This is a genomic window from Pseudomonas sp. NLJ1, from assembly GCF_049486705.1.
Taxonomy (GTDB): Bacteria; Pseudomonadota; Gammaproteobacteria; order Pseudomonadales; family Pseudomonadaceae; genus Aquipseudomonas; species Aquipseudomonas inefficax.
Genome location: NZ_CP137735.1, coordinates 1975001 through 2032671 on the forward strand (window position 1 = coordinate 1975001; position 57671 = coordinate 2032671).

Below are 57671 nucleotides of genomic sequence, written 5' to 3' on the forward strand. Positions count from 1 at the left end.
CCTTCAGCGCCTGTGAGATCGAGCGCCGCCCGCGCGGCGCTTCGCGGGGCAAGCCCGCTCCCACATTTGTTGCAACGTGGCCATGCCTGTGAGGGCATGGTTGTCAGCCTTGTTGGCATGGCTGGATCTCGGGGGTGGGCATTGATGCCGCCCCACCTGCCTCAAGACGAGCACCAAGGCGGGCAACCATGGCCTGGCAGGTTCGGCACGTTGCAACAAATGTGGGAGCGGGCTTGCCCCGCGATGCGCCGCGCGGGCGGCGCCCGATCTCACAGGCGCCAGAAAACTCAAGCCAGGCACATCTCAAAGCCAATACTATCCCAAGACAGGCACCTAGCAGCCCCACCCCGCTCAAACCACCCTCCCCTGCCTCCGTCCAACCCTGGGCAGCACCCGCGAAACCGCGGGAACCCGCAACACCATCAACACAGCCCCAATAAACGCATAGATCGCCCACTCCCGCAGATCCGAGCGCACGATCCACAAGAAATGCAGCAACCCCAACCCAAGTATCACGTACACCAATCGGTGCAGCTTCTTCCAACGCGCACCCAACCGCCGCTGGCTATACCGATTCGAGGTAACCGCCAGGGCCAGCAGCCCAAGAAACCCAAGCGCACCCACAATAATGTAAGGCCGCTTGCGCAACTCAACCGTCAGCTGCCCCCAGTCCAGCCCAAGGATAAAGAACAGGTAAGCCAGGATGTGCAGCACGATATAGGCAAACACCCATAACCCCAGTTGCCGGCGCACCACGATCCAGCCCGACCACCCCGTCAGCTTCTGCAGCGGCGTCATGCCCAAGGTAACCAGCAGGAAGGTCAGCGCACCGAGCCCGAGACGATCCATCATGATCTTCCCGGGATCAGGCCCCAGCAGATTCATCGCCGCCTCATACAACCACCACGCCGGGAACAGGCACCCCACGATGAAGATGGCCAGACGAAACCAGGGGTAACGCATCAATAGTTCTTCCGCAGATCAAGCCCGGTATACAGCGACGCCACTTCATCGGCATAGCCATTGAACATCTGGGTTTCCCGCACATTGGGACTGAACAGCCCGCTGGGCAGCCGCCGTTCACGCGCCTGGCTCCAACGGGGGTGGTCGACCGTCGGGTTCACATTGGCATAGAACCCATATTCATCCGGCGCCAACCCTTCCCAGGTGGTGCCTGGTTGCTCGGCCACCAGGCTGATACGCACGATCGACTTGATGCTCTTGAAGCCATACTTCCACGGCACCACCAGCCGCAACGGAGCGCCATTCTGGTTGGGCAGCTCCCGGCCATACATGCCAACCGCCAGGATCGCCAAAGGATGCATCGCCTCATCCAGACGCAAGCCTTCTCTATAAGGCCAGTCGATCAAGGCGAACCCCGAACGCTGCCCCGGCATGTGCTCTGGGTCTTTCAGGGTTTCGAAGCGCACATAGCGCGCCTTGGACGTCGGTTCGACCTGCTTGAGCACCTGCGCCAACGGGAAGCCCAGCCACGGAATGACCATCGACCAAGCCTCCACGCAACGCAGCCGATAGATGCGCTCCTCAAGCTGATACGGCTTGACGAAGTCTTCCAGTGCATAGCGCCCCGGCTTACCTACCTCTCCATCGACAACAACACTCCACGGCTCGGTTTTCAGACTGTCGCCATTGGCTGCCGGGTCGCCCTTGTCGGGCCCGAACTCATAGAAGTTGTTGTAGTGGGTGGCATCCTTGAACGGTGTGATTGCTTCGCCCGTGACCGTTACCGCCTGCCATCGGGCGGCCGCAAGCTTTTCATTGAACCAGCCAGGCGCCCTGCCCACCTCGACATCGGCGTAACGGCTGGCTTCAGTTGCACGCGCCATGCTCGGCAAGGCGCCCAGGGCCAAGCCAGCCAACGAGCCACCCAGCAGGGTACGACGGGAGAGGTAGATGCCTTCGGGGGTGATCTCCGATGCCTTGCACTCGGAAGACCTGGGTAGCTTGATGAGCATGAGCGGCTCCACAGCACTGGATAACGGATGTACCAGTAAGACTATGGAGCCGGCGGGTTATTCCAGCATTAAATGATTGTCACGCTTTGCGACGGCGCGACTTCAGCAGGAACTGGATAGGCCCCGAAGCCGCATAGGCGAGGAAGATCAGCAGCAAGATGCGAGGCGGGTCGCTGAACACCACGGCAAACACCAGCACCACGGCCAGAATCGCTACAAACGGTACACGGCCCTTGAGGTCCAGCTCCTTGAAGCTGTTGTACTTGATATTGCTGACCATCAACATACCGGCCGCGGCCACCAGCAGCGCCACCAGGAACGACAGCTTGGAGCCCTGGATGCCGTAGTCGCTGAACGCCCACACGGTACCAGCGACCACACCCGCGGCAGCCGGGCTGGCCAGGCCGATGAAGTAGCGCTTGTCGGCGGTGCCGACCTGGGTATTGAAACGTGCCAGGCGCAGTGCTGCACCGGCCACATAGATGAAGGCGACCATCCAGCCGACCTTGCCCATGTCGCCAAGCGCCCAGCCAAAGGCGAGCAAAGCCGGAGCCACACCGAAGGCGACCATGTCCGACAGCGAGTCGTACTCGGCACCAAAGGCGCTTTGGGTGTTGGTCATACGCGCAACACGGCCATCGAGGCCGTCGAGCACCATGGCCACGAAGATGGCGATGGCGGCGAAGGCAAAGTACTTGCTCGCCTCGCGCGGGTCTCCGGCGCTCAGGGCGCTCTGCGCGCTCATCGAGCTGATGATGGAATAGAAACCGGCAAACAGGTTGGCGGTGGTAAACAGGTTGGGCAGCAGGTAGATGCCACGGTGGCGCACCTTGCGCCCTTCGGCGTCATGCCCTTCTTCAACGTGCTCATCGACAGGTAGCAGGCTTTCGGCGTCGGAGGGCTTGTTCGGCTCTTCGGGACGTTCGCTCATGGAGGGTACCTTGCAACAGGATGGAAAATGTTCGACACGGGCCTGCAAAACAGGTTCTGACGGCAGGCCACTGGTCTGCTTTATACCAGAAGCTGACAGTCAGAACGAAAAAACGCGGCCGAAGCCGCGTTTTTCATCTTTCGATAAGACTCAGTTCTTGGTCTTGTCGACGATTTTGTTAGCCGAGATCCACGGCATCATCGAGCGCAGTTGCTCGCCGATGATCTCGATGCCGTGAGCGGCGTTGTTGCGGCGCTTGGCAGTCATCGATGGGTAGTTGGTAGCACCTTCGGAGATGAACATCTTCGCGTACTCGCCGTCCTGGATGCGCTTCAGGGCGTTGCGCATGGCCTTGCGGGATTCTTCGTTGATGACTTCCGGACCGGTTACGTACTCACCGTACTCGGCGTTGTTGGAGATCGAGTAGTTCATGTTGGCGATGCCGCCTTCGTACATGAGGTCAACGATCAGCTTCAGCTCGTGCAGGCACTCGAAGTAGGCCATTTCCGGCGCGTAGCCAGCTTCGACCAGGGTCTCGAAACCAGCCTTGACCAGCTCGACGGTACCGCCGCACAGAACGGCCTGCTCACCGAACAGGTCGGTTTCGGTTTCGTCCTTGAAGGTGGTTTCGATGATGCCGGTACGGCCGCCGCCTACGCCCGAAGCGTACGACAGGGCAACGTTCTTGGCATTGCCGGAAGCGTCCTGGTAGATGGCGATCAGGTCAGGGATACCGCCGCCTTTGACGAACTCGGAGCGCACGGTGTGGCCAGGTGCCTTCGGCGCGATCATGATCACGTCGAGGTCGGCACGCGGAACGACCTGGTTGTAGTGGATCGCGAAGCCGTGGGAGAAGGCCAGGGTAGCGCCCTTCTTGATGTTCGGCTCGATTTCCTGCTTGTACAGCTGGCCCTGGAACTCGTCCGGGGTCAGGATCATGACCAGGTCGGCAGCAGCGACGGCAGAGGCAACGTCGGTCACTTTCAGGCCATGGGCTTCTGCCTTGGCAACGGTGGCCGAACCTTTACGCAGACCGATGGTGACATCTACACCGGAGTCCTTCAGGTTGCACGCCTGAGCGTGGCCCTGGGAACCGTAACCGATGATGGCGACTTTCTTACCCTGGATGATGGAAAGGTCGCAGTCTTTATCGTAGAAAACTTTCATGAAAATACCCCTGGTTATATCTCGGCCCCTGCGGAGCCATCGCTAATTTTTGAATTTAGATGCTGAGCACTTTGTCGCCACGGGCAATGCCGGTAACGCCGCTGCGCACGGTTTCGAGAATCGATGCAGTGCCGATCGCCTGGATGAAGCTGTCCAGTTTGTCGCTGGTGCCGCTCAGCTGTACGGTGTACACGCTGGCGGTCACATCGACGATCTGGCCACGGAAGATATCCGTGGTGCGCTTGATCTCGGCGCGCTGGGCACCGGTGGCCTTGACCTTGACCAGCATCAGTTCACGCTCGATGTGAGCGCTTTCCGACAGGTCGACGAGCTTGACCACTTCGACCAGCTTGTTCAGGTTCTTGGTGATCTGTTCGATCACTTCGTCATGGCCAACGGTGGTCAGCGTCAGACGCGACAGGGTCGGGTCTTCGGTCGGCGCCACGGTCAGGCTTTCAATGTTGTAGTTTCGCTGGGAGAACAGGCCGACCACGCGGGACAACGCACCTGGTTCGTTTTCCAGCAGCAGGGAGATGATGTGCCGCATATCAGGTACGCTCCGTCTTGCTCAGCCACATGTCACGCATCGAGCCATCCTTGATCTGCATCGGATAGACGTGCTCACTGCGGTCAACCGCGATGTCGATAAAGACCAGGCGGTCCTTCATCGCAAACGCTTCTTCCAGCTTCGGCTTGAGGTCCTTCAGGCTGGTGATGCGGATACCCACATGGCCATAGGCCTCGGCCAGCTTGATGAAGTCAGGCAGCGACTCGACGTACGAGTGCGAGTGACGACCGTTGTAGGCCATGTCCTGCCACTGGCGGACCATGCCCAGCACACCGTTGTTCAGGTTGACGATCTTCACCGGCAGGCCGTACTGCATGCAGGTGGACAGCTCCTGGATGTTCATCTGGATGCTGCCTTCACCGGTCACGCAGGCCACGTCCTGATCCGGGAAGTTGAGCTTGACGCCCATCGCCGCCGGGAAGCCGAAGCCCATGGTGCCCAGGCCACCGGAGTTGATCCAGCGGTTCGGCTTGTTGAAGCGGTAGTACTGCGCCGCGAACATCTGGTGCTGGCCAACGTCGGAGGTGACGAAGGCATTGCCATTGGTCACTTCGCACAGGGTCTCGATGACTTTCTGCGGCTTGATGACATTGCCGTCGCCCTTGTCGTAGGGGAACAGCTCGCCATCGCCACGCCATTCGTCGATCTGCTTCCACCAGGCATCCAGCGCCGCCTTGCCAGGCTGCTCGCCGATTTCCTTGAGGATGCCGAGCATTTCGCTGAGCACGCTGTCGACGGGGCCGACAATCGGCACGTCGGCCTTGATCATCTTGGAGATAGACGCCGGGTCGATGTCGATGTGGATGATCTTGGCGTTCGGGCAGAACTTGGCCGGGCCGTTGACCACGCGATCGTCAAAGCGAGCACCGACGGCGAAGATGACGTCGGCATTGTGCATGGCCATGTTGGCAGTGAAGCTGCCGTGCATGCCCAGCATGCCGAGGAACTGGCGGTCGGTACCCGGGAAGCCACCCAGCCCCATCAGGGTATTGGTGACCGGCAGGTTCAGCGACTTGGCGATTTCGGTCAGGGCTTCGGAGCCACCACCGAGGATCACGCCGCCACCGGAGTAGACGATCGGGCGCTTGGCCGCCAGCAGCATCTCGGCCGCCTTGCGGATCTGGCCGGAGTGGCCGCGTACCGCCGGGCTGTAGGAGCGCAGCTTGACCTTTTTCGGGTAGACGTATTCGAACTTCTCTGCCGGGTTGGTCATATCTTTTGGAATGTCGACCACGACCGGGCCTGGGCGACCGGATTGCGCCAGGTAGAATGCTTTTTTCAAGACTTCGGGGATTTCGCTGGCATGCTTGATCATGAAGCTGTGCTTCACGATCGGCCGCGAAATACCGATCATGTCGGTTTCCTGGAAGGCATCGGTACCCACCATGGTGCTAGGCACCTGGCCGGACAGGATGACCATCGGAATCGAGTCCATGTAGGCGGTGGCAATACCGGTAATGGCATTGGTCGCGCCCGGGCCGGAGGTTACCAGCACCACGCCGGCCTTGCCGGTGGCGCGAGCGTAGCCGTCCGCCATATGGGTAGCTGCCTGCTCATGACGAACCAGGATGTGCTCGACTTCCGGTTCCTTGAACAGCGCGTCGTAAACATGCAGGAGAGCACCACCAGGGTACCCGTAGATGTGCTTAACGCCTTCGTCACGCAAGAAGCGGACGACCATCTCAGCGCCAGATAAAAGCTCCACGTTGTTCACCTCTAAAACGCCAGAATACCGTCCTCACTGGACGGGTCTTAATAGGTTTACTGCCAAGCAGAGCATGAGCGAACGTCAGCACTGACTGAGCAAGTATTGGGAGCGCCCCAGAGTGTTGCGGGGTTTTCCCACCCAGCGCGAGGTAACGCGTTGCGGGGTGTAACAGGTCGGCGCGGGTGTGCGCCTCATGATCTGCTTAGCGGGTCTGCTTCTGGCAGTCCCTCTACAGCGGAGATTGGATTCTTCTGATTCGGCGCCAACAAGTCAAGAAAAATTATTGCCAATTTTTCCCCAAGATGAATTCCTGCCACCACTAAAAATCGCTTCAGCAGCAGAATAAATAAGATTTCCACAAAAAAGGGCCACAATCTGCGGCCCTTGAAGGAAAAACTGAAGAAATCAGGCGGAAGGAGCAATCAATTGATCAAATGCTGCCAACAGGCGGCGTAGCTCACGACTTTGCTCTGGCCGGTCGGTAAACACGGTTTCGGCCATGACCAGGATGCCGGAGGCGTTGGGCAGCGGGTGGCCCAGCTCGATGATGATCTTCATGCGCGGCAGGAAGATCCATTGCAGCCACTGCTCGAAACTGAGGGTATCGACAGCGAAAGGCACAGCACTGGCCAGTGCCTCGTCGCTTGGCGGCTCGTCATCCCACCAGCCTTGCACCTGCAGCTCACGCTCGATCAGCAGCAGGTGGTCGGCAATATCCAGAATGCGCTGCTCGATCATCACGAATTGACCCGTGCCTTTTGCCGGGCCAGGGCGGCACCAGCGCTGTCACCCTGCTTCTCGCGGGCCTGGGCGATGGTGTTCCACAGCTCGGCCTGCAGGCTCGGGCGGCCGTTGGCGTAAGTCAGGGCACGACGCGCCAACTGCTCGGCCTGCGGCGCATCACCTTGCGACAGGCGCACCTGGGCCAGGCGGTACAGCACCTGCGGCTCGCGTGGGGCAATGCGCTGGGCACGCTCCAGGCTCGAGGCGGCACCGTTGAAGTCACCACTGCCTTGCTGAGTCTTCGCAGTGGTCAGCAGGGCCAGCACCGGGCCGTCCAGCTGCTCGTCGGCCGACAGGCCACCTGCAGTGGCGCTGCTACGCGGAATACCAGTTGGCGCGCTGGTGCTTTGCGGGGCGCTGGTCATCGCCGCGATGTCGAAGGGTTCGTCGGCGATCGGGTTGGGGTTGGTGGTCATAGGTGCCGAACTGACCGGTTCGGTGGTAATCGGTCCTGGAGTGATCGGCCCCGGGGTAATCGGCGAGGTGCTGATCGGCGCCGCGCCATTTGCCGCCGGGAACGTCTGGATGCTCGAAGCACCCGCGCCCTGCGGGATCATCACGGTGACGCCCGAGTCCTCAGGCAGCGTTTGTGCCTGCGCGGTGCCCGCGTTATAGCCACCGGCAGAGCGGTTGGCCGTCACGCGTTCGCTGTTGGACACGCGGGTGCTCGAGTCGACCACCGGAATATTGCCGCGTGGGACGCTGGCGCACCCCTGGAGCACAGCCAGCGCCGTCACGGCAGGAAACAGCCACTTGTTCACGTCACACCTCATCAATGCAGCCTGTGCTTAATTCATCCAGCCCTTGACCCAGTCCATGACCGATTCAACTGGATCCTGCTCGCCGCCACAGGCCGCGCCGGCGGGCGGTTCACTCCCGCGAATATACGGCATCTGCACCGCTCCCGGACAGCTGCCATCAGACCCGTGGCCACTGTACGGGTCGATCCAGGCCTGCACCACGTTGTCCGGTTGCGGCATGTCCAGCGGCAGCGGGTCGGCCTTTTTCATGAAGCTGGTCCATACCTGCAGGGCACCGGTAGCACCGGTAAATGGCGTCTTGCCATTATCGTCGCGGCCCATCCATACCACGGCCAGCAGGTCCTGACTGAAGCCGGAGAACCAGCTGTCACGCGAATCGTTACTGGTACCGGTCTTGCCCGCCAGGGTGAGATTGCGCGGCAACGTGTTGTACACCGAGCGGCCTGTGCCTTCGCGCATCACCCGCTGCATGGCGTTCTGCACCAGGTAGATAGCCCCCGGGTCGAAAGTTTGCTGGATCTGGAACGGGTAGCGCTTGAGCGGCTCGCCCTCGGCGGTCAGCACGCTGCGGATACCGCGCATCGGGGTGTTGAAGCCGCCATTGGCGATGGTCTGGTACATGGTCGCGACCTGCATCGGCGACATGCCACCGGCACCCAGCAGCATGGCCGGGAAGGCTGGCCAGTCGACATTCACACCCAGCCGGCCAATGGTCTTGATCACATTGGGCACGCCCACATCCAGGCCGATCTTGGCTGTCGACAGGTTGTAGGAATTGGCCAGCCCCTGGTACAGGTAGATGGTGCCGTGCGGGCGGCGGTCGTAGTTTTGCGGGCGCCAGACCTGGCCGTCGGCACCTTTGACCGAGAACGGTTCGTCCTGCACCAGGCTGGTCAGGGTGTACCTGGTCGGCTGCTCCAGCGCGGTCAGGTACACCGCTGGCTTGACCAGCGAGCCAATCGGCCGCACGGCATCGATGGCGCGGTTGAAGCCGGCAAAGCCGGCCTGGCGGCTGCCGATCAGTGCCTGCACTTCACCGGTTTCCGGGTTGGTCACGACCATCGCCGACTCAACCTCGTCCGCCCCCTTGCGGCCCGCCAGGCGCTTGAAGGTCTCGCTCATCGAGGTTTCGGCCTTCATCTGCAGGATCGGGTCGAAGCTGGTGAAGATGCGCAGGCCTTCTTCGGTCAAGTCTTCATCGCGGTAGTCCTGGCGCAGCTGACGCTTGACCAGGTCGAGGAACGCCGGGAACGAGCTGTCGGCCAGGCTGCCGCGCTTGGTCACGCCCAGCGGCATCTTCTTCGCTGCATCGACTTCTGCCTGGCTGGCCACGCCCTGCTCGGCCACCAGGTCGAGTACCAGGTTGCGGCGGGCCAGGGCGCGGTCGGGGTAGCGACGCGGGTTGTAATAGGACGGCCCCTTGACCATGCCCACCAACAAGGCGATCTGGTGCAATTTCAGCTCCGACAGCGGTTGGCTGAAGAAGAACTGGCTGGCGAGGCCGAAGCCGTGCACCGCACGCTGGCCATCCTGGCCGACGAACACCTCGTTCAGGTAGGCCTCGAGGATCTCGCGCTTGTCGTAGTGCAATTCCAGCAGCACGGCCATCATCGCCTCGGTCAGCTTGCGGCTGAGGCTGCGCTCGCTGGTGAGGTAGAAGTTCTTCACCAGCTGCTGGGTCAGGGTACTGCCACCCTGACGCATGGAACCTGCCGAGGTGTTGACCCACATGGCCCGGGCGATGGACTTCGGAGACACCCCGAAGTGGCTGTAGAAGTCGCGGTCTTCCGTCGCCACCAGGGTTTCGAGCAGGTACGGCGGCACCTGGTCGATCTTGATCAGGATGCGGTCTTCGAGGTTTTTCGGATAGATGCCGCCGATCATCAACGGCTCCAGGCGCACTACGTCGAGCGTCTTGCCGTTGGCGCCGGAAAGGCCCGCCACGTAATCGCCGGAGAAGCGCACACGCACGAACTGCGCCGGCTCCATGCCCTCGTAGAACTGGAAGCCACGGGTATTGAGCTCGACGGTATTGCCGTTGACTGCCGCCGCGCCCGGGCCGTTGGCCGCGCTTTCACGCCGGTAGCCGAGCGCATCCAGCTCGGTGAGGAAGTCGTTCTTGCTCAGTTTCTGGCCGGTGAACAGCTCCAGCGGCCGGGCATACACCTTGGCGGGAATGGTCCAGCGCTTGCCGGAAAACTTTTCCTGGACGACGGCATCGAGGTAAACCGCGAAGCCGGCGACGATCACCAAACCGACCAGGCTGAGCTTCAAAGCCCAGCCCAGCCAGGCGCGGGAGCGGCCGGTCGGGCGTTTCTGAGGGGTACGGGGATTTCGGGTTCGGGTCATGGCGGCGGATTATACGCACTTTATAAAGGCTGGGCAGACGCCCCCGGCGGTAGGCAGGGACGGCACCATTGACCATAATGGCGCATTCGAATTCCCTGCCCCCGGAAGGATTTCCCGTGAGCCAAGCCCTTATCACTGCGTTGCAGAACCCAGCCCTGTACCCTCACCCCGTGGATGGGTTCCAGCTCATCGAGACGCATATCTCCTGGGTCCTGCTCACCGGCGAGTATGCCTACAAGATCAAGAAACCGATGAACTTCGGCTTCCTCGACTTCACCGGCCTGGACCAGCGCCAGCATTTCTGTAACGAAGAATTGCGCCTGAACCAGCGCCTGACCGAAGGCCTGTACCTGGAAGTGTTGCCGATCACCGGTAGCGTCGACGCACCGCAGATCGGTGGTGAAGGCGAAGCCATTGAATACGTGCTGAAGATGCGTCAGTTCCCCCAGGGGCAGATGCTCAACACCCTGCAGGCCAACGGCGAACTGAACGCCGCGCACATCGACCAGATGGCCCGGCAGATCGCCGAGTTCCACCTGCAGGCCCCACGCGTGCCGGTGGAGCACCCACTGGGCACGCCGGACAGCGTTATGGCACCGGTGGAGCAGAACTTCGAGCAGATTCGCCCGTTCCTCAGCGACAAGGCCGACCTGCAGCAACTCGACGCCCTGCAGGCCTGGGCACGCAGCAGCTTCGAGCGCCTGCATGGCCTGCTGGAAAAGCGCAAGGCCAATGGTTTCATCCGTGAATGCCACGGTGACATTCACCTGGGCAACGCCACCCTGATCGACGGCAAGGTGGTGATCTTCGACTGCATCGAGTTCAACGAACCGTTCCGCCTGACCGACGTTTACGCCGATACCGGCTTCCTCGCCATGGACCTGGAAGACCGCGGCCTTAAATGCCTGGCCCGGCGTTTCATCAGCCAGTACCTGGAACTGACCGGCGACTACGAAGGCCTGGAACTGCTCAACTTCTACAAAGCCTACCGAGCACTGGTGCGGGCCAAGGTGGCGCTGTTCAGCATGCCGGCCGATGCCGATGGCGTGCAGCGCGCCACCACCCTGCGCACCTACCGCAACTATGCCAACCTGGCAGAAAGCTACAGCGCCATCCCGTCGCGCCTGCTGGCCATTACCCACGGTGTTTCGGCGGTGGGCAAAAGCCACGTGGCCATGCGCATGGTCGAGGCCCTGGGCGCCGTCCGCGTGCGTTCGGATGTGGAGCGCAAACGCCTGTTCGGCGAACAGCAGCAGGCTGACGCTGGCTTGCTGAGTACCGGCATCTATGACCAGGACGCCAGTGTCGCGACCTACCAGCGCCTGCACGAGGTGGCGGCAACCGTGCTGCGAGCCGGCTTCCCGGTGGTGCTGGATGCCACCTACCTCAAGCGCGATCAGCGCCAGGCCGCGGCGAACATCGCCAGCCAGACCGGCGTGCCGTTCCTGATCCTCGACTGCCACGCGCCGGATGCGGTCATCGCCAGCTGGCTGGAGCAGCGCCGGGCAGAAAACACCGACCCGTCGGATGCCACCGTGGAAGTGGTCAAGGCCCAGCAGGCCAGCCGTGAGCCGCTGGATGCACAGGAGCTGGTGCAGAGCACTCGCGTCGATACCCAGAGTGCCGGGAGCATGGATCAGGTGATCGAGCAGATTCGCCAGCGCTTGCCTGGGCTGTAAGTTCAGCGTTTTCCTGGGCCGGCCTCTTCGCGGGTAAACCCGCTCCCACAAGGTTATCTGCAAGCCTCACGACAGACGCAGTACCTGTGGGAGCGGGTTCACCCGCGAAGAGGCCGGCCCAGGACATCTCGTCGCCCCCCATGGCAAAAGGCCGCGCATTTCCCATCCCCCGCTACACTCCTCTCTGACCTGCTCGCGATTTATCCCCCAATCCCCGTTCAGCCATCGCAAGGAGGCTCGATGAACGATGAATTGCAGCATCTGAAGAACCTTGGCAAGACCTCTGCGCAGTGGCTGCATGCAGCCGGCATCCACAGTGCATCGGATTTGCGCCGCCTGGGCGCGGTGGGTGCTTACCAGGCCGTGAAGACACGAGGGTTCCGCGCATCGAAGGTGCTGTTGTATGCCATTGAAGGCGCCCTGCTGGACATGCACTGGAACGATTTGCCGCTAGAGCGCAAAGAAGCGCTCAACCAACAACTGGATGCGAAAAGCCCTGCGCAAAAAAATCAGAAATAATCCCGAGAAGGGGATTGACGCAGTAATGAGAATCGTTATGATTATCACAACTGGTCGCGAGACTGGTTGGATAACCTAAGAGCCCCTGGTTCGGACTCTCAGATTATCTCCTCATCAGGCTAATCACGGTTATTGACCCGGCAATTTGCCGGGTCTTTTTTTGCCTTTTTGCAGCCCTGTCACCGCAGTTGCGCGCAATAGTCCTGCTCCGGCATCGCTGCCGTGTACCACACAAAATCAGCCTCGCCTGCCTCGACCTGCTCACCGACCTCTGCCAACAGCAGTACCTTGCTCTCCCCCTGCGCTTGCAGGTCAGCCAGGTGCAACGGTACACCCAGGTCCTTGCGCACGTGATAAGCCCCAGCCAGCAGCAGTGCCGGCTGCGGCGCCGCCAGCAAGCGCTCGGCCATGCGCCGGTCGCGCTGCTGCTGCACGGCCAGCATCGCCGGCAACTGGCTTTCTGGCAGCATCCCGCAATGCCCGGCACGCACATGCTCCAGCAAGGCGGCCTTGACCGTCGGCGCATTGGAGCGTTCGCCCGGTAACGAAGCTGGCTGTCGATAGGCCTGGCGCATCTCGCCGGGCGAGAGGTTGGCGGCCAGCACAGGCACCCGCTGCTGCAAAGCCTCAGTCACGATTGGCCCGTACAGCTGCCAGTCCCAGCCGTCCTGCCAAGCCAGGGCCTTGGGCAGGTCTGCCGGCAAAGGTTGCCCCGCCAGCTTGTCCAGTAGCGGTTGCTGCTCGGGCTGCAGCATTTCCAGCAGCAGGCTGCCCTGCACACGTTGGCCTTGCAGGGCGCGCAGCAGCCACAGCTGCAGTGCGTGATGGTCGGGGTTGTCGTGTTTCTCGCCGACCAGTACCCGGGGGGCGGTAGACAGGCGCTGCACCAGTTGCTCAGGGCTGATCAGCTGGCCATCAGCGAGATCGACGATATGCCCCAGGTCGGCGTGGCTACGCCCCTCACTGCTCTGCCAGCCGGGCAGCGGTGGCAGGCTGGCCTGGCAGCCACCCAGGACCAGGGCCAGGCATAGCGAGAAAGCGGACAGCAGCGGATGGCGCATGGGCAGTACCTCCATTCATGGCCTGCACGAGCCTTTGTAGGAGCGGCCTTGTGTCGCGAAAGGGCCGCAAAGCGGCCCCAGATTTTTAGCAGTGATGCACAAATTGCCGGGGCTGCTCTGCAGCCCTTTCGCGACACAAGGCCGCTCCTACAAAGATCGCGCCGGCGTTAGCGGGTGATGATCAGCGGATGCCCACGCTCCGGGTGCGCCTGTACCAGCACATCGATCCCGTAAACCGCCTTCAACGCCGCCGGCGTCAGCACGGCTTCAGGTGCGGCAAAGGCATGGCAGTGCCCCTGCTCCAGCAGCAGGATACGGTCACAGTAGCGCGCCGCCAGGTTCAGGTCATGCAGGATCACCAGCACTGCAGCGCCACGCTCGGCAAAGCGGCGCACGGCCTCCAGGGTGGTGTGCTGGTGCAACGGGTCGAGCATCGAGGTTGGCTCGTCGAGCAGCAGTGTGGTGCCCGCCTCGCCCGGCCAAAGCTGCGCCAGCACCCGAGCCAGGTGCACCCTCTGCCGCTCGCCGCCAGACAACGCCAGGTAACTGCGCTCCACCAGGTGCCAGGCATCCGCCGCACGCAGGGCCGCTTCGACGATTTCTGCGTCGCGCCGCTGCCCGGTGCCATGGGGCATGCGCCCCATCCCCACCACTTCCTCGACCCGGAACGAGAACCCGAGGCTGGACACCTGCGGCAACACCGCCAGACGCCTGGCCCGTTCCTGTCCGGCCCAGTCGGCCAGTGGCCTGCCCTCTAACCTCACCTGCCCGCGATCGGGTACCAGTTCACCACACAGTACACCCAGCAGGCTGCTCTTGCCGGCACCGTTGGGGCCGAGCACGCCCACCACCTGCCCCGGGCTCAGTTGCAGATGAATGCCGTGCAGCACTTCGTTGCTGCCCCGCCGCAAGTACAGCCCCTCGGCTTGCAACATCAGCTGCGTCCTCGTATCAGCAGGAACAGGAAGAACGGCGCACCGATAAAAGCCGTGACGATGCCAATCGGCAGCTCTGCAGGCGCCAGCAGCAGCCGCGCCGCCAAATCGGCGAACAGCATCAGCACGCCGCCCGCCAACAAGGAAGCTGGCAGCACCACCCGGTGATCAGGCCCGGCCAGCAGGCGCACCAGGTGCGGCACCACCAGGCCGATGAAGCCGATCAGCCCCGCTGCCGCTACCGCCGCCCCCACACCCAGCGCCGTGCAGAACACCAGCTCGCGCTTGAGCCGCTCCACATCGATACCCAAGTGACGCGCTTCCGACTCTCCCAGCAGCATGGCATTCAACGCCTTGGCCCGACGTGGCAGCCACACCGCCACGCCCGTAGCCACCAGCAGCAATGGCCACAGCCGCTGGTAACTGGCGCCATTGAGGCTGCCCAGATTCCAGAAGGTCAGCGTGCGCAACGTGGCGTCGTCGGCCAGGTAGGAGAACAGCCCCACGGCAGCACCGCCCAGCGCGGTCATGGCCACACCGGCCAGCAGCATCGTGGCGACGTTGGTCTGGCCATCACGCCGGCCCAGGCGATATACCAGCGCAGTCACACCCAACCCGCCGATGAAAGCACACAGCGACAACAGGTAAGGGGCAAGCATATCCGGCAAACCGCCCAGCCAACTGCCGCCAACGATGGCCACTGCCGCGCCCACCGCCGCCCCGGCCGCAACCCCTACCAGCCCGGGGTCGGCCAGCGGATTACGGAACAGCCCCTGCATGGCCACACCGGACAACGCCAGCACCGCGCCCACCGCCAGCCCCAGCAAGGTGCGCGGCAGGCGAATCTGGCCGAGGATCATCTCGGCCTGCTGCAGGCCATCAGCGGCAATGGGCAGGCCCAGCAGGCGCAGGCCGGCACGCAGGGTATCGAACAGCGGCAGGCTGACTGGCCCCAGGGCCAATGACAACCACATCGCCAACAGGCACAACAGGCTCAGGCAAACGAACAGCGTGCGTGGCTGGACCCGCTGCTTCATTGGGCGAGACTGGCCTTGGCAGCAGGGTAAAAGGTGGTTGCCAACGACTGCAGGGTTGCCGGCAAGCGTGGCCCGAGCCCGCCGACCAGCAGTGTTGGATCAAGCGATACCAGGCGCTTCTCGCGTACGGCGCGCGAGGCCGCCAGCGCAGGGTTTTCTTTCAGCAACGCCTGCAGGGCCTGCTCATCGGCCAGAGCGCGGTCGGAAAACACGATCACATCCGGGTCCAGAGCCGCTAGTGCTTCGCTGGAGAAATTCTTGTAGCCCTGATGTTCTGCCAGGTTGCGCCCGCCTGCCTGGCTCAGCAGCCAATCACCGGCGGTACCCTGCCCGGCGATCAGCGGCCTGGCGCCGGCATGCCCGACCAGCAGCAATACCCCTGGCGCCTTTTGCCCGGCCTGGGCCTGCCTGACCTTGGCTTGCATGGCATCGAGCTGCTGGTGGTAGCCCGATGCCAACACGGCGGCCTGCTGCTCTGCGCCCAGCAATTGCCCCAGATGCTTGAGGTTTTCATCCACCGCCGCCAGCTCGGCCTTGCTGGAGAACAGTTCGACCCGCACGCCAGCCTTGCGGATTTGCGCCAGTACCGGTGGCGGCCCCATTTCCTCGGTGCCTACCAGCACATCCGGGCGCAGGCTGAGAATGCCTTCCGCAGACAGCTGCCGCTGGTAGCCGACACTGGGCAGTGACTTCAGCGATGGCGGATGCTGGCTGGTAGTGTCCACACCCACCAACCGCGCTTCACCACCCAGCGCGCTGATCCATTCGCTCAGTGCACCACCAGCGCTGACCCAACGCTGCGGCAGCTCGGCGGCCAGGGCCTGGGTGGAGAGCACAAGGCTCGCGCACAGGGCGAGCAAGGCGACGGGACGGCGCATCATCGGGTTCCTTCTGCAGACGGGCCGCGCGCCTTGTGGCGAGCGACGGAACTGCGCACCATAGGCAGCCGGGCGCAGCGAATGCGGGCAATTTGATAATTATTCGCATTGAAGCGTCAAGCCAACACTTGTTTCACGAGTCGTCCTTGCCATGCACTTCCTTTGTACCTCCCACGGTCTGGCCGAAGGCCAAGGCCGCGCCTTCAGCGTAGACGGCATCGAACTGTTCGGCGTGCGCCGCCAAGGCCGAGTGTATCTCTACCGCAACCATTGCCCGCACCGCGGCATCCCGTTGAACTGGGCGGAAGATGCATTTCTCGATGACAGCGCCAGCCTGATCCACTGCGCCCATCATGGCGCGCTGTTCCTGATCGAAAGCGGCGAATGCGTGGCCGGGCCGTGCGAGGGCGAACAACTGCAGGCCCTGGGCTGCCATGAGGACAGCCAGGGCATCTGGTTCAAGGGGTAAGCAGCACCGGCAGGCGGCGGTCGATGACGATACCTTCGGCGTCCAGGCGTGTGCCGTAGGCCAGCACCTCCACCCCTTCTGCCACCGCCGCGCGCAGGGCCTGGGCATAGGCCGCATCGATCTCCTCGGCCGGGCGCACCGCGTCGATACCGGTTAGGTTCACGCAATACAGCTGTACCGCCCGCACGCCCTGCCTGGCCAGCTTCGCCAGCTCGCGCAGGTGCTTGGCACCGCGCTGGGTCACCGCATCAGGGAAGGCCGCGACCGTGCTGCCTGGGTAGCCCAGGGTCACGCTCTTGACCTCGACATAGGCCGGGGCACCGTCGAACTCCAGGCGAAAGTCGATGCGGCTGCCTTCCTCGCCGTAGGCCACTTCACGCCTTAGAGCACTGAAGCCGGCCAGTTCGGCGATAATGCCGGCATGCAGGGCCTCTTCGACCAGCGTATTGGCCCGCCCGGTGTTCACACAGGCCAGCCGCCCCTGCGGGGTTTCGCTGATTTCCCAGGTGCCCGGCAGCTTGCGTTTGGGGTCGTTGGAGCGGCTGAACCACACCTGCCCGCCTTCACGCATGCAGTTGAGCATGGAGCCGGTGTTCGGGCAGTGGATGGTCAGTTGTTCGCCGCCGGTCAGTTCGATATCCGCCAGAAAGCGTTTGTAGCGGCGCAGCAGACGGCCTTGTTCGAGTGGAGGATAAAACTGCATCAGCCTTGCCAGCTCCGCAGGCCGCGGGCAATGCGCTGCACCGCTTCTTCCAGGCGCGGCAGGCTCTGGGTGTAGGCAAAGCGCACATGGTGACCGGCCAGGTGACGGCCAAAATCCAGGCCTGGAGTGAACGCCAGGTGTTCGGTCTCCAGGAAGTGCCGGCAGAAGGCAAAGGCGTCACCGCCGAAGGCACTGATGTCGGCATACAGGTAGAACGCCCCCTGCGGCTCGACGGCAATGCGGAAGCCCAGTTCGCGCAGGGCGGGCAACAGGTAGTCGCGGCGGCGGGCGAACTCGGCGCGGCGCTCCTCGAAAATGGCCAGGGTTTCGGGCTGGAAACACGCCAGGGCGGCATGCTGGGCCATGCTTGGCGCACTGATGTACAGGTTTTGAGCCAGCTTCTCCAGGTCGGCAACCGCGCCAGGAGGTGCCACCAACCAGCCAAGGCGCCAACCGGTCATGCCGAAATACTTGGAAAAACTATTCAGGACGAATGCCGAGTCGTCCACTTCCAGCACGCTGGGGGCGTCCATGCCGTAGGTCAGGCCATGGTAGATCTCGTCCACCACCAGATGGCCGTGGCGCTCGTGGGTGGCCTTGGCAAGGCCGGCCAGCTCGTCACGCCCCAGCACGGTGCCAGTCGGGTTGGCCGGCGAGGCGACCAGGGCACCGACCGTGTCCTTGTCCCAGTAGCGGTCGACAAGGTCGTCGGTCAGCTGGTAATTCACCTCCGGGCCCACCGGCACCAGCTGCGCCCCGCCCTCGACCAGGCGCAGGAAGTGACGGTTGCACGGGTAGCCCGGGTCGGCCAGCAGCCAGTGCTTGCCTGGGTCGACCAGCAGGCTGCTGGCCAGCAGCAGCGCACCGGAGCCGCCTGGGGTAATGAGAATGCGCTCAGGGTCTATGCCCAGGCCATAGCGCTGGGCATAAAAGCCGGCAATCGCTTCGCGCAGAACCGGCAGGCCGCGTGCGGCAGTATAGCGGGTATGCCCGGCGGCCAGCGCGGCCTGGCCAGCAGCGACGATAGGCGCGGCGGTGGTGAAATCCGGCTCGCCGATTTCCAGGTGGATCACGTCGTGCCCCGCCGCCTGCAGCTCGTTGGCCCGGGCAAGCAGCGCCATTACATGAAAGGGTTCAATGGCGCGGCTGCGCGCGCTGTAGGGATGGGCCATGACCTTCTCTCAATAGCGACTAAACTGGAGATTCTACCCCTGCAAACGATCGAACGTCCCGCCCAGGTCAGTGTCAATAAGCAGGATCGGGCGGGCTAGCGCACCCCCGATCTATCTGGTAAGTTCGGCGGCTCGCAGTCGCAGGGCCGGCGGTCGCCGGAGATGGAGCATCCTGCGCATTGGATCAGATGAGTGAGAGGCGGTCTATTCATGTCCACCGTAGAAAAGCAAAAAACCGGTCAAACCATGTACGGTGTCGAGCCCTATAAAGAGACCAAGGGCGAAGAGTACATGGGTGAGCCCATGAAGAAGCATTTCACCAAGCTTCTCAACGCCTGGAAAGGCGAGCTCATGCAGAGTGTGGATCGCACCGTAGACCACATGAAGGATGAAGCTGCGAACTTCCCGGACCCGGCCGACCGCGCCAGCCAGGAAGAAGAATTTGCTCTGGAGCTGCGCAACCGTGACCGCGAGCGCAAGCTGATCAAGAAGATCGACAAGACCCTGCAAAAGATTCAGGACGAAGACTACGGCTGGTGCGAATCGTGCGGCATCGAGATCGGCCTGCGCCGCCTGGAGGCGCGCCCTACCGCCGACCTGTGCTTCGACTGCAAGGAAATAGCCGAGAAAAAGGAAAAGACAGTCGGCAAAGGCTGATCTTTCTTTCCACCTGAACGGGGCGCATCATGCGCCCCGTTTCATTTATATGCCCAGCCTGAACATGACCGACTCAAGCTACATCGGGCGTTTCGCCCCCACCCCCAGCGGCTTCCTGCACTTCGGCTCGCTGGTCGCCGCCCTCGCCTCCTGGCTCGATGCCCGCGCCGTGAAAGGCCGCTGGCTGCTGCGCATGGAAGACACCGACCCGCCTCGGGAAATGCCCGGCGCCCGCGATGCCATCCTGCAGACCCTGGAGCGTTACGGCCTGGAGTGGGACGGCGAAGTGGTGTTCCAGAGCCAGCGGCACGATGCCTATGCTGCGGTCGTCGACCGCCTGTTCAATATGGGCCTGGCCTACGCCTGCACGTGCTCGCGCAAGCAGCTGGAGGGTTACAACGGCATCTACCCGGGGCTTTGCCGCAATGCCGGGCATGCTCGGAATGGCGCGGCGATCCGCCTGCGCGTGCCGGAGCTGATCTACCGCTTTACCGACCGCGTGCAGGGCGAGTTCCAGCAGCACCTGGGGCGTGAAGTGGGCGACTTCGTCATTCAGCGTCGCGACGGGCTGTATGCCTACCAGCTGGCGGTGGTACTGGACGATGCCTGGCAAGGTGTTACCGACATCGTGCGTGGCGCCGACCTGCTCGACAACACCCCGCGCCAGCTGTACCTGCAAGAGTTGCTGGGCTTTTCGCAGCCGCGCTACCTGCATATCCCGTTGATCGTGCAGCCGGACGGGCACAAGTTGGGCAAGTCGTACCGCTCGCCGCCGTTGCAGGCGGACCAGGCGACACCGCTGTTGCTGCGGGCGCTGCGGGCGTTGGGGCAGGAGGCAGACCCCGAGTTGCTGCTGGCAACGCCGGCTGAGGTGCTGGCGGTAGCTCGCAAGCAGTGGAAGCCCGAGGCGATTGCACAGCGGACCACGGTGCCAGAGGCTGATTTGCGCTGAGGCAGGCCCGGCCCCTTCGCGGGTAAACCCGCTCCCACAGGGTCCTAACCAAACCTGAGGAAAGCGCATTACCTGTGGGAGCGGGTTCACCCGCGAAGAGGCCGGCACAGGCAACCCACCCCGCAAAAACAAAAGCCCAATAAATTCAACCTCTTGGCGAACACCATGGATTCCCGCTAGCATCCCCCCAGCCATTTGCGCCAATAATAAGTCCAAGCCCGCAGCGCCCAACCATCGAGGCCAGCATGTACATCTATCGTTTGGTCCTGCTTCTGGTCGTGGGGATCTACCTGTTCTCCCCGGCCATCATGGACTGGTGGATCGAACCGACCGGAGCCTGGTATCGCCCTTACCTGCTCTGGCTGATCCTGATCGTCGTCACCTTCATCCTGCAGAGCCAACGAGATGCCGATGAGCTTTAGCCTGACCCAGATGATCCTGATCAGCGCCGCGTACCTCATGGTGCTGTTCGGCGTGGCCTGGATCAGCGAGCGGGGGTTGATCCCGCGCTCGATCATTCGCCACCCGCTCACCTACACCCTGTCGCTGGGCGTGTACGCCAGTGCCTGGGCCTTCTATGGCTCGGTGGGCCTGGCCTACCAGTACGGCTACGGCTTCCTTGCCTGTTATCTGGGGGTGTCCGGCGCGTTCCTGCTGGCGCCGGTGCTGCTCTACCCGATCCTCAAGATTACCCGCACCTACCAGCTGTCATCGCTGGCGGACCTGCTGGCATTCCGCTTCCGCAGTACCTGGGCCGGCGCGCTGACCACCATTTTCATGCTGATTGGCGTGCTGCCCTTGCTGGCCCTGCAGATCCAGGCCGTGGCCGACTCGATAAGCATCCTCACCGGTGAGCCGGTCAAGGCGCGGGTTGCCTTCGCCTTCTGTACGCTGATCATCCTGTTCACCATCTTCTTCGGCTCGCGGCACATCGCCACACGCGAAAAGCACGAAGGGCTGGTGTTCGCCATCGCCTTCGAGTCGGTGATAAAGCTGCTTGCCCTGGGCGGTATCGGCCTGTACGCCCTGTATGGCGTGTTCGGCGGCCCGCACGAGCTGGAAGTGTGGCTGCTGCAGAACCAGACCGCCCTGGCCGCTCTGCATACGCCACTGCAGGAAGGCCCATGGCGCACCCTGCTGCTGGTGTTCTTCGCCTCGGCCATCGTCATGCCGCACATGTACCACATGGCCTTCACCGAAAACCTCAACCCGCGCTCGCTGGTCAGCGCCAGCTGGGGCCTGCCGCTGTTCCTGCTGCTGATGAGCCTGGCCGTGCCGCTGGTGCTGTGGGCCGGCCTGCGCCTGGGCGCCACCACCAACCCTGAGTACTTCACCCTGGGCCTGGGGCTTGCCGCCAACAACCAGGCACTGGCGCTGTTGGCCTACATCGGCGGCTTGTCGGCCGCCAGCGGGCTGATCATCGTCACCACCCTGGCGCTGTCGGGCATGGCCCTGAACCACCTGGTGCTGCCGCTGTACCAGCCGCCGGCCGAAGGCAACATCTACCGCTGGCTGAAGTGGACCCGCCGCGCGCTGATCGTCGCCATCATCACCGCCGGGTTCATGTTCTACCTGACCCAGAACAACCACCAGAGCCTGGCCAACCTTGGCATCGTCGCCTTCGTCGCCACATTGCAGTTCCTGCCGGGCGTGCTGTCGGTTCTGTACTGGCCAACTGCGAACCGCCGTGGCTTCATCGCCGGCTTGCTGGCGGGCACCCTGGTGTGGATGGTGACCATGCTGCTGCCACTGCTGGGCAACCTGCAGGGCTTCTACATCCCGCTGCTGGACATGATCTACGTGCTGGACGACACCAGCTGGCACATGGCGGCCATCGCCTCGCTGGCGGCCAACGTGCTGTTGTTCACCCTGATCTCGCTATTCACCAACGCCAGTACCGAAGAAGTAAGCGCCGCCGAAGCCTGCGCGGTGGACAACGTGCGCCGCCCGCAACGCCGCGAGCTGCACGCCGCCTCGCCACAGGAGTTCGCCACCCAGCTGGCCAAGCCGCTGGGCGCCAAGGCTGCACAGAAGGAAGTGGAACAGGCCCTGCGTGACCTCTACCTGCCTTTCGACGAGCGCCGCCCCTATGCCTTGCGTCGGCTGCGCGACCGCATCGAGGCCAACCTGTCCGGCCTGATGGGGCCGAGCGTGGCCCAGGACATGGTCGAGACCTTCCTGCCGTACAAGTCCGGTAACGAAAACTACGTGACCGAGGACATCCACTTCATCGAAAGCCGCCTGGAAGACTACCACTCGCGCCTGACTGGCCTGGCCGCCGAGCTCGACGCCCTGCGCCGCTACCACCGCCAGACCCTGCAGGAGCTGCCCATGGGCGTCTGCTCGCTGGCCAAGGACCAGGAAATCCTGATGTGGAACAAAGCCATGGAAGAGCTCACCGGCATCGCCGCCAAGCACGTGGTCGGCTCACGCCTGGTTACCATCAGCGAACCTTGGCGCGGCCTGTTGCAAGGTTTCATCAATGTGCCCGACGAGCACCTGCACAAGCAGCGCCTGGCGCTGGACGGCCAGCCGCGCTGGCTGAACCTGCACAAGGCGGCCATCGACGAGCCGCTGGCCCCGGGTAACAGCGGCCTGGTGTTGCTGGTAGAGGACCTTACCGAAACCCAGGCGCTGGAAGACAAGCTGGTGCACTCCGAACGCCTGGCCAGCATCGGCCGCCTGGCCGCCGGGGTGGCCCACGAGATCGGCAACCCGATCACCGGCATCGCCTGCCTGGCGCAGAACCTGCGCGAGGAGCGTGAGGGCGATGGCGAAATCATCGAGCTGTCCAGCCAGATTCTCGAACAGACCAAGCGGGTATCACGTATCGTCCAGTCGCTGATGAGCTTCGCCCATGCCGGCGGCAGCCACCAGAACAGCGAAGAGCCGGTATGCCTGGCCGAAGTGGCGCAGGATGCCATCGGTCTGCTGGCGTTGAACCGGCGCAATTTCGAAGTACAGTTCTTCAACCTCTGCGACCCGGAGCACTGGGCCGAAGGGGACCCGCAGCGCCTGGCCCAGGTGCTGATCAACCTGCTCTCCAACGCCCGCGACGCCTCACCGCCCGGTAGCGCCGTACGCGTGCGCAGCGAAGTCAGCGAACACACCGTCGACCTGATCGTCGAGGATGAGGGCAGCGGGATCCCGAAGAGCATCATGGACCGCCTGTTCGAACCCTTCTTCACCACCAAGGACCCGGGCGAAGGAACCGGACTGGGGCTCGCTCTGGTCTATTCCATCGTGGAAGAGCATTATGGGCAAATCACCATCGACAGCCCGGCCGATATCGAACGGCAACGTGGCACCCGGATCCGCGTGACCCTGCCCCGGCATGTCGTAGCGACGTCCCCTGAAATTCGAGACCGTCGAGAGAATTGAATCAATGCCGCACATTCTGATCGTCGAAGACGAAACCATCATCCGCTCGGCCTTGCGTCGCCTGCTCGAACGGAACCAGTACCAGGTCAGCGAAGCCGGCTCGGTGCAGGAAGCCCAGGAACGCTTCAGCATTGCCACCTTCGACCTGATCGTCAGCGACCTGCGCCTGCCAGGCGCGCCCGGCACCGAACTGATCAAGCTCGGCCAAGGCACCCCGGTGCTGATCATGACCAGCTACGCCAGCCTGCGCTCGGCAGTAGACTCGATGAAAATGGGCGCGGTGGACTACATCGCCAAGCCATTCGACCATGACGAGATGCTGCAAGCGGTGGCGCGTATCCTGCGTGACCGCCAGAACGCCCCGGCTGCTGCTCCAGCGGCCGAGCCACGGGCCACCAACGGCAAGGCCGCCCCGGCCGACAAAGGCAGCGCGGCAGCCGCCAATGGCGAAATCGGCATCATCGGCTCGTGCCCGCCGATGCAGGATATGTACAGCAAGATCCGCAAGGTCGCGCCCACCGACTCCAACGTGCTGATCCAGGGCGAGTCGGGCACCGGTAAAGAGCTGGTTGCACGCGCTCTGCACAACCTGTCGCGCCGGGCCAAGGCGCCGATGATTTCGGTGAACTGCGCGGCCATCCCCGAGACACTGATCGAGTCCGAACTGTTCGGCCACGAGAAAGGCGCGTTCACCGGCGCCAGCGCCGGGCGCGCCGGCCTGGTGGAAGCTGCCGATGGCGGTACCCTGTTCCTCGACGAAATCGGCGAACTGCCGCTGGAAGCCCAGGCCCGCCTGTTGCGCGTGCTGCAGGAAGGCGAGATTCGCCGGGTGGGTTCGGTACAGTCGCAAAAGGTCGATGTACGCCTGATCGCCGCGACCCACCGTGACCTGAAGAACCTGGCCAAGGCCGGCCAGTTCCGTGAAGACCTGTATTACCGCCTGCATGTGATCGCCCTGAAACTGCCTGCCCTGCGCGAGCGCGGCAGCGACGTCAACGAGATCGCCAGCGCCTTCCTCGCCCGCCAGAGCGCGCGCATCGGCCGCGACGACCTGCACTTCTCGGCCGAAGCCGAGCAAGCCATCCGTCACTACAGCTGGCCGGGTAACGTGCGCGAACTGGAAAACGCCGTGGAGCGTGCAGTGATCCTCAGCGAGAGCGCAGAAATTTCCGCCGACCTGCTGGGCATCGACATCGAGCTGAGTGACCTGGAGGATGATGAAATCCTCGACAACGCCTTGGTCGTGGCCAGTGCGACGAATGCCAGCCATGAGCCGACAGAGGACCTGTCGCTGGAGGACTACTTCCAGCACTTCGTGCTCGAACACCAGGACCACATGACCGAAACCGAGCTGGCTCGCAAGCTCGGGGTCAGCCGCAAGTGCCTGTGGGAACGCCGCCAGCGCCTGGGCATCCCGCGGCGCAAGAGCAACGCTACCAGCGAATAAGCGATCTGCCGGGGCGGGAGGTTCCTCCTGCCCCTTCTCTACACAGCCTCCCCGGCCCTTTCGCGGGTAAACCCGCTCCCACAGGTATTACTCCCCTCGGAGAGGGTGAAGTACCTGTGGGAGCGGGCATGCCCGCGAAAGGGCCGGCAAAGCCAGCGCACACACCCCAGGTAACACATCAGCCCCCGCAAAAATCTGTTACCCAAGCTTTCCGCCGTAACAGTTCCCGAGGCGTACGGTAACGAAATTTCGACATTTTCGACCGCTGAAAAACTGCTAGCCCCCTCCAAGTCCTTGATTTTACTGGGTTTGCAAAAGTTGGCACGGCACCTGCTATATGTCTGGTACAAGAACAATAACAAGCACTGCAACTCAGAATAAGAACAAGACGAAACGGCTCACGCACAATAAAAACAAGACGGCGGAGGCGCAGCTAACTGATTCTTTTGGAGAGGATGCGTGTTTGGGGCTTGCCCCACAACCAGGCAGAGAACAATAAAAACTGCACTAAAAAGCAGCGCCTGAACTGGTTGGATCGACAGATCAACGTGACATCAGCGACCAAAGCAATCCGTTTGCTCTTAACCCCTGGCTTGGGGGTCGTCCACAAGCTTCGAGATTTGTGGACAGGGCACTCAACAAAAACAAGAAGCCCAGCAGAAAAACAATAAGAGCACGCAACGACTTCTTGGGGAGCTTAGGCTCCCCTTGTCGTTTCTACCCTTCCGGCAGGCATCCTGCTACCCGCCTACACCATTCCTTGAGTAAATGCTAGAATCCCCGCCCATCATGCGGCCATTCTCCTATTCTTGGCCGAACATTCCTTCAAACAGTGCATCCCATGCTGAAGAAGCTGTTCCAGTCGTTCCGCCCGCCCGTACCGGGCCCGCACCACAGGCGCACCACGCCTGAGGTGATCAACAAGAGCCAGCACTCGCTGCAACGCCACCAGTTCAGCCGCCATGCGGTGAACATCGTGGAACGCCTGCAGAGCGCCGGTTACCAGGCTTACCTGGTCGGTGGATGTGTCCGCGACCTGATGCTGGGCATCACGCCGAAAGACTTCGACGTCGCCACCAGCGCCACCCCCGAACAGGTCCGCGCCGAGTTCCGCAACGCGCGCATCATTGGCCGCCGCTTCAAGCTGGTCCACGTGCATTTCGGCCGTGAGATCATCGAGGTCGCCACCTTCCGCGCCCACCACTCGGAAGACGACCAGGGCGACAGCCACCGTTCGTCGCACAATGCCAGTGGCCGCATCCTGCGTGACAACGTGTACGGCACCCTGGAAGAAGACGCGCAACGTCGCGACTTCACCATCAACGCCCTGTACTACGACCCGGTCAGCGAGCGCATCCTCGACTACGCCAACGGCGTGCACGATATCCGCAACCGCCTGCTGCGTCTGATCGGTGACCCTACCCACCGCTATCAGGAAGACCCGGTGCGCATGCTGCGCGCGGTGCGCTTCGCCGCCAAGCTCGACTTCGGCATCGAAAAGCACACCGTCCAGCCGATCCGCGAGCTGGCCCCGATGCTGCGCGAGATTCCGCCAGCGCGCCTGTTCGAAGAGAGCCTCAAGCTGTTCCTCTCCGGCCAGGGCGCCATGGTCTTCGAAATGCTGGTCGACCTGCAGTTGTTCGAGCCGCTGTTCCCGGCCAGTTCGCATGCCCTGGACGAGCGCCCGACTTATACCCACACGCTGATCAGTCAGGCGCTGAACAACACCGACCTGCGCGTGAAGCAAGGCAAACCGGTAACCCCGGCCTTCCTCTTCGCCGCGCTGCTGTGGCCAGCCCTGCCCGCCCGCGTGCTGCACCTGCAGAACCAGGGCGTGCCGCCGATCCCCGCCATGAACGGTGCGGCCCACGACCTGATCGCCGAGCAATGCGCACGCATCGCCATCCCCAAGCGCTTCACCCTGCCGATCCGCGAGATCTGGGACATGCAGGAGCGCCTGCCACGCCGCAGCGGCAAGCGCGCCGACATGCTGCTGGACAACCCGCGCTTCCGCGCCGGCTACGACTTCCTGCTGCTGCGGGAAAGCGCCGGCGAAGAAACCGACGACCTTGGCCAATGGTGGACCGACTACCAGGATGCCAACGACAGCGAGCGCCGCGAAATGATCCGCGAACTGGGCAGCCGTGACGAAGGCACCGGCGCCGGCCCGCGCAAACGCAAGCGCAGCGGTGGCAAACGCAAGCGCAGTGGCGACGAGGCGTTCGAGTGAACACCCGCGCCTATATCGGCCTGGGCAGCAACCTGGACGCACCTGCCGAACAGTTGCGCAGCGCCTTGCACGCCCTCGACCAAGTCGAGGCCACGCGCCTGGTGGCGGCCTCGGCGCTGTATACCAGCGATTCGCTGCTGCCCGGCCAGCCGCGCTACACCAACGCCGTCGCAGCCCTGGACACCGCCCTGGCGCCGCTGGCCCTGCTCGATGCCCTGCAGGCCATCGAGAACGAACAGGGCCGCGTGCGCAAGGAGCGCTGGGGCCCGCGCACACTGGACCTGGACATCCTGCTGTTCGGCGACCAGGTGCTCGACGAGCCACGCCTGAAAGTGCCGCATTACCACATGCATGCCCGGCCTTTCGTGCTGTACCCGCTGGCAGAACTGGTACCGGGCGATTTCCGCCTGGCCGATGGTCGCGCCCTCGCGCAACTGCTCGCCGACTGCCCGTTCGTCGGCCTGGAACGCCTGTAAACCGGGCGTTCCAGCCTTGCGCACTGGCGCGGTAACGCCAGTAACACCCTGATCGTAACAATGCGGTAACAGGGTCATTGACTTCCCCCACCTCGCTCACGACTATAGGCGTCCCGTGTGGCACCAAAGTGCCGCATACCCGTATTTAGGCCCGGACGGACCTGTGCCCGAACATCACGCGCGATGATGTGCCGCTCCGGAAGATGACTACACGCGTTGAATGCAGTCGTTTCTTACAGCGCCTGAACGAGGAATTTCCTACATGCCTGAAGTAACCCTGACCACCCTCAATGGCCTCAAGGCCAAGGGTGAAAAAATCACCATGCTGACCTGCTACGACGCGACCTTCGCCAAGGCCGCCAGCCAGGCCGGTGTCGAAGTGTTGCTGGTGGGCGACTCGCTGGGCATGGTCCTGCAAGGCCACGACAGCACACTGCCGGTAACCACCGCGGACATGGCTTACCATACGGCCAGCGTCAAACGTGGCAACGACGGCGCGCTGATCCTCGCCGACCTGCCGTTCATGGCGCATGCCACCCCGGAGCAGGCCTTCGCCAACAGCGCCACACTGATGCAGGCCGGCGCCCACATGATCAAGATCGAAGGCGCTGCCTGGCTGGCCGAGACCATCCGCCTGCTGGCCGAGCGTGGTGTGCCGGTATGCGCGCACATGGGCCTGACCCCGCAAACTGTCAACGTGCTGGGTGGCTACAAGGTCCAGGGCCGCCAGGAAGCCCAGGCCCGGCAGATGCGCGCCGACGCCATCACCCTGGAACAGGCCGGTGCGGCAATGCTGCTGCTCGAGTGCGTGCCCAGCGAACTGGCCGCGGAAATCACCAATGCCGTGGGCATCCCGGTGATCGGTATTGGGGCGGGAAGTGCTACCGACGGCCAAGTTCTGGTGCTGCATGACATGCTCGGGCTGTCGTTGAGCGGTCGGGTACCGAAGTTCGTGAAGAACTTCATGGCTGGCCAACCAGACATCCAGAGCGCCCTCACCGCCTACGTCCAGGCAGTCAAGGCAGTCACTTTCCCGGCGAGTGAACACGGATTCAACGCATGAACACAGTCAAGACCGTCCGCGAACTGCGCGCCGCAGTCGCCCGAGCCCGCGGTGAAGGCAAGCGCATCGGCTTCGTGCCGACCATGGGCAACCTGCACAGCGGCCATGCCGCCCTGGTGACCAAGGCTACGCAGCGCGCCGATTTCGTGGTCGCCAGCATCTTCGTCAACCCGCTGCAGTTCGGCGTCAACGAAGACCTCGACAAGTACCCGCGCACCCTGGTCGCCGACCAGGAGCGCCTGCTCCAGGCAGGCTGCAATCTGCTGTTCGCGCCCAGCGTCGAAGAGATGTACCCCGACGGCATGAACGTGCAAACCCGGGTCAGCGTACCCCATCTTTCCGAAGGCCTGTGCGGCGCCAGCCGGCCCGGGCATTTCGAAGGCGTGGCCACCGTGGTCAACAAGCTGTTCAACATGGTCCAGCCTGACCTTGCCGTGTTCGGCGAAAAGGACTTCCAGCAGCTGGCGGTAATTCGCGCCATGGTGCGCGACCTGAACATGCCAATCCAGATCATCGGCGAACCCACCGTGCGGGCCGAGGATGGCCTGGCGCTGTCGTCGCGCAATGGTTACCTCACGCCTGAGCAACGTGCTGCGGCGCCAGCGTTGTATCGCACGCTGCAGCATATCGCTGCTGGCATCGGCCGTGGCCAACGGGACTTTGCCGCGCTGGTTGCCGAAGGCCAGGCGCAGTTGACCGCCGCTGGTTTCCGCCCGGATTACCTGGAAGTGCGTCATGCCGTGAGCCTGCGCCCGGCAGTGATCGATGATCGAGACCTGGTGGTTTTAGCGGCGGCTTACCTGGGTAACACACGGTTGATCGACAACCTGTACCTGCATGTGGAAGAGAAGACCGCGTAATGGCCGGGGCTGCTTTGCAGCCCATTCGCAGCACAAGGCTGCTCCTACAGAGGAATACTATCTCCTGCAGGAGCAGCCTTGTGCTGCGAATGGGGCGCAAAGCGCCCCCCAAAATCCCCGCCATACCCATTCCCTGCAAGTGGCCTTTGCCTATAATGGTGCCAGCCTGAACCCGGCAATGAGTGCCGTGTCCAAGGTCTCACCACGCACCAAGGGAACCCCGCGCAATGGCGTATTACCGTACACCCCACGATGTCACGGCCCTGCCCGCCTGGCAGGCGCTCCAGCAACACCGCGACGCCATGCAAGGCTTCAGCATGCGCGAAGCGTTCGCCGCCGATGCCAAGCGCTTCGACCAGTTCTCCCTGAGCTCCTGTGGCCTGTTCCTCGACTATTCGAAAAACCTGATCACTGAACAAAGCCGCGACCTGCTGGTGAACCTGGCCAACGAAGTGGGCTTGCAGGACGCCATCAAGTCGATGTTCGCCGGCGAAATCATCAACGCCTCCGAAGGCCGCCCGGTGCTGCACACCGCCCTGCGCCGGCCGGTAGGCGACAAGCTCAGCGTCAACGGCGTGAACGTCATGCCGGAAGTACACAAGGTGCTCAACCAGATCACCGAACTGGTCGGCCGTATCCACGACGGACTGTGGCGCGGCTACAGCGAAAAACCGATCACCGATGTGGTCAACATCGGTATCGGTGGCTCGTTCCTCGGCCCCGAGCTGGTCTCCGAGGCGCTGCTGCCCTATGCCCAGCGCGGTGTGCGCTGCCACTACCTGGCGAACATCGACGGCAGTGAGTTCCACGAGCTGTCAGCCAACCTGCGCGCCGAAACCACGCTGTTCATCGTCTCGTCGAAATCGTTCAACACCCTCGAGACCCTGAAGAATGCCATGGCCGCGCGTACCTGGTACCTGGCCCAAGGCGGCTCGGAAGCCGAGCTGTACCGCCACTTCATCGCCGTTTCCAGCAACAAGGCCGCCGCCGTGGCCTTCGGCATCCGCGAAGAAAACATCTTCCCGATGTGGGACTGGGTAGGCGGGCGTTACTCGCTGTGGTCGGCCATCGGCCTGCCGATCGCCCTGGCCATCGGTACCGCCAACTTCAAGGAACTGCTGTCCGGCGCCTACACCATGGACCAGCACTTCCAGACCGCGCCGTTCGAAAAGAACATGCCGGTGCTGCTGGCCCTGCTGGGCGTGTGGTACGGCAACTTCTGGGGCGCCAGCAGCCACGCGATCCTGCCGTACGACCACTACCTGCGCAACATTACCAAGCACCTGCAACAGCTGGACATGGAGTCCAACGGCAAGAGCGTGCTGCAGGACGGCACCCCGGTGAAAACCGACACCGGCCCGGTGATCTGGGGCGGCGTCGGCTGCAACGGCCAGCATGCCTACCACCAGCTACTGCACCAGGGCACCCAGCTGATTCCGGCCGACTTCATCGTGCCGGTGGTGAGCTTCAACCCGGTGGCTGACCATCATCAGTGGCTGTACGCCAACTGCCTGTCGCAGAGCCAGGCGCTGATGCTGGGCAAAACCCGCGAAGAAGCCGAAGCAGAGCTGCGTGGGAAAGGCCTGAACGAAGCGGACATCGAGAAGCTGGCACCGCACAAGGTGATCCCGGGCAACCGCCCGAGCAACACCCTGGTGGTGGAGCGCATCAGCCCGCGCCGCCTGGGCGCGCTGGTGGCGATGTACGAGCACAAGGTCTTCGTACAGAGCGTGATCTGGGGCATCAACGCCTTCGACCAGTGGGGCGTGGAGCTGGGCAAGGAGCTGGGCAAGGGCGTTTACCAACGCCTGGTCGGCAGCCTGGAAGACAGCGCCGAAGACGGCTCCACCCAAGGCCTGATCAACTACTTCCGCGGCCGTCACCGCGGGTAACCTGAAACCTGCACCAGCCTCTTCGCGGGTAAACCCGCTCCCACAGGGATCGCACAGTTCTTGAGAGCTGTACAGTACCTGTGGGAGCGGGTTTACCCGCGAAGGGGCCGGTACAGGTTGAACACCTCTCCCAGCTACACTGTCCTATCGAATAGCCGTTGCAGTCCATCGCCCCTTACAAGAGCAGGACCACCCGCCATGTTCGATATCCGCAACTACCCCCAGGCCCTGGCCGTCAGCCAGTCCGCCGCCCTCACCCCCGACGAGTACCGCCGCCTCTACCGCCAGTCGGTGGATGACCCCGACACCTTCTGGGCCGAACAGGCCAAGCGCCTGGACTGGATCAAGCCTTGGTCGAGCGTGCAGCAATGCGACCTGAAGACCGGCAACGCCCGCTGGTTCGACGGCGCCCAGCTCAACGTCAGCTACAACTGCATCGACCGCCACCTGGCCCGACGCGGCGAACAGACCGCCCTGCTGTGGGAAGGCGATGATCCCAAGGACTCCAAGGCCATCTCCTACCGCGAACTGCACCGTCAGGTCTGCCGCCTGGCCAATGCACTGAAAGCACGCGGGGTGAAGAAAGGCGACCGGGTGTGCATCTACATGCCGATGATCCCCGAGGCCGCCTTCGCCATGCTTGCCTGCACCCGCATCGGTGCCATTCACTCGGTGGTGTTCGGCGGCTTTTCGCCCGACGCCCTGCGCGACCGTATCCTCGATGCCGACTGCCGCACGGTGATCACCGCCGATGAAGGCGTGCGCGGCGGCAAACGTATCCCGCTGAAACAGAACGTCGACAAGGCCCTGGCCAGCTGCCCTGCGGTCAGCAGCGTATTCGTGGTGCGCCGCACCGGCGGCGAGGTCACCTGGGCCGAAGACCGTGACCTCTGGTACCACGAGGCGACGGAAAAGGCCGGCGACGACTGCGTTCCCGAGCCGATGGGCGCCGAAGACCCGCTGTTCATCCTCTATACCTCCGGCAGCACAGGCAAACCCAAGGGCGTGCTGCACACCACCGGCGGCTACCTGCTACAGGCCACCCTCACTTTCAAGGTGGTGTTCGACTACCGTGACGGCGAGGTGTTCTGGTGCACCGCCGATGTCGGCTGGGTCACCGGCCACAGCTACATTGTCTACGGCCCGCTGGCCAATGGCGCGATCTCGCTGATGTTCGAAGGCGTGCCCAACTACCCGGACACCTCACGTTTCTGGCAGGTGGTGGACAAGCACCAGGTAAACATCTTCTACACCGCCCCAACCGCCCTGCGCGCGCTGATGCGCGAAGGCTCCGCGCCACTGCAGAGCACTTCACGCCAGAGCCTGCGCCTGCTGGGCAGCGTCGGCGAGCCGATCAACCCCGAAGCCTGGGAGTGGTATTTCGAGGAAGTCGGGCAAAAGCGCTGCCCCATCGTCGATACCTGGTGGCAGACCGAAACCGGCGGCATCATGCTCACCCCGCTGCCCGGCTCGCAGTCGCTCAAGCCCGGCTGTGCCACCCAGCCCATGTTCGGCGTGCAACCCGTGCTGCTGGACGAAAAGGGCAAACTCATCGAAGGCCCCGGCGCCGGCCTCCTGGCGATCAAGGCCAGTTGGCCAGGGCAGATCCGCAGCGTCTACGGCGACCATCAGCGCATGGTCGACACCTATTTCAAACCGATGCCCGGCTATTACTTCACCGGCGACGGCGCCCGCCGCGACGCCGATGGCGACTACTGGATCACCGGGCGTATCGACGACGTGATCAACGTTTCCGGCCACCGCATCGGTACCGCCGAAGTGGAAAGCGCGCTGGTACTGCATGACAGTGTCGCCGAAGCGGCGGTGGTCGGTTACCCCCACGACCTCAAGGGCCAAGGCGTTTACGCCTTCGTCACGCCCATGAATGGAGTAACGCCGGACGACGCGCTCAAAGCCGAGTTGCTGGCCCTGGTCAGCAAGGAAATCGGCAGTTTCGCCAAGCCCGAGCTGATCCAGTGGGCCCCGGCATTGCCCAAGACACGCTCAGGCAAGATCATGCGGCGTATACTGCGCAAGATCGCCTGCAACGAGCTGGACAACCTGGGCGATACCTCGACCCTGGCCGACCCCAGCGTGGTGCAGGGCCTGATCGACAAACGCCTCAACCAGTAACCGGCGGCTGCTGTTCATGGCCGCCCTGAACCACAGGTCGCCATGGAAGCCCTTCGCCGCCGCATCGAAACCCAGGTCATGAGCCTTACCGGGCTGGCCCTCGGCCAGCTCGACCTGGAGTCGCCCAAGGGCGACCCGGGCCTGTTCGGCCCGCACAGCATCAGCTGGCGGGTACATGGCGACTTCCCGAGCATGCTGGTCGGCGGCATCAGTGCCCTCATGCTGCAGTTGCTGCACCCGCTGGCCCTGGCCGGGGTGTGGGACCATTCCAACTTCCGTGAAGACTTGCTCGGCCGCCTGCGCCGTACCAGCCAATTCATCTCCGGCACCACCTTCGGCGCCACCCGCGATGCCGAGTGGCTGATCGACAAGGTGCGCACCATCCACCTGCAGGTGACCGGCACCGCGCCGGATGGCCGCCCGTATGCGGCCAGCGACCCGGACCTGCTGACCTGGGTGCATGTGGCGGAAGTCAGCAGCTTCCTCGCCGCCCACCTGCGTTACCGCAACCCGCAGCTTGCGCGCGCCGAGCAGGATGCCTACTACGCAGAAATCGCATTGATTGCCGAGCGCCTTGGCGCCCGCGACGTGCCGCGCTCATGCCAGCAGGTCGAGGACTTCCTGCAGCGCATGCGCCCACAGTTGCACTGCGACGCACGCAGCCATGAGGTGGTCGGCATCCTGCTCGATGCCCCCGCTCCCAGCCGCCTGGCACAGCCGGTGGGCAAGCTGATGCTGCATGCCGGTATCGACCTGCTGCCGGGCTGGGCCCAGGCCATGCTTGGGCTACAGCACGGCCCGTTGCAGCGGCGCATGATCCGCCTGGGCCTGCAACGCACCGCGCCAGTACTGCGCTGGGCGATGCGTGACGGCTCGGCGCACCGTGCCAAACGGCGCATGGGCATCGAATGAAGTCGAATGGTCGCCTCAGCGGAACTGATTTAACGTGCCATACTCCAAGCTCTCCTGCTTAGACAGACGAAGCGACACATGTACAAAGGATTGACTCGCGCCGCTGGCGCACTGCTGGCCTTGGTAGCCCTCTACAGCCTTCTCGGCTTTCTCGTTCTTCCCGGTGTCGCGCTGCGCATCGCCAATCAGCAGTTGGCCCAGTACGCAACCGTACCTGCCCACCTCGAACGGATCGAGCTCAACCCCTTCAGCCTCGAGCTGACGCTGTGGGGCCTGCAGATCGGCGAGCCGGGCAAGGAGCAGGTCGGCTTCGATCGGCTTTACGCCAACCTCTCGCTCGACAGCCTGTGGAGCGGCGCCTTGCACCTGGACGCTGTGGAACTGGTCAAGCCACGCAACGAAGTGCTGTTCGCCAAGGACGGTACTCTCAACCTGACCCGCCTGTTCAAGCTGCCAGCCAGCGAAGCCAAGCCTGACGAGCCGCCCAGCGACCCGTTCCCGCTACGCATCGGCAGCATCAAGCTCAGCGACGGCTATCTGCACTTCGAGGACCTGCGCCCGAGCGAGCCGATCGAGTTCCTCTACGACAACATGAACCTGGAGTTGAAGAACCTCAGCACCCTGCCCAACGACAATGCCGACATGGCCCTGGTGGCCATCGGCCCCAACGGCGGGCGCATCGACTGGAAAGGCACGCTGAGCCTGGCGCCGATCGCCTCTGAAGGCACACTGAAAATCACCGAAGGCAGGATGAAGGCATTCTGGCCCTACGTGCGCGATGCGGTACCACTGGTGCTGGAAGACGGCGTGGTCAGCCTTGACACTCATTACAAGCTCAACCTCGCCAAGCAGACCGAGCTACTGCTGGACAACGCGTCGGTGCGCATTGCACCGTTCGCCATCAAGGCCCCGGATGGCCGCCCGCTGGCGCGCCTGGCCAGCCTGGAAGTGAGCGAAACCTCGGTCGACCTGGTCAAGCAGCTGGTCACCGTGGGCAAGATCCGTAGCGAAAAACTTGAAACCTGGGCCGCGCTGGAAAAGGACGGCCAACTCGACTGGCAGAAGCTGTTCGCCAGCCAGCCGGCCAAGGCCACGCCGAAGGAAAAGGCCGAACCAGCCACCGCCGAGCCCACGCCAGAACAGCAAGCCGTCAAGGAGCCGAGCAAACCTTGGCAGGTACTGCTCAAGGATGTGCAGCTGCGTAACTACCTGGTGCACCTGGCAGACCGTACCCAGAAGGAGCCAGTGGCCCTCGATGTCGGCCCGCTCAATGCCGACCTGCAAGGTTTCGACAGCCTCAACAAGTCGCCCTTCACCCTCAAGCTCGATACTGGCGTGGGCAAGCAAGGCAAACTGCAGGCTGCCGGCCAGGTCAACCTGGCGCCCATCTGGGCCAAGCTGGACGTAAGCAGCCGCGACATCGACCTGCGGGTGGCCCAGGCCTATATCAGCCCGTTCATCCTGCTGGAGCTGCGCAGCGGCATGCTCGCCAGCGATCTCAAGGTCGATCTGAAGAACACCGCACCGCTGGCCTTCAGCGTCACCGGCAAGGCCCAGGTCAGCCAGCTGCACACCCTCGACACCATCAAGAGCCGCGACTTCGTCAAATGGCAGCAGGTGAACGTCGACGGCCTGTCCTACGTTCACGGCGATGCGCTGTCGATCGACAAGGTGACACTGCTGCAACCCTATGCACGCTTCATCATCAACGAAGACCGCACCACCAACATCAATGACCTGCTGATCCCGCAGCCGGCCGACGCCCCGGCGAGCAGCCAGGCGAAGCCGACCGCGGCCAGCAATGACAAGCCGCTGGGTATCCACATCGGCCAGATCGACATCAACGACGGCTCGGCCAACTTCGCCGACCTGTCCCTCACACCCAACTTCGCCACCGCCATCCAGCAGCTCAACGGCCGGGTCGGCACCATCGACAACCGCAAGCCGGTGCCGGCCAAGGTCGACGTCAAGGGCAAGGTCGACCGCTATGCGCCGGTCACCATCAAAGGCGCCCTGAACCCGTTCAATCCGCTGGCCAGCCTGGATATCGCCACCAGCTTCAAGCGGGTCGAGCTGACCACGCTCACCCCCTACTCTGGCAAGTTCGCCGGCTTCCGTATCCGCAAGGGCCGGCTCAACCTCGACCTGCACTACCTGATCACCAATGGCCAGCTGAAGGCCGAGAACAAGGTAGTGGTAGAGCAGTTGCAGTTGGGCGAGAAGGTCGACAGCCCGGACGCAGTAGACCTGCCGATCCGCCTGGCGGTGGCGCTGCTGAAGGATACCGAAGGCAAGATCTCGATCGAGCTGCCGGTGTCGGGCGACCTCAACAACCCGCAGTTCAGCGTGATGCCGATCGTCTGGCAAACCCTGCGCAATCTGGTGTTGCGTGCGGCGCAGGCACCGTTCAAGTTCATTGGCGGGCTGGTTGCCGGCGGTGGCTCGGAAGACCTGGGCAATGTGTCCTTCGCCCCGGGCTCCAGCGAGCTCAATGGCGACGCCCAGGCATCGCTGGACAAGCTGGCGTCGGCCTTGAAGGAACGCCCGGAACTGCGCCTGGAAATCGAAGGCACCAGCGCCCAGGCCAGCGACGGCCCATTGATCGCCCAGCAGCGCCTGGAGCGTGAGTACCAGGCCACCTGGTACAAGATCCTGCAGCGTCGCGGCGACAAAGTACCGGCCAATGCGTCGATGCTGGTGGTCGACGACAGCGACAAACCGGCGATGCTCGAAGGCATCTACCGTAACCGCCTGAAACAGCAACCGCCTGCCGAGTGGGAGCAACTGGGCCGCGACGAGCGCACCGCCAAGCTGCGCGAGGCGGTGATCAAGTCCTGGGCCGAAAGTACCGCGCTGCTGCGTACACTTGGCCAGGAGCGGGCCAGCAGCATCAAGGATTACCTGGTCGACAAGGGCCAGCTGGAAGATGACCGGGTGTACTTCATCGATACCAGCCTGGGCCAGGCCGAGAGCGATGGGCGGGTGGTGACGCCGATGCATCTGGATGCTGAGTAACTTCTACTAGCAGGTCTGGCCCCTTCGCGGGCTTGCCCGCTCCCACAGGGATCGCGCACTGCTCAAGGTTTGTGCAGTACCTGTGGGAGCGGGTTTACCCGCGAAGAGGCCGGTACAGGCTTCACACCAACCGCTGCCCCGACACCGCCGGGTGATAAAGCGGCTGCACCTTGTTCCCTGCCGGGTCCAGCAGGTGGAAGCTGCGCGCCCCGTCACCATGATTGAACGGCCGATCCAGCAAGGTCACGCCATGGGCCTTGAAGTACTGGTACCAAGCCTCCAGCTCCTCCACGCTATCGACGATGAACCCATAATGGTCCAAAGTCTGCAAACCATTGGCCGCCCCGGCCCCGCGCCCCAACGACAGGTTGTCGTTACCGCAGGTCAGGTACACCAGGTCTTCATTGGCGCGGTTCAGCACTTCCATGCCCAGCACATCGACGTAGAAGCGCTCGCACTCTTCCAGGTTCGGTACCAGCAAGGCGATATGGCGCAGGCCGTTCAGGCGACCAGGGCGGACAGGCAATTCGGACATTGGCGAAGCTCCATTTTTGTATACAATTCATAATCGAATTTAAAACAAAAGGAGCGACTTGTGTATAGCCTGTTCATCAAGACTCGGGTGAAGCCCGGCTGCGCAGAGGACTTTCTGAATGCGATCAAGGTCAATGCGGCAGCTTCCGTCGCCACCGAACCTGGCTGCCTGGTGTTCGATGTGTCGCAAGATCGCGTCGACCCGGATGTGATCTACCTGTACGAGATCTACCGCGACGACGCGGCGTATGAAGTGCATACCCAAACCGCGCACTTTCGCGATAGCCGACCATTGGTCGAGCCGCTGATAGCCGAGCAGGAATGCTTCGAAAGTGATGTGGTTGCGCGTAATCCGGTGTACTAGGCGCACAATGAAAAGCCCCGGCAATAAGCCGGGGCCTGGAGCAAAGGTGGCCAAATCCGTTTGGCCGACGGGACATTCCTTACTCGGCTTTCAGGCCGTCGGACATGACGCTCTTGACGCCTTTGATGTTCTTGGTAATGCGAACGGCTTCTTCTTTCTGGGACTGAGTCACTGCCACGTCAGACGACAGCGAGACGACGCCCTGGCTGGTCTCGACTTTGATGTCGCTGCCTGGAATACCTTTTTCAGTCAGCAGGTCCGCTTTCACCTTGGTGGTGATCCAGGTGTCGGAACCTTCCTGCTTGGCGTTGTCGACGGTGTTCGCGGCCAACATGACTGGAGCCTGGGTTGGCTCTGCAGCGAACGCGCCGTTGGCCATGGTCAGGGTCAGAGCGGTAGCAGTAGCGGCAGCAATGGCGAACTTCTTCATGTGAGTCACTCCTGTTTATCGAAAGGTCTGCGCCGTATGTCCTGGCGTCAGGTATCAGGATAGTTGCATGCGCTGTGCCAGCTTTGCCGTTTCGCTTGTTTCCTTTTAAATCAAGGAGTTAGCAAAACATCCATCCTGGCGGCGTCGTGCATTCTGCAATCTGCACGATAAACCTGCATGCAAGATGCAAGTCCGCAAAAGGTTCCGTACCGGCATAAAAAAAGGGCCCCTTGCGGGGCCCTTCTTTCTACTGCGAGCTACTGCGAGGCAATTCTCAGACGCCCGAAGCCTTGGCTGCGGCAACATCCTTGATCGACAGCTTGATACGGCCGCGGTTGTCCACGTCCAGTACCAGTACTTCAACTTCCTGGCCTTCTTTCAGGATGTCGGTGACTTTCTCGACGCGAGCATCGCTCAGCATGGAAATGTGCACCAGGCCGTCCTTGCCAGGCAGGATGTTGACGAAGGCACCGAAGTCGACGATGCGCTCGACCTTGCCGACGTAGATCTTGCCGATCTCGGCCTCGGCGGTGATGCCCAGGATGCGCTGCTTGGCAGCATCTGCCGCTTCCTTGGTTTCGCCGAAGATCTTGATCGAGCCGTCGTCTTCGATGTCGATCGAAGCCTTGGTCTCTTCGCAGATGGCGCGAATGGTGGCGCCGCCTTTACCGATGACGTCACGGATCTTGTCCGTATCGATCTTCATGGCGATCATGGTCGGGGCGTTGGCCGACAGCTCGCTACGCGACTGGGCGATGATCTGGTTCATCTGGCCGAGGATGTTCAGGCGCGCTTCCAGGGCCTGGCCCAGGGCGATTTCCATGATCTCTTCGGTGATGCCGTTGATCTTGATGTCCATCTGCAGCGCGGTAACACCCTTGGCGGTACCGGCTACCTTGAAGTCCATGTCGCCCAGGTGGTCTTCGTCACCCAGGATGTCGGTCAGGACGGCAAACTTGTCACCTTCCTTGACCAGGCCCATGGCGATACCGGCAACCGGTGCCTTCATCGGCACACCAGCGTCCATCAGCGCCAGGGAAGCACCGCAGACCGAAGCCATGGAGCTGGAACCGTTGGATTCGGTGATTTCCGAAACCACGCGGATGGTGTACGGGAATTCGCTGTCGCTCGGCAGCATGGCCTGCACGCCACGACGGGCCAGGCGACCGTGGCCGATTTCACGACGGCCGGCACCGCCCATGCGGCCGCACTCACCCACCGAGAATGGCGGGAAGTTGTAGTGCAGCATGAACGGGTCTTTCTTCTCGCCTTCCAGGGTGTCCAGCAGCTGGGCGTCACGGGCGGTACCCAGGGTCGCGACGACCAGGGCCTGGGTCTCGCCACGGGTGAACAGCGCCGAACCGTGAGTCTTCGGCAGTACGCCGACTTGGATGTTCAGCGGGCGCACGGTGCGGGTGTCACGGCCGTCGATACGCGGCTTGCCGTTGACGATGTTCTCGCGGACGGTGCGGTATTCCAGCTCGCCGAAGATTTCCTTGATGGCGCTGGCGGACGGGCCGGTCTCTTCGTTGCTCAGACGGGCAATGGCCTCGTCACGCAGCTGGCCCAGGCGGTTGTAGCGGTCAGCCTTCTGGGTGATGGTGTAGGCCTGCGAAACGGCTTCGCCGAACTCGCCACGGACCAGGTTCATCAGCTCGACGTTGGCCGGGGCTGGCTGCCAGTCCCAGGTCGGCTTGGCGGCTTCGGCGGCCAGTTCCTTGACGGCCTGGATCACGGCCTGGAATTCGTCGTGGGCGAACAGCACGGCGCCCAGCATCTGGTCTTCGGTCAGCTCTTTGGCTTCCGATTCAACCATCAGTACAGCCGATTCGGTACCGGCAACGACCATGTCCAGGCTCGAAGCAGCCAGTTGCTCGTAGGTCGGGTTCAGCAGGTAGCCGGTGCTTTCGTGGAAGGCAACGCGGGCGGCGCCGATCGGGCCTTCGAACGGAATGCCGGAAATGGCCAGGGCAGCCGAGGTACCGATCATCGCAGCGATGTCCGGGTCGGTCTTCTTGCTGGTGGAAACCACGGTGCAGACGACCTGCACTTCGTTCATGAAGCCTTCTGGGAACAGCGGACGGATCGGACGGTCGATCAGGCGCGAGGTCAGCGTCTCTTTCTCGGAAGGACGGCCTTCACGCTTGAAGAAGCCACCCGGGATCTTGCCGGCGGCGTAGGTCTTTTCCTGGTAGTGAACCGACAGCGGGAAGAAACCCTTGCCTGGATCAGCCTGTTTGGCACCTACCACAGTCACCAGCACGGTGACGTCGTTGTCGACGGTAACCAGCACGGCGCCGGTTGCCTGACGGGCAATACGGCCCGTTTCGAGAGTAACGGTCGATTGACCGAACTGGAAAGTCTTGATTACCGGGTTCACGGTTTCCTACCTTTTTTCAGTGGCTCTGGGGGAACTGGTTTCTTGCGAATTCTTGGGCAGAACAGGGAATCGGCCCCGTTGACCGTCCAGATACAACACGAGGCTGGGAGCCTGGCACCAAGCGGAAAATCCGCTCAGCATTGCCAGGCTGCCAACCTCGGAGATACACGTGGCGTGTCCAACGACAGTGCTGCAGAACAGCCCTGCCGAAGCTTGCGACACGCCATGCACACCACTGGCCAGGCCGCTATTAGCGACGCAGACCCAGGCGACCGATCAGGGCGCTGTAACGAGTGGTGTCTTTGCCCTTCAGGTAATCCAGCAGCTTACGACGCTGGTTGACCATACGGATCAGACCACGACGGGAGTGGTGGTCTTTGTCGTTGGCCTTGAAGTGGCCTTGCAGCTTGTTGATGTTGGCGGTCAGCAGAGCAACCTGCACTTCCGGGCTACCGGTATCGCCGGCGGCTTGCTGGTATTCGGCAACGATCTGAGCTTTTTCTTCAACGCTGAGGGCCATTTGGCTTCTCCTGATAACGGATCCCGCATGCGGGGTCCAATAGGCCAGGGACAAATCCCTGTATTAATAAAAAAGGTGTGACCGTGCCTACTGACAGCCACCCTTGATGCCGTGGGGTTCGGCAACTGCCTGGCCCCGCGGTTTCGGTCATTCCGACCGAATCAGCCGACGCGGCGCAATGCGCCCGTCTTCGCTCACTTCACCGATACCGATGAAGCGTGCATTGTGATCCTGTACCCGGACCATGCCAAATTGTGGCGCGTCCGGCGCGCGTACCGCCTGCCCATGCAGCCAGTAGAACGCACTGTGCTCGGACAGGCACACCAACGGCCAGTCCTGCAGGCCGCTGTCCGAGGGCATCAGGAAGCGGTCGAGCGCTTCGTTACCGCCTTCGGCGTGGGCCTGTTCAAGTTCCTCGAGGGTGACCGTCTGTGCCAGCGCGAAGGGCCCGGCCTGGGTCCTGCGCAGCTCGGCGACATAGGCGCCGCAGCCAAGGGCCTCGCCGATATCCTCCACCAGGGTGCGGATATAGGTGCCTTTGCTGCATCCTACGCTCAACCGTGCACGGGTGCCTTCGCACTCGAGCAACTCCAAGCGGCCAATAGTAACAGAACGCGCCTCGCGCTCCACTACCTCTCCTGCACGTGCCAGCTTGTACAGCGGCTGGCCGTCACGCTTGAGCGCCGAGTACATCGGCGGTATCTGGCTGATCTGGCCACGAAAACGCGGCAACAGGGCCTCGATGTCGGCGCGACCAACGGTCACCTCGCGGGTCTGCAGCACCTCACCTTCGGCATCGCCGGTGTTGGTAGTCTGCCCCATCTGCATGACTGTTTCGTAGCCCTTGTCCGAATCGAGCAGGTACTGCGAAAACTTGGTCGCTTCGCCAAAGCACAGCGGCAGCACGCCGGTTGCCAGCGGGTCGAGACTGCCGGTGTGGCCGGCCTTTTCCGCATTGAGCAGCCAGCGCACCTTTTGCAGCGCGGCGTTGGAGGTGAAGCCCAGCGGCTTGTCGAGCAGGATGATGCCGCTGACGTTGCGGCGGATACGTTTGACCTGGGCCACCGCTTACTCCTCGGCGTCCGGCTTGTCGGCATCCTTGTGCAGGCGGTCTTCGGCCACTGCACGCTCGATCAGTGCCGACAGGTGTACACCGCGGCTGACACTTTCATCGAAGTGGAAGTGCAGTTGCGGCACGCTGCGCAGCTGCATCGAGCGCCCCAGGTGCAAACGCAGGAAGCTTGCAGCGCTGTTCAGCGCCTTCAGCGACTGCTGGACGGCGTCCGGGGTTTCCTCGCCCATGACGGTGATGAACACCTTGGCATGGCCCAGGTCACGGCTGACGTCGACGGCAGTGATGGTAACCAGACCGACACGCGGGTCTTTGACTTCGCGACGGATCAGCTCGGCCAGCTCGCGCTGCATCTGATCGCCGATACGTTGGGTACGGCTATATTCTTTGGCCATTCTTGCTACCTGTAACTTAAAGCGGCAAACGCCCGGACAGACCAATGGCCTGACCGGGCGCTACCTGAAGAGGTACCGCAAGCCGCCCTGCAGCGGGCGCTTGCGGCTCGCTCGCCCTTAAAGGGTACGAGCCACCTGGACTTTCTCGAAGACTTCGATCTTGTCGCCGACCTTGACGTCGTTGTAGCTCTTCACGCCGATACCGCACTCCATGCCGTTACGCACTTCGGAGGCATCGTCCTTGAAGCGACGCAGCGATTCCAGCTCGCCTTCGAAGATCACAACGTCTTCGCGCAGTACGCGGATCGGACGGTTGCGGTACACGGTACCCTCGATGACCATACAGCCAGCGATGGCGCCGAACTTCGGCGAACGGAACACGTCACGGACTTCGGCAACACCCAGGATGTTCTCGCGAACATCGCTGCCGAGCATACCGGTCAGGGCCTTCTTGACGTCTTCGATGATGTCGTAGATCACGTTGTAGTAACGCATATCCAGACCTTCCTGCTCGACGATCTTGCGCGCGCCGGCATCGGCACGCACGTTGAAGCCGAACAGTACTGCATTCGAAGCCAGCGCCAGGTTGGCGTCGCTTTCGGTGATACCACCGACGCCGCCACCGATCACGCGCACCTGAACTTCGTCGTTGCCCAGGCCCGACAGCGAACCCTGCAGTGCTTCCAGGGAACCACGCACGTCGGTCTTGAGGACGATGTTGAGGGTCTTCTTCTCTTCCTGACCCATGGTCTCGAAGATGTTTTCCAGCTTGCCGGCGTGAGCGCGGGCCAGCTTGACCTCGCGGTACTTGCCTTGACGGAACATGGCAACTTCGCGGGCCTTCTTCTCGTCGGCAACCACGGACAGCTCGTCACCGGCTTCCGGGGTACCGTCCAGGCCGAGGATTTCGACCGGGATCGACGGGCCGGCTTCCTTCACAGGCTTGCCGTTCTCGTCGAGCATGGCGCGCACGCGGCCATAGTTGGAACCGCACAGGACCATGTCGCCCTGACGCAGGGTACCGTCCTGAACCAGGATGGTCGCCACCGGGCCACGGCCCTTGTCCAGGCGCGATTCGACAACCACACCACGACCCGGAGCGGTCGGGGTAGCGGTCAGTTCGAGAATCTCGGCCTGCAGCAGGACAGCTTCGAGCAGCTCGTCGACGCCGGTACCCATCTTCGCCGAAACCTTGACGAACGGAGTGTCACCACCCCAATCCTCGGAGGTCACGCCTTCGACGGCCAGCTCGTTGCGGATGCGGTCGAGGTCGGCACCCGGCTTGTCGATCTTGTTCACCGCGACCACCAGCGGAACGCCAGCTGCCTTGGCATGCTGAACGGCTTCGCGGGTCTGCGGCATCACGCCGTCGTCCGCCGCCACCACCAGGATGACGATGTCGGTGGCCTTGGCACCACGGGCACGCATTGCGGTGAACGCAGCGTGGCCAGGGGTGTCGAGGAAGGTGACCATGCCGCGGTCGGTTTCCACGTGGTAAGCACCGATGTGCTGGGTGATACCACCGGCTTCGCCAGCGGCAACCTTGGCACGACGGATGTAGTCGAGCAGCGAGGTCTTACCGTGGTCAACGTGACCCATGACGGTAACGACCGGCGCACGCGATTCGACTTCACCTTCGAACTTCAGCGATTCGGCCAGGGAGTCTTCCAGGGCGGTATCGCTGACCAGCGTCACCTTGTGGCCCAGTTCTTCTGCGACCAGCTGAGCGGTTTCCTGGTCGAGCACCTGGTTGATGGTGACCGGGGTACCCAGCTTGAACATGAACTTGACCACTTCGGCGGCCTTGACCGACATCTGCTGGGCCAGTTCCGAGACGGTGATGGTCTCACCGATGGTCACGTCACGAATGACTGGACCGGTCGGGTTCTGGAAGCCATGCTGGTTGCGCTTCTTCAGCTTGCTCTTGCCACCGCGGCCACGGCGTACGCCATCGCTTTCTTCATCGGTGGTGCGCGGCGCGGCACGAGGAGTCGGAGCCTTTTCCTTCTCCTTGACCTTGACCTTGATCGACACGCGCGGGGCCTCGCCACGGCGACGGTCTTCGTCACGGGTGCGGCCTTCGTTGCGACGGGCTTCGTCCTTCTTGCGCTCGGCAGCACGGGCTGCGGCGTCTTCGGACGCCGGAGCGTCGGCAACTACCGGAGCCGGGGCAGCAGCAGGTGCCGCCTCAGGCTTGGCGGCAGGCGCAGGGGCGGCAGCCGGGGCTTCGGCGGCCTGACGGCGAGCCTGCTCCTCGTTGCGCTGGCGAACTTCAGCGTCGACCTTGTCGCGAGCGGCGTTTTCAGCCGCGCGGCGCTCTTCCAGCTCACGCTTCTGCTCAGCCTGGATTTCTTCCGGGCTGCGCTGCACGAATACTTTCTTCTTGCGTACTTCTACGCTGATGCTCTTGCTACCGGCGACACGCAGGGTGCTGGTGGTTTTGCGCTGCAAGGTAATCTTGCGCGGTTCTTCCGCCTTGCTCTTGTGGCTGCTCTTCAAATGAGTCAGCAGGGTCTGCTTCTCATTGTCGGTCACTACCTGACCGGCGTCGGTGTGCGGCAGACCTGCCTCACGCATCTGCTGCAGCAGGCGCTCTACCGGTGCCTCGACCTCTTGGGCCAGTTCTTTCACCGTGACTTGCGTCATGCACTTCTCTCCTCAGGCCGCGCCTAATTACTCGAACCAGTGGGCTCGGGCGGCCATGATCAACTTGCCGGCACGCTCTTCGTCGATGCCGTCGATGTCGAGCAGATCGTCGATCGACTGCTCGGCCAGGTCTTCGCGGTTAACCACGCCGCGCACCGCCAGTTCAGCCGCCAGGTCCTTGTCCATGCCCTCGAGGGAGAGCAGGTCTTCGGCCGGGTGGGCGTCTGCCAGTTTTTCTTCGGTAGCGATGGCCTTGGTCAACAAACGGTCCTTGGCTCGAGCGCGGAGCTCATTGACGATATCCTCGTCAAAGCCATCGATGTTGAGCATTTCTTCCAACGGTACGTAGGCAATTTCTTCGAGGCTGGTGAAGCCTTCGTCGACCAGCACTTGGGCCAGCTCCTCGTCGACTTCCAGTTCATCGATGAAATTGCGCAGGATGTCACCGGTTTCGGCCTGTTGCTTGGCCTGGATGTCCTTCTCGGTCATCACGTTCAGGGTCCAGCCAGTCAGCTGACTGGCCAGGCGAACGTTCTGACCGCCACGGCCAATGGCCTGGGCCAGGTTGTCCTCGGCGACGGCGATGTCCATGGCATGGGCATCTTCATCAACGATGATCGCCGCGACTTCAGCCGGCGACATGGCGTTGATGACGAACTGCGCCGGGTTATCGTCCCACAGGACGATATCCACACGCTCACCACCCAGCTCCCCGGATACGGCCTGGACGCGCGAACCACGCATGCCGATGCAGGCACCTTGCGGGTCGATACGCTTGTCCTTGGAGCGGACGGCGATCTTGGCTCGCGAACCCGGATCACGGGAAGCGGCCATGACTTCGATCAGGCCCTCGGCAATTTCCGGCACTTCGATGCGGAAAAGCTCGATCAGCATCTGCGGCGCGGTGCGCGACAGAATCAGCTGTGGGCCACGGTTTTCAGTGCGAATTTCCTTCAGCAGCGCACGCAGGCGCACGCCGACACGGAAGGTTTCGCGCGGAATGATGTCTTCGCGGGCCAGCAAGGCCTCGGCGTTGTTGCCCAGGTCAACGATGACGTTGTCGCGGGTAACCTTTTTCACGGTACCGGAAATGATCTCGCCGACGCGTTCGCGGTAGGCATCGACCACCTGGGCACGCTCGGCCTCACGGACCTTCTGCACGATGACCTGCTTGGCGGTCTGGGCGGCGATACGTCCGAACTCGATGGACTCGATCTTCTCTTCGATCACGTCACCTACCTTGGCTTCAGGGTGGGTGTCCTTGATCTTGTCGAGCCAGGTCTCGATCGCCGGATCATCAAGATCGGCTTCATCGACCACGGTCCAGCGACGGAAGGTCTCGTAGCTACCGGTGTGGCGGTTGATTTCCACACGCAGGTCGACTTCGTCTTCAAAACGTTTTTTGGTTGCAGTGGCCAGAGCCACTTCCAGCGCTTCGAAAATGACGCCGGGCGGTACACCTTTTTCGTTGGATACCGATTCAACAACCAGCAGTACTTCTTTGCTCATCGTACGCCTCGCCTTGCGCAAGCCATTGGGCCCGGATAGTCCGCCGGGCCCGGCACGTCTCAGTCAAAACTGGGAATAATATTGGCCTTGTCGATCGAGTCGATCGGCAACAGGAACTCTTGATTGTCCACCTGGACCACCACATCCTGCTCCTCCACACCGCGGAGAAGGCCCTGGAAGTTACGACGACCCTCGAAGGGTGAGCGCAGCTTGATCTTCACTTGTTCGCCGGCATGCGAGGCAAACTGTTCCAGAGTGAACAGTGGGCGATCCATGCCTGGAGAAGACACCTCGAGGGTGTACTCACTGCTGATCGGATCTTCCACATCGAGGATTGCGCTGGCCTGACGGCTGACCGCTTCGCAGTCGTCCACCAGGATGCCGCCTTCCTTGTCGATGTAGATGCGCAGTACCGAATGCTTACCCTGGGAAACGTATTCGATCCCCCAGCACTGATAGCCCAGACCCTCGACAACCGGGGCCAACAAGGCCTGCAACTGTTCTAGCTTGCTCGACACCTGAACCCCCTCGTGCATGCTGTGCAAATAAAAAATGGGCGAAGCGCCCATCCCTGAAAGCGCCGTTGGACAACGACGCCGAAAACTGTTCGGTTAGCAAAAAGCCCCTGAAAAGGGGCTCCGCTGAAGCTGGTTGCGGGGGCTGGATTTGAACCAACGACCTTCGGGTTATGAGCCCGACGAGCTACCAAGCTGCTCCACCCCGCGACAAAGCTGGGGCAAAAGTATAAGACCGAACCCTCACGAGGGTCAAATCCAAACCTTCACCTGCAAGAAAGCCCGCTAAAGCGGGCTCTCAAGCTTTAATTGGTACCGAGAAGGGGACTCGAACCCCTACACCCTATGGGCACAACCACCTCAAGGTTGCGTGTCTACCAATTCCACCACCTCGGCAATACTACTTGAAACCCGTTACTTCTGCTCTTGTGCCGGAGGAGGTACATCACCCGCATTCGGAGTGGTTTCGCTCTTCTGCTGCTGGAGCACCGGTACATCATCATTAACTGCCGGTTTCTGCGGCTCTTTCACTTCTAGCACTGCTGGATCTGGAAGACCTGCTTGGCTAAGCTGGTGAGCTTGTTGCTTCGCGAAGTATCCTAACCCAAGTGCTGTCAAAAAGAAAGTGGCAGCGAGTATAGCAGTTAATTTACTCAGGAACGTTGCAGAGCCCTGGCTCCCGAACACGGTATTTGAAGCACCCGCGCCGAAAGATGCACCTGCTTCCGCACCTTTACCCTGTTGCAACAGAACCAGCACTACAAGCGACAGCGCTGCCAACAGATGAAAAACAACGATGACTGTTTCCAGCATTTGTTCAGTTTCCTGCGGCGCGACAAATTGCACCGAATTCGTCTGCGTTCAGGGAAGCCCCACCAATGAGCCCCCCATCGATATCCGGCATGCCGAACAGTTCGGCCGCATTGGCCGCCTTCACGCTGCCGCCGTAGAGCAACTGCACCTTCGCAGCCACTTCAGCATCTTCTGCCGCCAGCTGGCTGCGGATGGCTGCATGCACATCCTGAGCCTGCTGTGGCGTGGCCGTAAGGCCAGTGCCGATGGCCCATACAGGCTCATAGGCAATTACTGCATTGGCAAAAGCCTTAACACCGAATGCTTCGATGATACTGCTTAGTTGACGCCCGACAACTTCGAGCGTTTTGCCGGCCTCGCGCTCTTCCAGGGTTTCCCCTATGCAAAGCACTGGCTTCAAACCTTTGGCCTGGGCCGCTGCAAACTTTCGATTAAGCACTTCGTCGGTTTCACCAATGATCTGGCGACGCTCCGAATGACCAATCAACACCAACTTGCAACCTGCTTCAACCAGCTGTTCCGGAGCAACTTCTCCGGTCAACGCACCCTGTTCGGGTAGTACTGCAGAATTCTGTGCGCCGACAGTAATTTCCTTACCTGCCAGGCCATCGATCACTTGATTGATGAACAAGGCTGGTGGAAACACAGCGACTTCCACTCCGCTCGGCAAGGCCAGATTTCTCAAGCCTTCGGTAAGCTCAGCGACGCTAGCGCGGGTACCGTGCATCTTCCAGTTACCAGCTACCATAGGGCGACGCATGCTTTACCTCGTCGGTCAAAGTGGGCGCAGATAGTACCCAACCCTATCTGCGCTGGCAAGCGCCATCAGACACAAACTTCGCCAACCAGTTTGGCCAACGCTTCTGCGTGCATGCGCACCTGGCTTTCGTCCTCGCCCTCGACCATCACACGCACTAACGGCTCGGTACCGGATTTGCGCAGCAGCACGCGACCGCGGCCGGCCAAGGCATCGGTCACCTTGGCACTGGCGTCCTTGACCGCCGGGTGCTCCAGCGGGTCGACCTTGCTGGCGCCATAGCGCACGTTGATCAGCACCTGCGGGCACTTGCGCAGGGCCTGACGGGCCTGCGCCAGGGTTTCGCCACGACGCTTGAGCGCCATCAGCACCTGCAGCGCAGCGATGATTGCGTCACCCGTGGTGGTGTGGTTGCAGCACACGACGTGACCGGAGTTTTCACCACCGACCAGCCATTCACGCTCCTGCAGCTCTGCCATGACGTAACGGTCACCGACCTTGGCCCGCACGAACGGAATATCCAGGTCCTTCAGCGCAAGCTCCAGGCCCAGGTTGCTCATCAGCGTGCCCACTACCCCACCCTGCAGCTTGCCCCGCTCCTGGAGGTCGCGAGCGATGATGAACAGCAGCTCGTCACCATCGACGATGGCGCCGGTATGGTCGACCATCAGCACGCGGTCGCCGTCACCGTCGAAGGCGATACCCAGATCGGCATGGCCGACCAGCACGGCAGCCTGCAACGATTCGATGTGAGTCGAGCCGCAGCCTTCGTTGATGTTCAGCCCGTCGGGCTGGGCGTGCAGCACGGTCACGTCGGCACCCAGCTCGCGGAACACGCTTGGCGCGACCTTGTAGGTGGCACCGTGGGCGCAATCGACAACCAGCTTGAGGCCGTCGAAGCTGGTGCTGCTCGGCACGCTGCTCTTGCAGAACTCGATATAGCGGCCGGCGGCATCATTGATGCGCGAAACCTTGCCCAGCTTGCCCGACTCGACGACGGTCATCGGCTGGTCGAGCAATTCCTCGATCATCAGCTCGACTTCGTCCGGCAGCTTGGTCCCCTGGCCCGAGAAGAACTTGATGCCGTTGTCATCGTGCGGGTTGTGCGAGGCGCTGATGACAATGCCGGCTTCGGCGTGGAAGGTACGCGTCAGGTAGGCGATGGCCGGCGTAGGCATCGGCCCGAGCAGCATGACGTCGGCGCCTGCCGCGGACAGGCCGGCTTCGAGTGCGGACTCGAACATGTAGCCGGAGATACGCGTGTCCTTGCCAACCAGCACCCGGCAGTGGCCCTGCTTGCGGAAGGCCATGCCGGCCGCCCAGCCAAGCTTCAGCATGAAGTCCGGCGTGATCGGGTATTCGCCGACGCGGCCACGAATGCCGTCGGTACCAAAGTATTTTCTGCTCATAGGGACTCCAATGTTCTTATTCGGCGCTTTGCACCGCAGCGATCATGCGCACCACATCAACGGTTTCGGCCACGTCATGGACACGAAGAATGCTCGCCCCCTTGGTCATGGCCAACGCCGCCAGCGCAAGGCTGCCGTACAACCGCTCGCCGACCGGACGTTCCAGCGTCAGGCCGATCATGCTCTTGCGTGAAACACCCACCAGCAGCGGGCGCCCAAGGCGATAGAGCGCTTCCATGTGCTTGAACAGGCTCAGGTTGTGCGCCAGTGTCTTGGCGAAACCGAAGCCCGGATCAAGGATGATTCTGTTTTCATCGATGCCAGCCGCAACACAGGCCGCCATTCGCTGTTCAAGATAACGCGTAACGTCGGCGGTCACATCTTCGTAATGTGGGTCGTCCTGCATGTTACCCGGCTCGCCACGCATGTGCATGAGGCACACCGGCAAGCCGGTATCCGCGGCGGCATCCAGGGCCCCATCGCGCTCCAGCGCACGCACGTCGTTGATCAGCCCTGCACCGAGGCGCGCCGCTTCACGCATGACCGCTGGCGTGGAGGTATCGACGGAGATGACCACATCGAGGCGGCTGTTGATAGCCTCGACCATGGGGGCCACCCGCTCCAGCTCCTCGGTCACCGATACCGCGCGCGCACCCGGCCGCGTGGACTCGCCGCCGATGTCGACAAGCGTGGCGCCTGCGGCAACCATCGCTTCGGCATGACGCAGCGCCTCGTCGCGCTGATTGAAGCGCCCGCCATCGGAGAAGGAATCAGGGGTGATGTTGAGAATACCCATGACATGGGTACGCGACAAATCAAGAACCCGGTTGCCGCAAGGCAACCGGGTCGGGTACTGCACTGAGCTCATAGATGCCCTTAGTGTTGAGCCGCTGGACCGCCGATCGGCGATTCCGGGCGATCACCCTGGGCAGCAGGCTTGCCCGAAGCCGAGTCATCATCCCAGTCGCGCGGTTCGCGGGGGGTACGGCCGGCCATGATATCGTCAATCTGCTCGGCGTCGATGGTCTCGTACTTCATCAGCGCTTCGGCCATGGCATCGAGCTTGTCACGGTTATCGGTGAGCAGCTGCTTGGCTGTGGCGTAGCACTGGTCGATGATGCTGCGCACTTCCGAGTCGATCAGCTTGGCGGTTTCGCCGGAAACGCTGGCGTGCTGGCTGGCAGCACTGCGGCCCAGGAACACCTCGCCTTCTTCCTCGGCGTACATCAGCGGGCCGAGTTTTTCCGAAAGGCCCCACTTGGTCACCATGTTTCGGGCGATCTGGCTGGCACGCATGATGTCGTTGGATGCACCGGTAGTGACGCCGTCGAAGCCCAGAGTCATCTCCTCGGCGATACGACCACCGTACAGCGAGCAGATCTGGCTGATCAGTGCGCGCTTGGACAGGCTGTAGCGGTCTTCTTCCGGCAGGAACATGGTCACGCCCAAGGCACGGCCACGCGGAATGATCGAAACCTTGTAGACCGGATCGTGCTCTGGCACCAGGCGGCCGACGATGGCGTGGCCAGCTTCGTGATAAGCGGTGTTCTGCTTTTCTTTCTCGGACATGACCATGGTCTTGCGCTCGGCACCCATCATGATCTTGTCCTTGGCCAGTTCGAACTCTTTCATTTCGACCAGGCGTTTGTTGGAGCGCGCAGCAAACAGCGAGGCTTCGTTGACCAGGTTGGCCAGGTCGGCACCGGAGAAACCGGGGGTACCACGGGCGATGACCGCCGGGTTGACGTTCTCGCCGACCGGCACCTTGCGCATGTGCACCTTGAGAATCTGTTCGCGACCACGAATGTCCGGCAGGCCGACCACCACCTGGCGGTCGAAGCGGCCGGGACGCAGCAGCGCCGGGTCGAGTACGTCCGGACGGTTGGTAGCGGCGATGACGATGATGCCGTCATTCATCTCGAAGCCATCCATCTCCACCAGCAACTGGTTGAGGGTTTGCTCACGTTCGTCGTGACCACCGCCCATGCCGGCACCACGATGGCGACCAACGGCGTCGATCTCGTCGATGAAGATGATGCACGGGGCGTGCTTCTTGGCCTGTTCGAACATGTCGCGCACACGGCTGGCACCGACACCGACGAACATTTCCACGAAGTCCGAGCCGGAAATGGTGAAGAACGGCACTTTCGCCTCACCGGCGATGGCCTTGGCCAGCAGGGTCTTACCGGTACCAGGCGGGCCGACCATCAGCACGCCACGCGGGATACGACCACCCAGGCGCTGGAACTTGCCCGGATCGCGCAGGAACTCGACCAGCTCGCCAACCTCTTCCTTGGCCTCGTCGCAACCGGCGACGTCAGCCAGGGTAGTCTTGACCTGGTCTTCGGACAGCAGGCGCGCCTTGCTCTTGCCGAAGCTCATCGGCCCGCCCTTGCCGCCCGCACCGCCCTGCATCTGACGCATGAAGAACATGAACACGGCGATGATCACCAGGATCGGGAAGCTCGCGACTAGCAGCTGGGTCCAGATGCTCTGCTGCTCAGGCTGCTTGCCCTCGATGATGACGTGGTTGTCGACCAGGTCACCGATCAGGCCATTGTCGGTAATGGCCGGGCGCACGGTCTTGAAGTTGTCGCCATCGGCACGCTTGCCGGTAATGATGTAGCCGTCGACGGTGACACGCTCGACCTTGCCATCCTTGACCTGCTGGATGAAGTCGGAATAGTTGAGGGTCTGCGGCTCGTTAGGGCTGGAGAAGTTGTTCATCACCGTCACCAAGACAGCTGCGATGATCAACCACAGGATCAGATTCTTTGCCATGTCGTTCAATTCGCTACCCTCTGAGGTCGGCGCACGACGCAGCCGTTCCTCGCATGATATTCATCGCCCTAACTTACTACATTACCTACGCAGCCGCAGGCACCGTCTGTAACCCTTTGTGAAAGCTAGACTACACGAAGTTCGGACGATCCTGACGCAGCGGCCGATTGGAAATAACTATCGGCCACCCCGCTTGCCGCCTTTCACGCCCCCTTGAAGCCCCGGCCCAGCAGGTACTGCTCGCGGGAACGGTCACGCGACGACGATGGCTTGCGCATCTGTACCTTTTCGAACTTGCTGCGCACGTCCTTGAGGTACACATCGAAACCTTCGCCCTGGAAAATCTTGATCAGGAAGTCGCCGCCGGGCTTTAGCACGCGGGTTGCCAGATCGAGCGCCAGCTCGCAGAGGAACATGGCCCGCGGCATGTCCACCGCAGGCGTACCACTCATATTGGGGGCCATGTCGGAAATCACAAGGTCTACGTGCGAATCGCCGACGGCCTCGAGAATGCGCTGCAGCACTTCATCATGGGTGAAATCGCCCTGGATGAAGGTCACATCGGGGATCGAGTCCATCTCCAGGATGTCGGAAGCGATCAGGCGGCCCTGGCCACCAATCAGACGACTGGTCACCTGCGACCAGCCCCCAGGAGCCGCGCCGAGGTCGATCACGCTCATGCCTGGGCGGATCAGCCGGTCCTTTTCCTGGATCTCCAGCAATTTGTAGCTCGCACGCGAGCGGTAGCCATCCTTTTGTGCCTGTTTCACAAAAGGATCGTTGAAATGCTCTCGCAGCCAGTTTGCGCTGCTTTTTGAACGTTGTACCACGGGGCACCTCGATGATATGCGTCGTGATTGACTGGGCGGAGCCGGTGGCCCTCGGGTAAAATGCCGGTCAATTTTACAGAATCAGACGGAAAGGGTCAGATTATGCCGCTCAATAACGAGCAGAAGAAGCAATACAAGTCCATTGGTCATGACCTGAAGCCGGTCCTGATCGTTGCTGGCAACGGTTTGAATGAAGGCGTCATCGCCGAACTGGAGCGTGCTCTGGTCGACCATGAGCTGATCAAGGTCGAAATTCGCTCGGAAGACCGCGAAGAACGTGCCGAGACCATTGCCGAACTGTGCAAGGCCGGCCGTGCCGAGCTGGTGCAGACCATCGGCAAGAAAGCCCTGATCTACCGCAAGAACCCACAGCCGAACAAGCAGCTGTCCAACATCCACCGTTACAAGTAACGGCAAAGGGGCTGCTGCGCAGCCCATCGCCGGCAAGCCAGCTCTCACAGGTACGGCGCATGGCCTGAATCTGATGCGGTCGGTGTGGGAGCCGGCTTGCCGGCGATGGGCCGCAAAGCGGCCCCAGTAATCTCGAGCCGTTTAGCGGCGCAACCTGACCGGTACTGGCTGGGCCACCAGCACGATGCCGGAAAAGCCCAGTACCAGGAAGCAGAACATCTGCCAGCGCTCGCCCACGGAAATACCGTAGCGCAAGGTGTAATACCCCACGCAGGCGCCAAGGCCGAGCAATAGCATCTGCCCCCGGAACTGCCGCCACCAGGCCGGCAGGCCGTCCACTTTGGCCAGCACGACCAACTGGATAAGCAAGCCAAGCATCGCCACACCAATCAACCAGCGGTCGATCTGCCCGGCGATGTCCTGCACCAGCAGCGGTGCCAGGCCACTGACCTTGAGCGCGGGCACCAGCCCCACGTGGAACACCCACAGGCCACCGACCCAGAAAACCTGGGCCAGCTGCCAGAGGATCCCCTCGAGGGATGGCGCCCGCAGGCGCCGGTCAGATGTGCTTGACTTCGACAATCTCGTACTCGACCGTACCGTTCGGCGTCTTCACGACAACGGTATCCCCTTCTTCCTTGCCAATGATGGCACGGGCGATCGGGGCGCTGCTCGACAGCTTGCCTTTCTTCACGTCGGCTTCATCTTCGCCAACGATCTGGTAGGTCACTTCATCATCGGTTTCGGTGTTGGCCAGTACCACGGTGGTACCGAAAATCACCTTGCCGGTGTGAGGGATAGTGGTCACGTCGATCACTACCGAGTTCTGCAGGCGACCTTCGATATCGCGGATACGCGCCTCGACCATGCCCTGCTCTTCACGAGCAGCGTGGTATTCGGCATTTTCCTTCAGGTCACCCAGCTCGCGCGCTTCGCCAATAGCCTGGCTCAGGCGCGGACGCTCGGTCTTGCTCAGGAACAGCAGCTCCTCTTCCAGGGCGCGAGCGCCCTGGACGGTCATCGGGTACTTGGTAATGCTCATGCTTTCAATCCTGCGTGCAGATCCTGCAGGCGGCGAACGGTCTTTTCCGGACCAAATTTCAGCGCCTCGCAGATGGCTTCACCGGCCGCAATGGTAGTGGTGCAGTAAATCTTGTGCTGCAGCGCATTGCGACGAATCGAGTAGGAATCGGCGATCGACTGGCGGCCTTCGGTGGTGTTGATGATCAGCGACACTTCGTCGTTCTTGATCATGTCGACCACGTGCGGGCGACCTTCGGTCACCTTGTTCACACGGCGCACTTTCAGGCCGGCCGCCTCGATAACCTTGGCAGTGCCGGCAGTTGCAACCACTTCGAAGCCCAGGGCGATCAGGTCGCGGGCAACACCAGCCACTTGCGGCTTGTCGTCGTCACGCACGCTGATGAACGCGGTACCGCCGGTCGGCAGCACTTCGCTGGCTCCCATCTGGGCCTTGGCGAAGGCTTCACCGAAGCTGTCACCGACACCCATGACTTCACCGGTCGATTTCATCTCAGGGCCGAGGATCGGGTCAACCCCCGGGAACTTGGCGAACGGGAAGACGGCTTCCTTGACGCTGTAGAAGTTCGGGATGATCTCCTGGGTGAAGCCCAGCTCTTTCAGGGTTTTGCCAGCCATGACGCGGGCCGCGATCATCGCCAGGGAAGTGCCGATGCACTTGGACACGAATGGCACGGTACGCGAAGCGCGCGGGTTGACTTCGATCACGTAGATCTTGTCGCCCTGCAGGGCCAGCTGCACGTTCATCAGGCCGACCACGCCCAGCTCCAGGGCCATTTTCTTGACCTGTACGCGGACTTCGTCCTGCACTTCCTTGCTCAGCGAGTAAGGTGGCAGCGAGCACGCCGAATCACCGGAGTGAACGCCGGCCTGCTCGATGTGCTGCATGATCGCGCCGATTACCACGTCGGTGCCGTCGCACACCGCATCCACGTCCATCTCGATGGCGCAGTTGAGGAAGTGGTCGAGCAGGACCGGGCTGTCGTTGGACACCTGTACGGCTTCGCGCAGGTAGCGCTTGAGCTCGTCCAGCTCGTAGACGATTTCCATGGCACGACCGCCCAGTACGTAGGACGGACGCACGACCAGCGGGTAGCCGATGCCGCCAGCAGCGCTGATGGCTTCTTCTTCGCTGCGCACGGTGGCGTTTGGCGGCTGCAGCAGGTTCAGGCGCTGCACCATCTGCTGGAAGCGCTCGCGGTCTTCGGCGCGGTCAATGGCGTCCGGGCTGGTACCGATGATCGGTACGCCGGCTTCTTCCAGGGCACGGGCCAGTTTCAGCGGGGTCTGGCCGCCGTAGTGGACGATCACGCCTTTCGGCTTCTCGACGCGGCATACTTCCAGCACGTCTTCCAGGGTCAGCGGCTCGAAGTACAGGCGGTCGGAGGTGTCGTAGTCGGTGGAGACGGTTTCCGGGTTGCAGTTGACCATGATGGTCTCGTAACCATCTTCACGCAGCGCCAGTGCAGCGTGTACGCAGCAGTAGTCGAACTCGATACCCTGGCCGATACGGTTAGGGCCGCCACCCAGGATCATGATCTTGTCGCGGG

General features: G+C 62.3%; 51 protein-coding genes and 2 tRNA genes (1 of these 53 cut by a window edge). 18 read left to right on the top strand and 35 right to left on the bottom strand.

Features of this window, described 5'->3' with window-relative positions:
* Window positions 1-351 precede the first annotated feature (351 nt).
* The 9 genes from msrQ to mrcB all read right to left on the bottom strand — a co-directional run bounded on the left by msrQ (window position 352) and on the right by mrcB (window position 10243).
* The gene (gene msrQ / locus R9B85_RS08840) at window positions 352-963 is read right to left on the bottom strand and encodes a protein-methionine-sulfoxide reductase heme-binding subunit MsrQ (protein WP_252379218.1); all 612 of its coding nucleotides are present in this window, start codon (window positions 961-963) and stop codon (window positions 352-354) included.
* Window positions 963-1976 (bottom strand): protein-methionine-sulfoxide reductase catalytic subunit MsrP, encoded by a 1014-nt coding sequence (gene msrP / locus R9B85_RS08845; RefSeq protein WP_112250067.1) that lies wholly within the window; start codon window positions 1974-1976, stop codon window positions 963-965. Before msrP ends, msrQ begins: the two co-directional genes overlap by 1 nt.
* A 79-nt stretch (window positions 1977-2055) precedes the next feature.
* Window positions 2056-2907 (bottom strand): CDP-diacylglycerol--serine O-phosphatidyltransferase, encoded by an 852-nt coding sequence (gene pssA, locus R9B85_RS08850; protein WP_009685387.1) that lies wholly within the window; start codon window positions 2905-2907, stop codon window positions 2056-2058.
* A 150-nt stretch (window positions 2908-3057) separates the two neighbouring features.
* Entirely contained in the window at window positions 3058-4074 is a 1017-nt protein-coding gene (gene ilvC / locus R9B85_RS08855) for a ketol-acid reductoisomerase (protein WP_054885606.1), read from the bottom strand.
* A 55-nt stretch (window positions 4075-4129) separates the two neighbouring features.
* The gene (ilvN, locus tag R9B85_RS08860; RefSeq protein WP_003250040.1) at window positions 4130-4621 is read right to left on the bottom strand and encodes an acetolactate synthase small subunit; all 492 of its coding nucleotides are present in this window, start codon (window positions 4619-4621) and stop codon (window positions 4130-4132) included.
* Window position 4622: 1 nt separating this feature from the next.
* Window positions 4623-6347: an acetolactate synthase 3 large subunit gene (locus tag R9B85_RS08865; protein ID WP_423770979.1), complete on the bottom strand. Its 1725-nt coding sequence runs from the start codon at window positions 6345-6347 to the stop codon at window positions 4623-4625.
* Between the two features lie 408 nt (window positions 6348-6755).
* On the bottom strand, window positions 6756-7088 hold the full coding sequence (locus R9B85_RS08870) for a YqcC family protein (protein WP_112250065.1): 333 nt from the start codon (window positions 7086-7088) through the stop codon (window positions 6756-6758).
* Window positions 7088-7906, bottom strand: a complete 819-nt coding sequence (locus R9B85_RS08875; protein ID WP_207877306.1) for a tetratricopeptide repeat protein — start codon at window positions 7904-7906, stop codon at window positions 7088-7090. Before R9B85_RS08875 ends, R9B85_RS08870 begins: the two co-directional genes overlap by 1 nt.
* A 15-nt stretch (window positions 7907-7921) precedes the next feature.
* Complete coding sequence (mrcB, locus tag R9B85_RS08880) at window positions 7922-10243, bottom strand: penicillin-binding protein 1B (protein ID WP_112250061.1); 2322 nt, start codon at window positions 10241-10243, stop codon at window positions 7922-7924.
* Between the two features lie 116 nt (window positions 10244-10359).
* On the opposite strand from mrcB, the gene R9B85_RS08885 reads away from it, so the two are divergent.
* Window positions 10360-11922 carry an AAA family ATPase gene (locus R9B85_RS08885; protein WP_207877304.1) on the top strand — a complete coding sequence of 521 codons (1563 nt, stop codon included), beginning with the start codon at window positions 10360-10362 and terminating at the stop codon, window positions 11920-11922.
* 240 nt (window positions 11923-12162) lie between these two features.
* Window positions 12163-12441, top strand: coding sequence for a TfoX/Sxy family protein (locus R9B85_RS08890; RefSeq protein WP_013974260.1), 279 nt, complete (start codon window positions 12163-12165; stop codon window positions 12439-12441).
* Window positions 12442-12620: 179 nt separating this feature from the next.
* Here R9B85_RS08890 and R9B85_RS08895 read toward each other — a convergent pair whose 3' ends face one another.
* The 4 genes from R9B85_RS08895 to R9B85_RS08910 form a co-directional block, all read right to left on the bottom strand.
* Window positions 12621-13502, bottom strand: coding sequence for a ChaN family lipoprotein (locus R9B85_RS08895; RefSeq protein ID WP_252379221.1), 882 nt, complete (start codon window positions 13500-13502; stop codon window positions 12621-12623).
* Between the two features lie 167 nt (window positions 13503-13669).
* Window positions 13670-14437, bottom strand: coding sequence for a heme ABC transporter ATP-binding protein (locus R9B85_RS08900; RefSeq protein WP_423770980.1), 768 nt, complete (start codon window positions 14435-14437; stop codon window positions 13670-13672).
* Window positions 14437-15420: a FecCD family ABC transporter permease gene (locus R9B85_RS08905; protein ID WP_181457303.1), complete on the bottom strand. Its 984-nt coding sequence runs from the start codon at window positions 15418-15420 to the stop codon at window positions 14437-14439. Before R9B85_RS08905 ends, R9B85_RS08900 begins: the two co-directional genes overlap by 1 nt.
* A gap of 50 nt (window positions 15421-15470) precedes the next feature.
* On the bottom strand, window positions 15471-16355 hold the full coding sequence (locus tag R9B85_RS08910; protein ID WP_112250051.1) for a heme/hemin ABC transporter substrate-binding protein: 885 nt from the start codon (window positions 16353-16355) through the stop codon (window positions 15471-15473).
* A gap of 148 nt (window positions 16356-16503) precedes the next feature.
* On the opposite strand from R9B85_RS08910, the gene R9B85_RS08915 reads away from it, so the two are divergent.
* Window positions 16504-16821, top strand: a complete 318-nt coding sequence (locus R9B85_RS08915; RefSeq protein WP_112250049.1) for a Rieske (2Fe-2S) protein — start codon at window positions 16504-16506, stop codon at window positions 16819-16821.
* Here the strand turns inward: R9B85_RS08915 and sfsA are convergent.
* Both sfsA and R9B85_RS08925 read right to left on the bottom strand, forming a co-directional pair.
* The gene (sfsA, locus tag R9B85_RS08920; protein WP_112250047.1) at window positions 16811-17524 is read right to left on the bottom strand and encodes a DNA/RNA nuclease SfsA; all 714 of its coding nucleotides are present in this window, start codon (window positions 17522-17524) and stop codon (window positions 16811-16813) included. The genes R9B85_RS08915 and sfsA overlap by 11 nt on opposite strands.
* The gene (locus tag R9B85_RS08925; protein WP_112250045.1) at window positions 17524-18696 is read right to left on the bottom strand and encodes a pyridoxal phosphate-dependent aminotransferase; all 1173 of its coding nucleotides are present in this window, start codon (window positions 18694-18696) and stop codon (window positions 17524-17526) included. The genes sfsA and R9B85_RS08925 overlap by 1 nt, the downstream gene beginning before the upstream one ends.
* Window positions 18697-18906: 210 nt before the next feature.
* Here R9B85_RS08925 and dksA point away from each other — a divergent pair, with 210 nt between their 5' ends.
* The 13 genes from dksA to R9B85_RS08990 all read left to right on the top strand — a co-directional run bounded on the left by dksA (window position 18907) and on the right by R9B85_RS08990 (window position 37714).
* Window positions 18907-19353, top strand: coding sequence for an RNA polymerase-binding protein DksA (gene dksA, locus R9B85_RS08930; protein WP_016501618.1), 447 nt, complete (start codon window positions 18907-18909; stop codon window positions 19351-19353).
* Between the two features lie 64 nt (window positions 19354-19417).
* The gene (gene gluQRS / locus R9B85_RS08935; protein WP_423770981.1) at window positions 19418-20305 is read left to right on the top strand and encodes a tRNA glutamyl-Q(34) synthetase GluQRS; all 888 of its coding nucleotides are present in this window, start codon (window positions 19418-19420) and stop codon (window positions 20303-20305) included.
* Window positions 20306-20550: 245 nt separating this feature from the next.
* Window positions 20551-20727 (top strand): hypothetical protein, encoded by a 177-nt coding sequence (locus R9B85_RS08940; protein WP_003250005.1) that lies wholly within the window; start codon window positions 20551-20553, stop codon window positions 20725-20727.
* Window positions 20711-23686: a sensor histidine kinase gene (locus R9B85_RS08945; RefSeq protein WP_181457301.1), complete on the top strand. Its 2976-nt coding sequence runs from the start codon at window positions 20711-20713 to the stop codon at window positions 23684-23686. The genes R9B85_RS08940 and R9B85_RS08945 overlap by 17 nt, the downstream gene beginning before the upstream one ends.
* Window positions 23687-23690: 4 nt before the next feature.
* Window positions 23691-25133 carry a sigma-54-dependent transcriptional regulator gene (locus R9B85_RS08950; protein ID WP_112250041.1) on the top strand — a complete coding sequence of 481 codons (1443 nt, stop codon included), beginning with the start codon at window positions 23691-23693 and terminating at the stop codon, window positions 25131-25133.
* An 841-nt stretch (window positions 25134-25974) separates the two neighbouring features.
* A complete protein-coding gene (locus tag R9B85_RS08955; RefSeq protein WP_112250039.1) occupies window positions 25975-27363 on the top strand; it encodes a polynucleotide adenylyltransferase PcnB in 1389 nt (462 codons plus the stop codon).
* On the top strand, window positions 27360-27839 hold the full coding sequence (folK, locus tag R9B85_RS08960) for a 2-amino-4-hydroxy-6-hydroxymethyldihydropteridine diphosphokinase (protein WP_112250037.1): 480 nt from the start codon (window positions 27360-27362) through the stop codon (window positions 27837-27839). The genes R9B85_RS08955 and folK overlap by 4 nt, the downstream gene beginning before the upstream one ends.
* Window positions 27840-28101: 262 nt before the next feature.
* The gene (panB, locus tag R9B85_RS08965) at window positions 28102-28902 is read left to right on the top strand and encodes a 3-methyl-2-oxobutanoate hydroxymethyltransferase (protein ID WP_112250035.1); all 801 of its coding nucleotides are present in this window, start codon (window positions 28102-28104) and stop codon (window positions 28900-28902) included.
* Entirely contained in the window at window positions 28899-29762 is an 864-nt protein-coding gene (gene panC / locus R9B85_RS08970) for a pantoate--beta-alanine ligase (RefSeq protein ID WP_112250033.1), read from the top strand. Before panB ends, panC begins: the two co-directional genes overlap by 4 nt.
* Before the next feature lie 227 nt (window positions 29763-29989).
* Window positions 29990-31654 (top strand): glucose-6-phosphate isomerase, encoded by a 1665-nt coding sequence (gene pgi / locus R9B85_RS08975; RefSeq protein ID WP_112250031.1) that lies wholly within the window; start codon window positions 29990-29992, stop codon window positions 31652-31654.
* A 198-nt stretch (window positions 31655-31852) separates the two neighbouring features.
* Window positions 31853-33787 (top strand): acetate--CoA ligase, encoded by a 1935-nt coding sequence (acs, locus tag R9B85_RS08980; protein ID WP_112250029.1) that lies wholly within the window; start codon window positions 31853-31855, stop codon window positions 33785-33787.
* A gap of 42 nt (window positions 33788-33829) precedes the next feature.
* On the top strand, window positions 33830-34699 hold the full coding sequence (locus tag R9B85_RS08985) for an oxygenase MpaB family protein (RefSeq protein ID WP_112250027.1): 870 nt from the start codon (window positions 33830-33832) through the stop codon (window positions 34697-34699).
* Window positions 34700-34777: 78 nt separating this feature from the next.
* On the top strand, window positions 34778-37714 hold the full coding sequence (locus R9B85_RS08990; RefSeq protein WP_215520447.1) for a DUF748 domain-containing protein: 2937 nt from the start codon (window positions 34778-34780) through the stop codon (window positions 37712-37714).
* 121 nt (window positions 37715-37835) lie between these two features.
* Here the strand turns inward: R9B85_RS08990 and R9B85_RS08995 are convergent, their stop codons facing one another.
* Window positions 37836-38249: a VOC family protein gene (locus tag R9B85_RS08995; protein ID WP_112250023.1), complete on the bottom strand. Its 414-nt coding sequence runs from the start codon at window positions 38247-38249 to the stop codon at window positions 37836-37838.
* A gap of 60 nt (window positions 38250-38309) precedes the next feature.
* Here R9B85_RS08995 and R9B85_RS09000 point away from each other — a divergent pair, with 60 nt between their 5' ends.
* Entirely contained in the window at window positions 38310-38612 is a 303-nt protein-coding gene (locus R9B85_RS09000) for a putative quinol monooxygenase (protein WP_207877288.1), read from the top strand.
* Window positions 38613-38691: 79 nt separating this feature from the next.
* Here the strand turns inward: R9B85_RS09000 and R9B85_RS09005 are convergent, their stop codons facing one another.
* The 16 genes from R9B85_RS09005 to rlmE form a co-directional block, all read right to left on the bottom strand.
* Window positions 38692-39042, bottom strand: a complete 351-nt coding sequence (locus R9B85_RS09005; protein ID WP_025340697.1) for a BON domain-containing protein — start codon at window positions 39040-39042, stop codon at window positions 38692-38694.
* Between the two features lie 274 nt (window positions 39043-39316).
* Complete coding sequence (gene pnp / locus R9B85_RS09010; protein ID WP_112250019.1) at window positions 39317-41422, bottom strand: polyribonucleotide nucleotidyltransferase; 2106 nt, start codon at window positions 41420-41422, stop codon at window positions 39317-39319.
* A gap of 250 nt (window positions 41423-41672) precedes the next feature.
* A complete protein-coding gene (gene rpsO / locus R9B85_RS09015; RefSeq protein WP_003249971.1) occupies window positions 41673-41942 on the bottom strand; it encodes a 30S ribosomal protein S15 in 270 nt (89 codons plus the stop codon).
* Window positions 41943-42089: 147 nt separating this feature from the next.
* Window positions 42090-43007, bottom strand: a complete 918-nt coding sequence (truB, locus tag R9B85_RS09020) for a tRNA pseudouridine(55) synthase TruB (protein WP_013974284.1) — start codon at window positions 43005-43007, stop codon at window positions 42090-42092.
* A gap of 3 nt (window positions 43008-43010) precedes the next feature.
* Window positions 43011-43409 (bottom strand): 30S ribosome-binding factor RbfA, encoded by a 399-nt coding sequence (gene rbfA, locus R9B85_RS09025; RefSeq protein WP_025340699.1) that lies wholly within the window; start codon window positions 43407-43409, stop codon window positions 43011-43013.
* Between the two features lie 117 nt (window positions 43410-43526).
* On the bottom strand, window positions 43527-46055 hold the full coding sequence (infB, locus tag R9B85_RS09030; protein WP_112250015.1) for a translation initiation factor IF-2: 2529 nt from the start codon (window positions 46053-46055) through the stop codon (window positions 43527-43529).
* Window positions 46056-46082: 27 nt separating this feature from the next.
* On the bottom strand, window positions 46083-47564 hold the full coding sequence (gene nusA, locus R9B85_RS09035; protein WP_009685349.1) for a transcription termination factor NusA: 1482 nt from the start codon (window positions 47562-47564) through the stop codon (window positions 46083-46085).
* A 59-nt stretch (window positions 47565-47623) separates the two neighbouring features.
* Entirely contained in the window at window positions 47624-48082 is a 459-nt protein-coding gene (gene rimP / locus R9B85_RS09040; RefSeq protein ID WP_003249960.1) for a ribosome maturation factor RimP, read from the bottom strand.
* Window positions 48083-48212: 130 nt separating this feature from the next.
* A tRNA-Met gene (locus R9B85_RS09045) sits at window positions 48213-48289 on the bottom strand.
* Window positions 48290-48389: 100 nt separating this feature from the next.
* Window positions 48390-48475 (bottom strand) — tRNA-Leu (locus R9B85_RS09050).
* An 18-nt stretch (window positions 48476-48493) separates the two neighbouring features.
* Window positions 48494-48892 carry a preprotein translocase subunit SecG gene (gene secG, locus R9B85_RS09055; RefSeq protein WP_112250014.1) on the bottom strand — a complete coding sequence of 133 codons (399 nt, stop codon included), beginning with the start codon at window positions 48890-48892 and terminating at the stop codon, window positions 48494-48496.
* Between the two features lie 4 nt (window positions 48893-48896).
* Window positions 48897-49652, bottom strand: coding sequence for a triose-phosphate isomerase (gene tpiA / locus R9B85_RS09060; protein ID WP_112250013.1), 756 nt, complete (start codon window positions 49650-49652; stop codon window positions 48897-48899).
* A 65-nt stretch (window positions 49653-49717) separates the two neighbouring features.
* Window positions 49718-51058, bottom strand: a complete 1341-nt coding sequence (glmM, locus tag R9B85_RS09065) for a phosphoglucosamine mutase (protein WP_215520449.1) — start codon at window positions 51056-51058, stop codon at window positions 49718-49720.
* Between the two features lie 16 nt (window positions 51059-51074).
* Window positions 51075-51926 carry a dihydropteroate synthase gene (folP, locus tag R9B85_RS09070; protein ID WP_112250011.1) on the bottom strand — a complete coding sequence of 284 codons (852 nt, stop codon included), beginning with the start codon at window positions 51924-51926 and terminating at the stop codon, window positions 51075-51077.
* An 8-nt stretch (window positions 51927-51934) separates the two neighbouring features.
* Window positions 51935-53839: an ATP-dependent zinc metalloprotease FtsH gene (gene ftsH, locus R9B85_RS09075; RefSeq protein ID WP_112250010.1), complete on the bottom strand. Its 1905-nt coding sequence runs from the start codon at window positions 53837-53839 to the stop codon at window positions 51935-51937.
* A 203-nt stretch (window positions 53840-54042) separates the two neighbouring features.
* A complete protein-coding gene (rlmE, locus tag R9B85_RS09080; RefSeq protein ID WP_112250008.1) occupies window positions 54043-54669 on the bottom strand; it encodes a 23S rRNA (uridine(2552)-2'-O)-methyltransferase RlmE in 627 nt (208 codons plus the stop codon).
* A gap of 102 nt (window positions 54670-54771) precedes the next feature.
* Here rlmE and yhbY point away from each other — a divergent pair, with 102 nt between their 5' ends.
* Window positions 54772-55080, top strand: coding sequence for a ribosome assembly RNA-binding protein YhbY (gene yhbY, locus R9B85_RS09085; RefSeq protein WP_003249945.1), 309 nt, complete (start codon window positions 54772-54774; stop codon window positions 55078-55080).
* 141 nt (window positions 55081-55221) lie between these two features.
* Here yhbY and R9B85_RS09090 read toward each other — a convergent pair whose 3' ends face one another.
* The 3 genes in view from R9B85_RS09090 to carB are tightly spaced (each overlapping or abutting the next) and all read right to left on the bottom strand, a layout consistent with a single transcriptional unit that may run on beyond the window.
* A complete protein-coding gene (locus tag R9B85_RS09090) occupies window positions 55222-55662 on the bottom strand; it encodes an MFS transporter (protein WP_112250006.1) in 441 nt (146 codons plus the stop codon).
* Entirely contained in the window at window positions 55640-56122 is a 483-nt protein-coding gene (greA, locus tag R9B85_RS09095; RefSeq protein WP_181457300.1) for a transcription elongation factor GreA, read from the bottom strand. The genes R9B85_RS09090 and greA overlap by 23 nt, the downstream gene beginning before the upstream one ends.
* A protein-coding gene (carB, locus tag R9B85_RS09100; protein ID WP_112250004.1) for a carbamoyl-phosphate synthase large subunit crosses the window boundary here: on the bottom strand, window positions 56119-57671 show its 3' portion. The gene runs 1669 nt beyond the window's last position; 1553 of the gene's 3222 nt are visible here — the last part of the coding sequence; its start codon lies off the right edge, out of view; the stop codon is at window positions 56119-56121. Before carB ends, greA begins: the two co-directional genes overlap by 4 nt.

Coding starts and splice junctions, on each gene's coding strand:
- infB (WP_112250015.1), bottom strand. CDS start 46,055: ATGACGCAAGTCACGGTGAAAGAACTGGCCCAAGAGGTCGAGGCACCG.
- tpiA (WP_112250013.1), bottom strand. CDS start 49,652: ATGCGTCGCCCTATGGTAGCTGGTAACTGGAAGATGCACGGTACCCGC.
- R9B85_RS08990 (WP_215520447.1), top strand. CDS start 34,778: ATGTACAAAGGATTGACTCGCGCCGCTGGCGCACTGCTGGCCTTGGTA.
- folP (WP_112250011.1), bottom strand. CDS start 51,926: ATGAGCTCAGTGCAGTACCCGACCCGGTTGCCTTGCGGCAACCGGGTT.
- R9B85_RS09005 (WP_025340697.1), bottom strand. CDS start 39,042: ATGAAGAAGTTCGCCATTGCTGCCGCTACTGCTACCGCTCTGACCCTG.
- R9B85_RS08950 (WP_112250041.1), top strand. CDS start 23,691: ATGCCGCACATTCTGATCGTCGAAGACGAAACCATCATCCGCTCGGCC.
- rpsO (WP_003249971.1), bottom strand. CDS start 41,942: ATGGCCCTCAGCGTTGAAGAAAAAGCTCAGATCGTTGCCGAATACCAG.
- R9B85_RS08895 (WP_252379221.1), bottom strand. CDS start 13,502: ATGCGCCATCCGCTGCTGTCCGCTTTCTCGCTATGCCTGGCCCTGGTC.
- R9B85_RS08890 (WP_013974260.1), top strand. CDS start 12,163: ATGAACGATGAATTGCAGCATCTGAAGAACCTTGGCAAGACCTCTGCG.
- R9B85_RS08875 (WP_207877306.1), bottom strand. CDS start 7,906: ATGAGGTGTGACGTGAACAAGTGGCTGTTTCCTGCCGTGACGGCGCTG.
- pssA (WP_009685387.1), bottom strand. CDS start 2,907: ATGAGCGAACGTCCCGAAGAGCCGAACAAGCCCTCCGACGCCGAAAGC.
- R9B85_RS08900 (WP_423770980.1), bottom strand. CDS start 14,437: ATGTTGCAAGCCGAGGGGCTGTACTTGCGGCGGGGCAGCAACGAAGTG.
- secG (WP_112250014.1), bottom strand. CDS start 48,892: ATGCTGGAAACAGTCATCGTTGTTTTTCATCTGTTGGCAGCGCTGTCG.
- R9B85_RS08955 (WP_112250039.1), top strand. CDS start 25,975: ATGCTGAAGAAGCTGTTCCAGTCGTTCCGCCCGCCCGTACCGGGCCCG.
- msrP (WP_112250067.1), bottom strand. CDS start 1,976: ATGCTCATCAAGCTACCCAGGTCTTCCGAGTGCAAGGCATCGGAGATC.
- rbfA (WP_025340699.1), bottom strand. CDS start 43,409: ATGGCCAAAGAATATAGCCGTACCCAACGTATCGGCGATCAGATGCAG.
- R9B85_RS08910 (WP_112250051.1), bottom strand. CDS start 16,355: ATGATGCGCCGTCCCGTCGCCTTGCTCGCCCTGTGCGCGAGCCTTGTG.
- greA (WP_181457300.1), bottom strand. CDS start 56,122: ATGAGCATTACCAAGTACCCGATGACCGTCCAGGGCGCTCGCGCCCTG.
- R9B85_RS08940 (WP_003250005.1), top strand. CDS start 20,551: ATGTACATCTATCGTTTGGTCCTGCTTCTGGTCGTGGGGATCTACCTG.
- R9B85_RS08945 (WP_181457301.1), top strand. CDS start 20,711: ATGCCGATGAGCTTTAGCCTGACCCAGATGATCCTGATCAGCGCCGCG.
- mrcB (WP_112250061.1), bottom strand. CDS start 10,243: ATGACCCGAACCCGAAATCCCCGTACCCCTCAGAAACGCCCGACCGGC.
- nusA (WP_009685349.1), bottom strand. CDS start 47,564: ATGAGCAAAGAAGTACTGCTGGTTGTTGAATCGGTATCCAACGAAAAA.
- R9B85_RS08915 (WP_112250049.1), top strand. CDS start 16,504: ATGCACTTCCTTTGTACCTCCCACGGTCTGGCCGAAGGCCAAGGCCGC.
- ftsH (WP_112250010.1), bottom strand. CDS start 53,839: ATGGCAAAGAATCTGATCCTGTGGTTGATCATCGCAGCTGTCTTGGTG.
- glmM (WP_215520449.1), bottom strand. CDS start 51,058: ATGAGCAGAAAATACTTTGGTACCGACGGCATTCGTGGCCGCGTCGGC.
- pgi (WP_112250031.1), top strand. CDS start 29,990: ATGGCGTATTACCGTACACCCCACGATGTCACGGCCCTGCCCGCCTGG.
- panB (WP_112250035.1), top strand. CDS start 28,102: ATGCCTGAAGTAACCCTGACCACCCTCAATGGCCTCAAGGCCAAGGGT.
- R9B85_RS08870 (WP_112250065.1), bottom strand. CDS start 7,088: ATGATCGAGCAGCGCATTCTGGATATTGCCGACCACCTGCTGCTGATC.
- R9B85_RS08985 (WP_112250027.1), top strand. CDS start 33,830: ATGGAAGCCCTTCGCCGCCGCATCGAAACCCAGGTCATGAGCCTTACC.
- gluQRS (WP_423770981.1), top strand. CDS start 19,418: ATGACCGACTCAAGCTACATCGGGCGTTTCGCCCCCACCCCCAGCGGC.
- ilvN (WP_003250040.1), bottom strand. CDS start 4,621: ATGCGGCACATCATCTCCCTGCTGCTGGAAAACGAACCAGGTGCGTTG.
- acs (WP_112250029.1), top strand. CDS start 31,853: ATGTTCGATATCCGCAACTACCCCCAGGCCCTGGCCGTCAGCCAGTCC.
- sfsA (WP_112250047.1), bottom strand. CDS start 17,524: ATGCAGTTTTATCCTCCACTCGAACAAGGCCGTCTGCTGCGCCGCTAC.
- panC (WP_112250033.1), top strand. CDS start 28,899: ATGAACACAGTCAAGACCGTCCGCGAACTGCGCGCCGCAGTCGCCCGA.
- dksA (WP_016501618.1), top strand. CDS start 18,907: ATGTCCACCGTAGAAAAGCAAAAAACCGGTCAAACCATGTACGGTGTC.
- R9B85_RS08995 (WP_112250023.1), bottom strand. CDS start 38,249: ATGTCCGAATTGCCTGTCCGCCCTGGTCGCCTGAACGGCCTGCGCCAT.
- yhbY (WP_003249945.1), top strand. CDS start 54,772: ATGCCGCTCAATAACGAGCAGAAGAAGCAATACAAGTCCATTGGTCAT.
- ilvC (WP_054885606.1), bottom strand. CDS start 4,074: ATGAAAGTTTTCTACGATAAAGACTGCGACCTTTCCATCATCCAGGGT.
- R9B85_RS08925 (WP_112250045.1), bottom strand. CDS start 18,696: ATGGCCCATCCCTACAGCGCGCGCAGCCGCGCCATTGAACCCTTTCAT.
- msrQ (WP_252379218.1), bottom strand. CDS start 963: ATGCGTTACCCCTGGTTTCGTCTGGCCATCTTCATCGTGGGGTGCCTG.